Annotated in this window: 48 protein-coding genes and 5 tRNA genes (2 of these 53 cut by a window edge); 25 read left to right on the top strand and 28 right to left on the bottom strand. The window is 57.7% G+C overall.

Annotation, left to right across the window (positions count from 1 at the left end; genetic code table 11):
- Together recB and recD are read left to right on the top strand one after the other, a co-directional pair.
- Positions 1–546, top strand: partial view of an exodeoxyribonuclease V subunit beta gene (recB, locus tag IEX44_RS11175; RefSeq protein WP_188693313.1) — the end only. The gene continues 3,147 nt to the left of window position 1, outside the view; only the last 546 of its 3,693 coding nucleotides appear in the window; the start codon falls outside the window, past its left edge; the stop codon is at positions 544–546.
- Complete coding sequence (recD, locus tag IEX44_RS11170; protein WP_188693310.1) at positions 543–2,543, top strand: exodeoxyribonuclease V subunit alpha; 2,001 nt, start codon at positions 543–545, stop codon at positions 2,541–2,543. Before recB ends, recD begins: the two co-directional genes overlap by 4 nt.
- A gap of 23 nt (positions 2,544–2,566) precedes the next feature.
- Here recD and IEX44_RS11165 read toward each other — a convergent pair whose 3' ends face one another.
- The 3 genes from IEX44_RS11165 to bioB all read right to left on the bottom strand — a co-directional run bounded on the left by IEX44_RS11165 (position 2,567) and on the right by bioB (position 4,842).
- Positions 2,567–2,875: a DUF2325 domain-containing protein gene (locus tag IEX44_RS11165; protein WP_188693305.1), complete on the bottom strand. Its 309-nt coding sequence runs from the start codon at positions 2,873–2,875 to the stop codon at positions 2,567–2,569.
- A 441-nt stretch (positions 2,876–3,316) separates the two neighbouring features.
- Positions 3,317–3,754, bottom strand: coding sequence for a hypothetical protein (locus tag IEX44_RS11160; protein WP_188693302.1), 438 nt, complete (start codon positions 3,752–3,754; stop codon positions 3,317–3,319).
- Between the two features lie 92 nt (positions 3,755–3,846).
- Positions 3,847–4,842, bottom strand: coding sequence for a biotin synthase BioB (bioB, locus tag IEX44_RS11155; protein WP_188693300.1), 996 nt, complete (start codon positions 4,840–4,842; stop codon positions 3,847–3,849).
- Between bioB and IEX44_RS11150 the strand changes: the two genes are divergently transcribed.
- Positions 4,841–5,608 carry a ComF family protein gene (locus tag IEX44_RS11150; protein WP_268238899.1) on the top strand — a complete coding sequence of 256 codons (768 nt, stop codon included), beginning with the start codon at positions 4,841–4,843 and terminating at the stop codon, positions 5,606–5,608. The two genes, bioB and IEX44_RS11150, sit on opposite strands and share 2 nt — an antisense overlap.
- A gap of 91 nt (positions 5,609–5,699) precedes the next feature.
- On the opposite strand, the gene IEX44_RS11145 is transcribed toward IEX44_RS11150, so the two are convergent.
- The 4 genes from IEX44_RS11145 to IEX44_RS11130 all read right to left on the bottom strand — a co-directional run bounded on the left by IEX44_RS11145 (position 5,700) and on the right by IEX44_RS11130 (position 14,277).
- Positions 5,700–6,908 carry an SGNH/GDSL hydrolase family protein gene (locus IEX44_RS11145; RefSeq protein WP_188693293.1) on the bottom strand — a complete coding sequence of 403 codons (1,209 nt, stop codon included), beginning with the start codon at positions 6,906–6,908 and terminating at the stop codon, positions 5,700–5,702.
- A 272-nt stretch (positions 6,909–7,180) separates the two neighbouring features.
- Positions 7,181–11,029: a translocation/assembly module TamB domain-containing protein gene (locus IEX44_RS11140; protein ID WP_188693290.1), complete on the bottom strand. Its 3,849-nt coding sequence runs from the start codon at positions 11,027–11,029 to the stop codon at positions 7,181–7,183.
- Between the two features lie 2 nt (positions 11,030–11,031).
- Entirely contained in the window at positions 11,032–12,729 is a 1,698-nt protein-coding gene (locus IEX44_RS11135) for an autotransporter assembly complex protein TamA (protein WP_188693286.1), read from the bottom strand.
- Positions 12,730–13,686: 957 nt separating this feature from the next.
- Positions 13,687–14,277 carry a chalcone isomerase family protein gene (locus tag IEX44_RS11130; protein WP_188693283.1) on the bottom strand — a complete coding sequence of 197 codons (591 nt, stop codon included), beginning with the start codon at positions 14,275–14,277 and terminating at the stop codon, positions 13,687–13,689.
- Between IEX44_RS11130 and IEX44_RS11125 the strand changes: the two genes are divergently transcribed.
- Positions 14,267–14,572 (top strand): hypothetical protein, encoded by a 306-nt coding sequence (locus IEX44_RS11125; RefSeq protein ID WP_194468907.1) that lies wholly within the window; start codon positions 14,267–14,269, stop codon positions 14,570–14,572. The two genes, IEX44_RS11130 and IEX44_RS11125, sit on opposite strands and share 11 nt — an antisense overlap.
- Before the next feature lie 45 nt (positions 14,573–14,617).
- Here the strand turns inward: IEX44_RS11125 and IEX44_RS11120 are convergent, their stop codons facing one another.
- The 6 genes from IEX44_RS11120 to IEX44_RS21190 form a co-directional block, all read right to left on the bottom strand.
- Positions 14,618–15,823 (bottom strand): acetyl-CoA C-acyltransferase, encoded by a 1,206-nt coding sequence (locus IEX44_RS11120; protein ID WP_188693277.1) that lies wholly within the window; start codon positions 15,821–15,823, stop codon positions 14,618–14,620.
- A gap of 166 nt (positions 15,824–15,989) precedes the next feature.
- Entirely contained in the window at positions 15,990–18,362 is a 2,373-nt protein-coding gene (locus tag IEX44_RS11115; RefSeq protein WP_188693274.1) for a 3-hydroxyacyl-CoA dehydrogenase/enoyl-CoA hydratase family protein, read from the bottom strand.
- Between the two features lie 87 nt (positions 18,363–18,449).
- On the bottom strand, positions 18,450–19,976 hold the full coding sequence (locus tag IEX44_RS11110) for an OmpP1/FadL family transporter (RefSeq protein ID WP_188693271.1): 1,527 nt from the start codon (positions 19,974–19,976) through the stop codon (positions 18,450–18,452).
- A 272-nt stretch (positions 19,977–20,248) separates the two neighbouring features.
- A complete protein-coding gene (locus IEX44_RS11105) occupies positions 20,249–22,705 on the bottom strand; it encodes an acyl-CoA dehydrogenase (RefSeq protein WP_188693268.1) in 2,457 nt (818 codons plus the stop codon).
- Positions 22,706–22,718: 13 nt separating this feature from the next.
- The gene (locus tag IEX44_RS11100) at positions 22,719–23,390 is read right to left on the bottom strand and encodes a TetR/AcrR family transcriptional regulator (protein WP_188693265.1); all 672 of its coding nucleotides are present in this window, start codon (positions 23,388–23,390) and stop codon (positions 22,719–22,721) included.
- Between the two features lie 298 nt (positions 23,391–23,688).
- Complete coding sequence (locus IEX44_RS21190) at positions 23,689–24,180, bottom strand: YchJ family protein (protein WP_188694003.1); 492 nt, start codon at positions 24,178–24,180, stop codon at positions 23,689–23,691.
- Positions 24,181–24,205: 25 nt separating this feature from the next.
- Between IEX44_RS21190 and IEX44_RS11090 the strand changes: the two genes are divergently transcribed.
- Genes IEX44_RS11090 through IEX44_RS11080 form a run of 3 tightly spaced genes read left to right on the top strand, consistent with a single transcriptional unit; the run spans position 24,206 to position 26,100 of the window.
- On the top strand, positions 24,206–24,883 hold the full coding sequence (locus IEX44_RS11090) for an HAD family hydrolase (RefSeq protein WP_188693262.1): 678 nt from the start codon (positions 24,206–24,208) through the stop codon (positions 24,881–24,883).
- Between the two features lie 45 nt (positions 24,884–24,928).
- On the top strand, positions 24,929–25,726 hold the full coding sequence (locus tag IEX44_RS11085) for a CHAD domain-containing protein (RefSeq protein ID WP_188693259.1): 798 nt from the start codon (positions 24,929–24,931) through the stop codon (positions 25,724–25,726).
- 2 nt (positions 25,727–25,728) lie between these two features.
- Positions 25,729–26,100, top strand: coding sequence for an Hpt domain-containing protein (locus tag IEX44_RS11080; RefSeq protein ID WP_188693256.1), 372 nt, complete (start codon positions 25,729–25,731; stop codon positions 26,098–26,100).
- A gap of 47 nt (positions 26,101–26,147) precedes the next feature.
- On the opposite strand, the gene dut is transcribed toward IEX44_RS11080, so the two are convergent.
- Together dut and coaBC are read right to left on the bottom strand one after the other, a co-directional pair.
- Positions 26,148–26,597 (bottom strand): dUTP diphosphatase, encoded by a 450-nt coding sequence (gene dut, locus IEX44_RS11075; protein WP_188693253.1) that lies wholly within the window; start codon positions 26,595–26,597, stop codon positions 26,148–26,150.
- A 12-nt stretch (positions 26,598–26,609) separates the two neighbouring features.
- Positions 26,610–27,818: a bifunctional phosphopantothenoylcysteine decarboxylase/phosphopantothenate--cysteine ligase CoaBC gene (gene coaBC, locus IEX44_RS11070; RefSeq protein ID WP_188693251.1), complete on the bottom strand. Its 1,209-nt coding sequence runs from the start codon at positions 27,816–27,818 to the stop codon at positions 26,610–26,612.
- Positions 27,819–27,900: 82 nt separating this feature from the next.
- Between coaBC and radC the strand changes: the two genes are divergently transcribed.
- Positions 27,901–28,575, top strand: coding sequence for a RadC family protein (radC, locus tag IEX44_RS11065; RefSeq protein WP_188693249.1), 675 nt, complete (start codon positions 27,901–27,903; stop codon positions 28,573–28,575).
- A 318-nt stretch (positions 28,576–28,893) separates the two neighbouring features.
- Positions 28,894–30,120 (top strand): branched-chain amino acid ABC transporter substrate-binding protein, encoded by a 1,227-nt coding sequence (locus IEX44_RS11060; RefSeq protein WP_188693246.1) that lies wholly within the window; start codon positions 28,894–28,896, stop codon positions 30,118–30,120.
- 513 nt (positions 30,121–30,633) lie between these two features.
- On the opposite strand, the gene fumC is transcribed toward IEX44_RS11060, so the two are convergent.
- Together fumC and IEX44_RS11050 are read right to left on the bottom strand one after the other, a co-directional pair.
- Entirely contained in the window at positions 30,634–32,034 is a 1,401-nt protein-coding gene (gene fumC / locus IEX44_RS11055) for a class II fumarate hydratase (protein ID WP_188693243.1), read from the bottom strand.
- Positions 32,035–32,055: 21 nt separating this feature from the next.
- Positions 32,056–32,460, bottom strand: a complete 405-nt coding sequence (locus tag IEX44_RS11050) for an RNA-binding S4 domain-containing protein (protein WP_188693241.1) — start codon at positions 32,458–32,460, stop codon at positions 32,056–32,058.
- Between the two features lie 253 nt (positions 32,461–32,713).
- Between IEX44_RS11050 and IEX44_RS11045 the strand changes: the two genes are divergently transcribed.
- A complete protein-coding gene (locus IEX44_RS11045; protein WP_188693238.1) occupies positions 32,714–33,961 on the top strand; it encodes a dicarboxylate/amino acid:cation symporter in 1,248 nt (415 codons plus the stop codon).
- A 66-nt stretch (positions 33,962–34,027) separates the two neighbouring features.
- Here IEX44_RS11045 and IEX44_RS11040 read toward each other — a convergent pair whose 3' ends face one another.
- The gene (locus tag IEX44_RS11040; protein WP_188693235.1) at positions 34,028–34,906 is read right to left on the bottom strand and encodes a TIGR02285 family protein; all 879 of its coding nucleotides are present in this window, start codon (positions 34,904–34,906) and stop codon (positions 34,028–34,030) included.
- Positions 34,907–35,348: 442 nt separating this feature from the next.
- On the opposite strand from IEX44_RS11040, the gene IEX44_RS11035 reads away from it, so the two are divergent.
- Positions 35,349–36,644 (top strand): MFS transporter, encoded by a 1,296-nt coding sequence (locus IEX44_RS11035; RefSeq protein ID WP_188693232.1) that lies wholly within the window; start codon positions 35,349–35,351, stop codon positions 36,642–36,644.
- Positions 36,645–36,782: 138 nt separating this feature from the next.
- Positions 36,783–37,892 carry a zinc ribbon domain-containing protein gene (locus IEX44_RS11030; RefSeq protein WP_188693229.1) on the top strand — a complete coding sequence of 370 codons (1,110 nt, stop codon included), beginning with the start codon at positions 36,783–36,785 and terminating at the stop codon, positions 37,890–37,892.
- A 66-nt stretch (positions 37,893–37,958) separates the two neighbouring features.
- Here the strand turns inward: IEX44_RS11030 and tcdA are convergent, their stop codons facing one another.
- The 3 genes from tcdA to phaR all read right to left on the bottom strand — a co-directional run bounded on the left by tcdA (position 37,959) and on the right by phaR (position 40,927).
- Complete coding sequence (gene tcdA, locus IEX44_RS11025) at positions 37,959–38,747, bottom strand: tRNA cyclic N6-threonylcarbamoyladenosine(37) synthase TcdA (RefSeq protein ID WP_188693998.1); 789 nt, start codon at positions 38,745–38,747, stop codon at positions 37,959–37,961.
- A gap of 89 nt (positions 38,748–38,836) precedes the next feature.
- Positions 38,837–40,159 carry a 30S ribosomal protein S12 methylthiotransferase RimO gene (rimO, locus tag IEX44_RS11020; RefSeq protein ID WP_188693227.1) on the bottom strand — a complete coding sequence of 441 codons (1,323 nt, stop codon included), beginning with the start codon at positions 40,157–40,159 and terminating at the stop codon, positions 38,837–38,839.
- Between the two features lie 123 nt (positions 40,160–40,282).
- The gene (gene phaR / locus IEX44_RS11015; protein WP_188693224.1) at positions 40,283–40,927 is read right to left on the bottom strand and encodes a polyhydroxyalkanoate synthesis repressor PhaR; all 645 of its coding nucleotides are present in this window, start codon (positions 40,925–40,927) and stop codon (positions 40,283–40,285) included.
- A 263-nt stretch (positions 40,928–41,190) separates the two neighbouring features.
- On the opposite strand from phaR, the gene IEX44_RS11010 reads away from it, so the two are divergent.
- Positions 41,191–41,742, top strand: coding sequence for a phasin family protein (locus tag IEX44_RS11010; protein WP_188693221.1), 552 nt, complete (start codon positions 41,191–41,193; stop codon positions 41,740–41,742).
- A gap of 132 nt (positions 41,743–41,874) precedes the next feature.
- Here IEX44_RS11010 and zapE read toward each other — a convergent pair whose 3' ends face one another.
- The gene (zapE, locus tag IEX44_RS11005; protein WP_444544660.1) at positions 41,875–43,047 is read right to left on the bottom strand and encodes a cell division protein ZapE; all 1,173 of its coding nucleotides are present in this window, start codon (positions 43,045–43,047) and stop codon (positions 41,875–41,877) included.
- A 113-nt stretch (positions 43,048–43,160) separates the two neighbouring features.
- Between zapE and IEX44_RS11000 the strand changes: the two genes are divergently transcribed.
- Entirely contained in the window at positions 43,161–43,649 is a 489-nt protein-coding gene (locus IEX44_RS11000) for a hypothetical protein (RefSeq protein ID WP_188693216.1), read from the top strand.
- Between the two features lie 71 nt (positions 43,650–43,720).
- Complete coding sequence (locus IEX44_RS10995) at positions 43,721–44,452, top strand: DUF3025 domain-containing protein (protein ID WP_188693213.1); 732 nt, start codon at positions 43,721–43,723, stop codon at positions 44,450–44,452.
- 3 nt (positions 44,453–44,455) lie between these two features.
- On the opposite strand, the gene IEX44_RS10990 is transcribed toward IEX44_RS10995, so the two are convergent.
- Positions 44,456–45,052 (bottom strand): TetR/AcrR family transcriptional regulator, encoded by a 597-nt coding sequence (locus IEX44_RS10990; RefSeq protein WP_188693210.1) that lies wholly within the window; start codon positions 45,050–45,052, stop codon positions 44,456–44,458.
- Positions 45,053–45,181: 129 nt separating this feature from the next.
- On the opposite strand from IEX44_RS10990, the gene IEX44_RS10985 reads away from it, so the two are divergent.
- Positions 45,182–46,474 (top strand): alkaline phosphatase family protein, encoded by a 1,293-nt coding sequence (locus IEX44_RS10985; protein WP_229678986.1) that lies wholly within the window; start codon positions 45,182–45,184, stop codon positions 46,472–46,474.
- Positions 46,475–46,592: 118 nt separating this feature from the next.
- Positions 46,593–47,885 carry a cytochrome-c peroxidase gene (locus IEX44_RS10980; protein WP_188693208.1) on the top strand — a complete coding sequence of 431 codons (1,293 nt, stop codon included), beginning with the start codon at positions 46,593–46,595 and terminating at the stop codon, positions 47,883–47,885.
- A 294-nt stretch (positions 47,886–48,179) separates the two neighbouring features.
- Here the strand turns inward: IEX44_RS10980 and IEX44_RS10975 are convergent, their stop codons facing one another.
- On the bottom strand, positions 48,180–48,782 hold the full coding sequence (locus IEX44_RS10975) for a peroxiredoxin (protein WP_184103306.1): 603 nt from the start codon (positions 48,780–48,782) through the stop codon (positions 48,180–48,182).
- 290 nt (positions 48,783–49,072) lie between these two features.
- On the opposite strand from IEX44_RS10975, the gene IEX44_RS10970 reads away from it, so the two are divergent.
- The 3 genes from IEX44_RS10970 (at position 49,073) to IEX44_RS10960 (ending at position 51,917) form a co-directional block, all read left to right on the top strand.
- A complete protein-coding gene (locus IEX44_RS10970) occupies positions 49,073–49,960 on the top strand; it encodes a transporter substrate-binding domain-containing protein (RefSeq protein WP_188693205.1) in 888 nt (295 codons plus the stop codon).
- Positions 49,961–50,103: 143 nt separating this feature from the next.
- The gene (locus IEX44_RS10965; RefSeq protein ID WP_188693202.1) at positions 50,104–51,135 is read left to right on the top strand and encodes a FecCD family ABC transporter permease; all 1,032 of its coding nucleotides are present in this window, start codon (positions 50,104–50,106) and stop codon (positions 51,133–51,135) included.
- Positions 51,132–51,917, top strand: coding sequence for a heme ABC transporter ATP-binding protein (locus tag IEX44_RS10960; protein ID WP_188693199.1), 786 nt, complete (start codon positions 51,132–51,134; stop codon positions 51,915–51,917). The genes IEX44_RS10965 and IEX44_RS10960 overlap by 4 nt, the downstream gene beginning before the upstream one ends.
- Here the strand turns inward: IEX44_RS10960 and IEX44_RS10955 are convergent.
- The 4 genes from IEX44_RS10955 to rnr form a co-directional block, all read right to left on the bottom strand.
- Positions 51,848–52,318 (bottom strand): protein YgfX, encoded by a 471-nt coding sequence (locus IEX44_RS10955; protein WP_268238896.1) that lies wholly within the window; start codon positions 52,316–52,318, stop codon positions 51,848–51,850. The two genes, IEX44_RS10960 and IEX44_RS10955, sit on opposite strands and share 70 nt — an antisense overlap.
- Positions 52,319–52,334: 16 nt before the next feature.
- Positions 52,335–53,048 carry an SIMPL domain-containing protein gene (locus tag IEX44_RS10950; protein WP_188693193.1) on the bottom strand — a complete coding sequence of 238 codons (714 nt, stop codon included), beginning with the start codon at positions 53,046–53,048 and terminating at the stop codon, positions 52,335–52,337.
- A gap of 36 nt (positions 53,049–53,084) precedes the next feature.
- A complete protein-coding gene (locus IEX44_RS10945) occupies positions 53,085–53,444 on the bottom strand; it encodes a hypothetical protein (protein WP_188693190.1) in 360 nt (119 codons plus the stop codon).
- 149 nt (positions 53,445–53,593) lie between these two features.
- Positions 53,594–56,767: a ribonuclease R gene (rnr, locus tag IEX44_RS10940; RefSeq protein ID WP_188693188.1), complete on the bottom strand. Its 3,174-nt coding sequence runs from the start codon at positions 56,765–56,767 to the stop codon at positions 53,594–53,596.
- 65 nt (positions 56,768–56,832) lie between these two features.
- On the opposite strand from rnr, the gene IEX44_RS10935 reads away from it, so the two are divergent.
- From IEX44_RS10935 to IEX44_RS10915, 5 genes are all read left to right on the top strand, one after another.
- Positions 56,833–56,919: transfer RNA gene (locus tag IEX44_RS10935), tRNA-Leu, on the top strand.
- Between the two features lie 220 nt (positions 56,920–57,139).
- Positions 57,140–57,226, top strand: a tRNA-Leu gene (locus IEX44_RS10930).
- A 74-nt stretch (positions 57,227–57,300) separates the two neighbouring features.
- Positions 57,301–57,387, top strand: a tRNA-Leu gene (locus IEX44_RS10925).
- A 75-nt stretch (positions 57,388–57,462) separates the two neighbouring features.
- Positions 57,463–57,549, top strand: a tRNA-Leu gene (locus IEX44_RS10920).
- 74 nt (positions 57,550–57,623) lie between these two features.
- Positions 57,624–57,671 (top strand) — tRNA-Leu (locus tag IEX44_RS10915) (it continues 85 nt past the right edge of the window).

Below are 57,671 nucleotides of genomic sequence, written 5' to 3'. Positions count from 1 at the left end.
TGGCTGAGCGAGCTGGCCCGTACGCCATTACAACCCATCAACACGCCGTTGACCGCGCTCACGAACATCCTGCCGGAAATGGAATTCTGGTTCCCGAACGAACAGATCTCCAGCCAGAGCATCGACGCACTCTGCACGAGGCATTTGCTGGGCGGGCAACCCCGTCCACACCTGGCCGAGCGTGAGCTGCGAGGCATGATCAAAGGCTATTGCGATCTCGTGTTCGAACACGAGGGCCGCTACTGGATTCTGGATTACAAATCCAACGCATTGGGCGCAGGTGACGCCGATTACACGATTGATGCGCTAGAACGTGCCATGGCTGCTCACCGCTACGACGTGCAAGCTGCGCTCTACATGCTCGCATTGCACCGGCTACTGCAACAGCGGCTGGGCCCGCGCTACCGGCCACAAGAACACCTTGGAGGCGCCATTTACCTCTTTATGCGCGGAATCAAGGGACCACAGCGCGGCAGTTATGTGGTGCCTGCGGATCTGGCCTTGCTGGAACAACTTGATCACGCCATGCGGGAGGTTCAGCCATGATCCGGCGAGTCGATACATTAAGCGGCGATCTGTTCGCCGATGAATCCGCCGTGAGCATTGATCGAGCCACGTTGTTTGAACACCTGGCGTACTGGACCAGCCAAGGCTGGCTGCGCCAACTGGATAGCGCGTTCGCCCGCTTTCTGGCTGACCTTGACCCACAAGCCAGCCCCACGGTATTGCTGGCAGCAACATTACTGGCACATATGGAAGGCCGCGGTCACAGCTGCTTGATGCTCGACGACCTGGTGAGCGATCCAGCGACCTTGCTGGCCTGGCCCGTGGCGGGCTTGAATGCCTGGCAAACCATCGCCCCGGCGATGCCAGCTCACATTGCTGACTGGCAAGCCGAACTGACCCGCAGCACCGTCGTTACCACCACACCGAACGCCAGCAATGCACCACTGGTTCTGGCAGGGTCGCGGCTTTATCTGCGCCGTTATTACGGCTATGAACAGCAGGTCGCTGCGGCCGTACGCCAGCGCACTGCACATGCCGTGAGCGAGCAGGACGCCCTGGTACGGCAATGGTTGAGTCAACTATTTGATAGCGATCCAGCCATCCAGCCAGACTGGCAAAAAATGGCGTGTGCCATCGGCACGCGTGGACAACTGGCCATTGTCACCGGAGGCCCGGGCACGGGTAAAACCTATACTGTCGCGCGTTTGCTGGCGCTTTTGCTGGCTACGGCTGACCACCCGGAAACCTTGCGTGTCGCACTGGCGGCGCCCACCGGCAAAGCGGCGGCACGACTCAAACAATCCATTGATGGCGCCTTGCAGGAATTACAGCAAAAAGTAGGTGCCGACCTGCCACTGACGGCGTTTGCCGAACGGGTCGGTGCCGCCCGTACCTTGCATAGTCTGCTGGGCGCACGACCAGATACACGCAAGTTTCGCCACCATGCCGGTAATCCACTGGAAGTGGATGTACTGATTGTCGATGAAGCATCGATGATCCATCTGGAAATGATGGCTGCCTTGCTTGATGCCCTGCCCGCCCACGCCCGCTTGATTCTGTTGGGCGACAAAGACCAGCTGGCCTCCGTCGAAGCCGGCGCCGTGCTGGGCGATTTATGCCGGGAGGCCGAGGCCGGCCGCTATACCCAGGAGACGGCCGATTTCGTGGCGCGAAGCACAGGACAGACGCTGCCTGCGCAATACTTTGGTCCTGGCAGTGCCCTGGCGCAACAAACGGTCATGCTGCGGGTCAGCCGCCGGTTTGGTGGTCCGATCGGCCAGTTAGCGCTGGCCGTCAACCGGGGCGACACCCCTGGTGCACGGGCGGTTCTGACAGGTCATGATGCGGCGGTGCAATGGCGCAACCGCGCTGGCCCGCAAGATGTCGTTGAACTTGCATTGAGTGGCCGTGCCGGCGCGCCAGGTGGCTACGCCAGTTATCTGGGCGTGGTGAAACAACGATCGCAACAGCATGCCGATCATGAAACCTGGGTGCGCGCAGTATTGACGGCATTTGAGCGTTTTCGTGTGCTCTGTGCGGTACGCGAGGGCGACTGGGGCGTGGCCGGGCTCAACAAAGCCATTGAGGCTGAACTGGCGCGTCATGACTGGCTACCTCGCCATCGCGGTGAGTGGTACGCCGGCCGCCCGGTGATGATCACCCGCAACGACCCGGGGATGAAGGTCTACAACGGCGACATCGGCATCGCCCTGGCCGACCCGGCCACGGATGCACTACGGGTGTATTTTCTGGATGGTCAGGAAATCCGCTCGGTACTCGCTAGCCGGTTGGCGGATGTCGAAACCGCTTTTGCCATGACCGTGCACAAATCTCAGGGCTCCGAGTTTGAACATACCGTGCTGGCACTACCAATAGATGCCGGGCAGATCCTGACGCGGGAACTGGTCTACACCGGCATTACCCGCGCCCGCCAATACTTCACGCTGGTCACCGCCAACCCACAAGGATTTGAGGACGCGCTGGGCCGGCAAACGCGCCGGGCAAGTGGCTTGCACGAAGGGCTGGCCGGGCGCTGAAGCGCGCTCCTGACGGCCCGTTTTTACGGGTGCTGGTGAACAGCAGCCCGCTGCAACACCGGTAGCAGCGATTGCTCCAGATCGCATACCGAACGGCGGCAGGCCACAAAACGGATATTGTTTTGCGTGGCCAGCTGCCGGTAATTGCGCATGACATTGTGGCCCATGAAATCCGTGAACAGAATGATCAAATCCGCCCCGCGCGCGCTGGTCGGCTTGCGCTGATGCGATGCATCGCGCCCACTCAGATGCGCGGCGATGCGAATCCCGTAACGGTCCAGCAATTGCGGGATATTGCCGAGGCGATCCGCCCCGATCAGATAAGCATTCATGTGCCCCCCTTTTCGTCGCCCTGTGATGGTGGGCGTGAGATCAAGGTAGCACTGAGCATTAAATAACAATAAAGAATATTATGTTAGATTTTTATAACTTTTAAATTCTTTCGTGTACTGATGCGTATTTCAAAGCACCCCCTCCTGCACACAAACGGTTTGCGGGGTTGGGGTTGGGGTTGCTCTTGACTTGCCTCCCCTTTGGCAGTGCCGAGCATCGCAACGGGGTCCGGGGTTTCGGTGAGGGGTGTCTGAGGCCACAGGCCGAGTTCCCGAGCCTGCCGGACCACGCGAGAAGCGCAGGGAACCCCGCAGGGGCGCTGCCGTAGGGGTTGCCTTTTCTTTGGCCACTTTCTTTTGGCAACCCAAAAGAAAGTGGCTTGCTGTCGGGCAACCCCCGACACCTAAAACAACGGCGCCATCTGGCGCCTACACCCGCTTTCAAGGCTTCATAGCCGCGACGGGATTATCTCTTTGACCTCTAATCACCGTACGCCACTGGAAAACGCCAACAACTAAGCCAGCGCCAAGCAACGGCCAAAACAATCCCAGCACATGCCACCAGAAATCAGGGGTCTCGGACAGGTACCGCAGCATTTTCTTTTCAGTCATAGCCAGCGTGACATCGCTCGACCGAACGAGGAGCGTCAGCAGACCGATAGGGAAAACGATCGTCACCAGGAATACCACCGACAATGCCGTTTTTGATGCCCGCCCCGCGAAACCTATCATCAGCCCCGCATACGTTACCGAGACTCCGATCCACCACATGCCGAGCCAATCGATGAGATTTTCCATATGCATTGCACCCGGCACGAACAACGCCAGAACATAGAGCACAGTAAAACCACCACGTCGTAGCCACATCCACATATTCATGCCGCCCACAAACAAGAACCGGAAGCCATTCAACAAAAAAGGATGACCAAAGTCATCCTTTTTCTGATCTCAACCGCAGACGGCTGCGCCAATTACAACGGCTTGATGTCCAGCTTCTCCATCAAGGCCCGATCGCGCGTTACATCCGGATTGCCGGTAGTCAACAGCTTGTCACCGTAGAAAATCGAATTGGCACCCGCCATAAAGCAGAGCGCCTGCATCGCTTCCGGCATTTGCTGGCGACCTGCCGACAAGCGCACAAAGCTCTTGGGCAAGGTGATGCGAGCCACAGCGATGGTGCGCACAAACTCGGTCCAGTCCAGCGGGTCTGTGCCGTGCAACGGCGTGCCCTCGACCTGCACCAGATTATTGATCGGTACAGACTCCGGTTGCGGGTCCAGGTTAGCCAGTTGGGTAATCAGGCCGGCGCGGTCTTCGCGGGTTTCGCCCATGCCGACAATGCCGCCAGTACAGACATGAATGCCGGCCTTGCGGACCTTGCCCAACGTATCCAGACGGTCGTCGTATTGACGGGTGGAAACGATATCGGCGTATTTTTCCGGCGCGGTATCCAGATTGTGGTTGTAGTAATCCAGGCCGCTGTCACGCAGTTGCTCGGCTTGCCCTTCCTTGAGCATACCCAGCGTGGCACAGGTCTCAAGGCCCAACGCCTTCACACCAGCGATCATCTTTTTCACTTCATCCAGGTCGCGCTGCTTGGGGCCGCGCCAGGCGGCGCCCATACAGAAACGGCTGGCGCCATTTTCACGGGCGATACGGGCCACATCGATGACTTCATCCGCGCTCATCATGGCTTCGTTGTCGACGCCAGTGTGGTAGCGCGCCGCTTGCGGGCAATAGCCGCAGTCTTCGCTACAGCCACCGGTCTTGACGGACAACAGCGTAGAGAGTTGTACGCGATTGGCGTCAAAGTGTTCACGATGCACTTGCTGAGCACGGAACAACAGATCGTTGAACGGCAGGTTGAACAAGGCCTCGATATCGGCCACGTCCCAGGCACCGGATTCCGGATGGGGCTCCAGCTTTTTGAAGGTCACGGGTTGCGTCAGCGCAGCAGGATGATTCATGGCTTTCCCTAAGCTAAGCGGGTTTGGTTGTTTGCATTCTGTGAGGGAGTCCAGTCAGTTGTCAAATTATCAGAATATTTTTTTGAACAAATTACAAAACACATTGCTCGCTCTATTGCCACCCGCGCAATGCGCGCTCTGCGGACAAGCATCCCGTCGGGGCCTGTGCGATGCCTGCCGGCGTGAACTTCCGTGGCTTGATCAGCCGGTTTGCCAGCGCTGTGCCATGCCATCGCTCATCGCGGGTGATTGCCCGCAGTGTCAGCGGACCCTGCCGGCATTCACGCGGACCGTGGCAGCGTTTGAATACGCGGGCTGGCTGGCACGTTGTATCCCTGCCGGGAAATTTTCCGGGCGCTGGTCGCTGTTTGATTTGCTGGCCCGCGAGGCGGCGCACCGGCTTGATGGCATGCCACAACCGGAGGTCATCATCCCGGTACCGCTCTTTGCCAGGCGCTGGCAAGAACGGGGGTTCAACCAGAGTTTGCAGATTGCCACAGTCTGGAGCCGGCATCTTGGCGTGCCCGTAGAACCGCGCTGGCTGGCCCGCGTGCGCGATACCGGACACCAGTTGCAACTTGATTTGCCTTCACGCCAGCGCAATCTGCGCCAGGCTTTCTCGGCCAAATCCGCGGTGGCGGGCCGGCACATTGCGCTGGTTGATGACGTAATGACCACCGGCACGACCTTGCATGTGGCCGCCAGAACATTGCTGAAAGCCGGTGCACGCCGGGTGGATGCCTGGGTGCTGGCCCGCACCCTGTGATCAGTACGCGAACGGCGAATAAAAAAAAGCGCAGCTTGTGACTGCGCTTTTCTGGCACGGGCAGGTAAGCCTGTGCTGGAGGTGTGTTGGTTTACTGCGCGATCAGCGGCTGAATTTGTTTGAGTACCGCAGCGGCCCAGATCTTGTGGGCGCCATTGGTCGGGTGCACGTAGTCAGCAAACAAGTAGTTACTGTCAGTAGCACCCGCGACCAGCGTTGCTTGCGTGCAGATCAGCGAGGTCAGCGTGGACGGATCAGTTGAATCGGTCCTGGAATTACAAGCAGGCTGGGATACATTGATCATGCCGTACTGGCTCATGTTGGCTTGTACGTTTGCCAGCAACGCGTTGGCATCAAAGGTAACGATCTTGCTACCAGCCAGACCTGCTGCCACTTCCTGGTTGTATGCAGTCACCATGGTGGTGATCAGCGTAGGCAGATAGGTCACCGTCGGGACCAGCGCAGAGCCGCCAGAAGCGTTGAGCTTTGCGGTGACAACTTGCTTCAGGAACGCTGCAAACGGGGTTGCGCCAATATCAGGTACATTGGCATAAACCACATTGGTCGCGCCACCATTGGGCAGACGTTGCAGTTGGGCCACCATGTTGTCAGCCGTCGCCTTGCCAAACGCCGTCACAGTGGCTGCCGCGGAAGTAAGGTTGCCGCTGGTCGCGATCGCGGTCAGCAACTGTCCGACCTGGGTTGTATCCTGGAAATAATTCAGAATGTCATTGGCGCCACCATCAACCAGGACCAGTTGGCTGGCATTGAACGTGGGGGTTGCAGCCAGGTAAAGATCAATCTGGGTTTTCACAGACAGTGCGGTTGCTTCTTGCACCGGCACATTGCCAGTGGTGGCATCATTCACCACACCACCGCCCGCAGCGTCGGTTTGCACCGTTGCACCACCCTGGGCGTAGTCAGTGCCGCCCAGGGTGACGACCTGCCCCGGACCACCGTAGCTGGTTGGCAGACCAAAATCTACGCGCTGATACGGCTGCAGATAGAAGTTGTAGGCAAGCGCAACGTAGGAGGTCCACGGTGCACCCGGCTTGGTCGTAAATGCCAGACCAGGAGACGCAGGGACCGGGCCGGCTGTGTGCAGCAGCGCCGTGGTCGGGTTGTAAGTGCCGACGTCGTTCAGGCTGTCGCCAAAAACCACAACCTGTTTGATATTGGCCTGCGTCTGAGTCGCATTGTTGCTGTCAAAGTCGTGACCACCATCGCTACCCCCACCACAGGCGGCCAGCAACAGTGCGGCGGCCAACGCCGACAGTGCACCGATTCCATGTGTGCGCATGCGCATCTCCTTCCTTAATTATTCGTTTGTTTGACTTTCCAGCCAGCAGTCGCCGGAACCCCGAGCGGAACGGGGCACAGAGTGTACCTGATTTGTAGTGCTTTATTTCGTACTACATGGTGCAGCGTAATAATCCCGCAACAGCCGCAACAATAAGCAGTTTCAGCAAGACGGGTGTTTAACACCTGCGGCCATTTCTGTTTTGCAGGAAAAGGCAGGAAAAAAGGCCGCATCATCGCGGCCTTCGTGGCTGGAACCCGCATGAATGCTGGCTACCAGGGTACCTTGTCAAAAGAGATGTTATACGTGGCATCCATCGTACTTTCGTAGGCCCCAAAACGCGTGACGAGCGACCAGTTGCGCGAAAGCCGCAATGTGAGCTTGATGGCATCTTCAAGGCCATCGAGGCTCTTGTCGAAAGCAATGGAGACTTTGTCGGTCAGCCGCTTGCCGATCGACACGATCTGCGTAGTGGTGCCATCAGCGTGTTTATCGGTGCTCATACCCACTTCATCAATACCAATGCTGCCAAGCAGTTCTTGTGAGAACCCCTGCCCGGACGAATCCCCCGACAACAAAGCGTTCAGGGCCTGCACCATGACCGCCGCGTCGCCCTTGTCCATGCTGTCGGTGCCGTGGCCAAACAAGAGCCAGGCCAGCTTTTCGTTATCCGGCACAGCGGGCTCCGAGTACAGCGTGACACGGGGGGAACTGGCTGTGCCCTTCACGGCTACACCAGCTTCTACCGACAAGCCACGCCGCATGGCCAGAATATCCAGCCCTGGGTTATCCAGCGGCCCGGAGAACGACAGCACGCCACGTTCAATAGTCAGGTTCTGGCCGTAGGCTGCGTATTTGCCGTCTTCCACGCTCACCGTGCCGTGGGCTGACAGTGACTGATTGGGGCTGGCGCGCAAACGCAATGCGCCAGCGAGGCGTGCATCCAGTCCATAGCCCTTGAAGGTGAAGTCATCGCCAAGATCAACATCAAACTGCAGCGCGGCCAGCGGCACGTTTGCTTTTTCTTCGCGCTGGACACCAGCCAGCACGACGTCATCAGACAAATGCGGCTCACCCGCAGCCTGATAGCGCACCATGCCGCGATCCGCACGCATGTTGCCCTTGACCGAAATCCCGTCCTTGTCATACCCCACCAGACCCTTGCCAGACACAATCAGTTGCATATCCGGTTTGTTGATCAGTGTCAGGTGTTCTGCCGTGATGTTGGCTTCGGCGTGCGGGCCTTCTTTACCGATATCCATGGTGCCATCTGCTCGCAGCACGCCCTGGCCACCGTGAAACTCAAACTGTTTAAGCGTGAGGCGGTTATCCTGCATGGCCAGATGCACCGTGCCATCGCGCAGTGTCAGGCCCGTGGCCGTGTCGCGGATATCCAGCTTTTGCCCGTCTACAGAACCGGAAATACGTGGTTCTTCCAGGGTGCCACTGCGGTGAATTTCAAAACGCACATTGCCGGCGAGGGCGATATTGCTACTCACCAGCGGTGCGATCTTTTCCAGTTTCTCGATATTGCCTACCGCGTTGAAGGTCAGTGGCGCGCCAGGTGCAATCCGCTTGTCGTGCCAGTCGATCTGGGTATTGCCGTCAAGGTTGATCGCCCCGAAACGATCACTCGACACAAGGCCGGACAACGCAACACGGGACTGCTTTGCATCCAGCCTGGCGCGCAGTGCAGTGAGCGTAAACGCCTGCGGCGCACCGCCGCTTTGCAGCCGGATATCGCCCGAATCACGCTGTATTTCTACAAAGCCGTCCAGGACATCAGCGCCAGTGAGATCCCAGCGGCCCGACAGCAGCATGTCACTGGTGAGGTTCTTGGCCCCGGCCAGCACCAGATAATCAGACAACGGCACTTTTTGCAGTTCACCAGCGGTGCTGAGATGAGTGCCCGCCATATCCAGCCGCGCGATATGAATCTGACCGTTGCCCACTTTCAGACGGGTATCAGCCAGCGCGACGCGCTGTGCACCGGCGGTCAGGGTCGTCGGGGCCATGAGTTCGACTTTGAGTGGCCCTTCAGCCAATAGACGTTCAATCTGCCCTTGCCAGTTCCACTGCGCATCCAGACCACCAGCCGCAGCAAAGTCAGCAGATACGGGCTGGTTCTGATATTTGCCCTGCATGGTCAGCGTTATCTGATGCTGGTTACGCGTGCCTTCCAGATTGAACTTCAGGCTGCCCACGCTGGCGTCAAATCCGCTGGCGTTGACCAATTCGACATTGGCGTGGATGGGGCTGTTCAGATCTGCAAACAAACGCGCGTCAACATGGGCTTCCTGAACCTGCACACCAAACGGCGTTTTCAGTCCTTGCGCGGCGAGCTTGCCCTGAATTTCTGGCCGTTTGAAGCCGCCACGCAAATTCACATCGCCATTCAACACACCGCCAAAACCCTGGCCGACATCCGCCAGATGCGGCAGATCCAGATGCAGGTTGAGTTGATCCGACGGTGTACCCAGCGCCCCACGGGCATCAATCCGGTTGGCACCCAGTTGCAGCCACAAACCGGGCGTAACCATGCGTTTGGCGTCAAGCTTCGCCTCACCTTGCCCGGCCAGTGGCTGGCCGCTGAAGGTGCTGTTAGCCAGCTTGTATTGCAATTGTCCTTGCCAGGCCGGCTGCAACTGGCCAGAAGCAGTAAAGTCTCCACTGATACTGCCTACCGGCGCGGCCACATATTCGGCCGGGTTCACTTTGGCAAACTTGCCAGTCGCTTTGAAGTCTTGCTTGCCATCCAGAGCAAACTCGCCAGACAACGCGACGCTGGCCAGCCCACGCGATAGCTCCAATTTGCGGATCGCGAGGCGCCGTTCTTTCTCAGGGTTGATCCAGCCCAGATCGACATTTGCAGACGCCTTGTAACGCGCGTCAGCAAGCTTTGCCAGCACATCTGGCGCTTTGTATGGGCCGGTGAGCTGGATATCACCCGACAGGCGCGTCGGCGGCTGACGTTTGAGCAAGCTGGCAATATCGAGCGCATCCAGCTTGAAATCCGCTTTGAGTTTGTCCTGGCGGAACTCGCCCTGCCCTGTCACTTTGGCACCGCCCAGCAAGCGCGCTTCAAAGTTTTGCAAATCGAGCCGGTCATTGAAAACAGTAAAGCTGGAACTGAGACCTGTCAGGGGGATGGCGTCGTCATCAATCATCGCCGCCGCTGTATTGGTGATCACAATCGTGCCATCCGCACGATCCTTTGCGCGTGGCACCAGGGTCATCTGGGCAGAAAGCGATGCCTGCGGCAATGAACCCATCAACTGTTTTGGATTGACGCGCTCTGCGGTCAGGCGCAGTTCGTGCAACATGGTGTAGCTGTATTCAGCGAACACATCGGCCCGCAGCGACACACTGGCTTGCGCCACTTCGCCCTGCAAACGCCCTTGCACTTGCAGATCACGTAAATTGTGATTGAGCTGCAAACCCGCCTGCACGTATTTGCCGTCCAGATGACCATGAAACTGCACCTGGCCCACGGTTTTAAACGGGGCATCCCCATCCAGTTGCAGATCTGCCTCGACCCGGCCGCGCGGCGTCAAGAGTTGTGAAAGCTTGAGCTGATGCAGCTCTCCATCGCTATGCAAGCTGGCTTTCAAGCTGGTAAACACCAACGGCGTATCGATGATCTCCAACCGTGCCAGTTGCAGTTCATCTACGCGGATGGCGATCGGCAGATCAAGGCTGGTTGGTGGCGGTGACGCCGGCTTGTTGGGCGGCTGCGGCTTGCTGGTAATACGTACCGAGCCGACATCCAGCGCATCAATGCCGATACGTTCGTAAACAAGTTCCTGGGGACGCCAGGTGAGGTCGATCCGGTCTACGGTTACGTGCACTTCTGGTGTATCGACCACCAGATCATGGACGATCAAATTGCGATAGAGCGACCCCTGGACTTTGCCGATCCGCACCATCCCGGTGGCATTGACCTTTTGCAGCAACCAGTCGTGACCATGCTGAGTGTCAATCCAGTAAAGCGCCCCAGCGACCGTCAGCACCAGCAAGACCACCAACCACAGCGGCCCACGCCATAGCCAGTGCAAGCCGTGGCGACGCTTTCTGGCCGGCGGCGCTGGGGTCTCGGGGGGCTGATTCTGGAGGTCGTCCATATTTAGAACGCCAGCCCCATGGCAAAGTGAAAGCGCCACTGTCGTTCAGTAACGCCATATGCAATATCGGCACCGATCGAACCCACCGGGCTGATCCAGCGCGCACCGACGCCCACGCCAGTGTGACCTTCCCAGGTTTGCCAGGTATCTGCAGCGTCGCCGTAATCAGCAAACACGGCACCGCGCCAGGCCTTGTACACGGGGTGCTGGTATTCCACACTGCTGGTCGCAAGGACACGACCAGGATTCACCGTGCCGTCATCCGCCTTCACGCCCAGACTTTGATAATCGTAACCACGTACGCTGCCAGCGCCACCCGCCCGGAACAACCAGTCCGTGGGGACTTCAGCCGCAGTCCGTGCAAAAGTCTGACCGCCTTCCAGGCGGCCAAGAAAAATCCCTTCCTCACCCACTGGCCAGTACAAGGCACCTTTGCTGTACAGGCGCACAAAGGTCTGCGTGGACAGGATTTGCCCCGAGGCGCCGCCGCCTTCCACCTGCCAGATCGTGCCCTTGTGCGGGTCGCGCTGATTATCAAGATCGCGGCGAATCCATTGGTAGTTGAGCGTCAGCGAATGCGGACGATCAATATTGCCGTCACCCGAGTCCCGGCGTTCGACCAGATATTCCAGCGTCAAGGTACGGTCAATATTGCGATCGCTCACCGACCGCGACACCCCACCCTTGTAACTGGTGGTCGACAACCCCTGCACGATACTGTGATCGCCAGAGAAATAAACCTTATGTGAGTAACCATCCGGCTGTTTTGGAAACGTCAGATCCGTACTGAGTGATTGTTCCAGCCCTTCGTAAACGGCCTTGGTGTTCCAGACCCAGCCCCGATCCGCAATGTTGTTATAGCGATAGTCGATCTGGCCACGATAGCGTGTGTTGGTGCTGTAACCGGCGGCCAGCCCGAGTTTTTGCAATGGCGCTTCCTGCACGGTGATATCGATCGGCGCGTTATACGGTGGCGCGTTATCCAGTTGGGCGTCGACCACTGCCGCTGCAACCTGCGGCATTTCCTGCAAGTCGGTTTGCAGATTGAGTATCTCGAAGCGCCGGTATTCACCCCCTTCCGCCAGATGAACCTGATCGCGCACGATCTTTTCCGGGTAACGCTGCATGCCGTTGATCTTGACGTAGCCGTAGTGATAGAACGGCCCGCTATCTATGACCAGCGTCAGATCAGCATACTGTTTGTCTTCTGAAATCAGCGCTTCGCTCTGGGTAATACGTGCGCCGGCATAGCGCCGCACCAGTACCGCGTTCAGCGTAGTACGTTTGTAGAGATCCCAGTCTGACTGGGTAAAGATATCGCCCTTATCCAGTGGCGGCTTGCGCGCCAGCCGTGCCAGGAGCGCATCTCGGTATGCCGGGTCATCATTGATCGGGCCAGTCAGGCGTAAATCCACCTTGCGCACTTCAACCTGTGGGCCTGGCTCGACCGTGACATACACATGGTAGCTGTCGCCTTCGGCTTGCATGCGCGCTTGCACATCGGGTTTGAAATAACCCTCTGTATTGAGCAATCCGGTTGCATCTTGCGGTGCGCGGTCAACGGCCGCTTGCAATTCGTCGACCTGCAGACCTTTCTGACTACGCCATTTGTACACGTCCAGATAAGGCTTCAAGAGATCAACGACATCACTGGGGCCGGAGATATCAATCTTGTAACTGTCGATCTTGCGCACGTCCACGGCGGTATCCGCGGATGATTCCACCGCAGACTGAGGTTCTGAAGCGCTCTGGCTTTGTGGGGCCGCTTGCGGGTCAGATGCGGTCTGCGGTTCAGACGCGGTTTGCGGCTCTGATGCGCGCGCAGCCTCGAGCAACAAGGCGAAAAAGCACAGGCAAAGAAAGCGCACCGGCAAGGACATTGAGGAAGGGGCTAAGGCAACAAAACAAGCCGCTACTTTACAGAAGTGTGCTCTTGCGGTGAATCAGAAACCGTACAAATCGGCACTAAAAGCTGAAAGCGTGGCTGATTTGAGAATTACAAGTGCAACAAGTGTGGAGAACGCCGGAAAACAGGCAAAAAAACAGCCCGGGACATAAACCACCGGGGGCGGTCATGTACCACGGGCATCAGAGGATGGAGGAGTCGATAAAGCTAAGCGGCTCGCGCCGCCATTTTAAGCCTAGGAGAGCTTAAAACTGGTTTTGCATCAGAGGCTTGCGCCTCTATACAAGGTTGTCAGATCAACGCGGGCACTGCGTCGATTGCCAACCGTGAGACTTGACCATCAAGCGGGTGATCCGTTGGGCGTTTTTCACAATCAGATTGAAAGTACGCATTTCCATCTCCTTTTGAATCTGGAACTTCAGTGGATCCGGCTTGTGGCTCGGCATGGACAAATAGTACCTCTACTACAAAACTGGTGCAAGCATTTTCGTAGAATTACTACGTAATAAGTTCGTAACATCAAGGAATATTGTTACGCATATTTAACACTTATACGTTAATAAACAACAATATAACGTATTGCAAAATGTAAAATACATCATGAAAAATCGTGTAGCCAAACTACGGAAATAAGTGATACACCTCACTACGCACAGTGGCGGCGCATCCAGAGCACACTTGAGGTGCATCAAAGCAATACGACAAAAAAAGGAGGCCGAAGCCTCCTTTTTGGGTGTCGCCAGCGCGAGCTTTATTCTGTCTTGCCCAACAGCGCCGCCTTGAGATTGTCCTGCACAGGCTTGGCACCCAGCCAGATCGACAACATTGCAGCAGCGAAATCATCCCCCGCAATCACAGGATAGGCTTTGCCGCGTACCGAGACCTTCGTCCCCTGCCCCGGAATAAAGTCCAGGGTGATCAGGTCGCCCTTCTCAACAGACTTCACTTCGTTGAAGATTTTCTCCAGCGCACTGATGCGCGGCTTGAGTGCGGCCAGTTGCGCATCGGACACGTTGGCGCTCAGCCCTTCGACAAATGACTCATGCATGGTCGAAGCCGAAACACTGCGCACCATGTGCAGTTCCATGCGGCGCGGCGTGGTTGCATTGATGACCGTCGCAGCGTCGCTGGTTTTAGCCGAGGTATACAGCGCGGCCACATAGACACTGAAAATCAGTTTCTTGCGCATGCCAGCGCCGTCGAGTTGCAGGCTTTGACCGCCCACATCGGCATGATCGGCCACGGTCTGACCAGATACTTCAACAGCCAGTGCGTGCGTACCACTCAGCGTCAGCGCGGCGGCCAATGCCAGCATGGCGATACGGGATTGCTTGAGCTTCATCGTGTACGTTCCTTTTTTGATGGCCTGTTCTGCCAGACCAGGCCTGCCTGACCTGTCCGGCGCCACATCAGCAAACTCGATGTGGCAAAAGGCGCTGATTATTATGTTTCTGCGACCACTTGCAAAACGCAGGCAAAAAAAAGCCCGCAGTTCAGACCGCGGGCACAAAAGGCAGAGCGTGAAGAAAACGGTAAAACCGGCCCGTGACCACGGTAGCCGCCGACATATTGCATGGTTGCAGGGCGCAGCAGTCCTGACGCTCGCCGTAGCAAGCGCCCTGCGCTATCTGCACTGATTGCAACCTCATGCCGGCTGCTTCATGGTTACGGGCCTTACATCTTTACAGCGACTGGATGATGCCGGCGGCACCCATACCAGTACCGATACACATGGTGACCATGCCGTATTTGCCGGCCATGCCTTCGCGGCGCATGCCGTGAACCAGCGTGGCCGCGCGAATGGCACCGGTGGCACCCAGCGGGTGACCCAGGGCGATGGCGCCACCCTGCGGGTTGACGTTGGCGGATTCCAGACCCAGGTCGCGAATCACGGCCAGCGCTTGTGCAGCAAAGGCTTCGTTCAGTTCAATCCAGGCCAGGTCTTCTTTGGTCAGACCAGCATTGCGCAGCGCAGCCGGGATGGCTTCTTTCGGGCCAATCCCCATGATTTCTGGCGGCACACCCTTGACGGCAAAGCTCACGTAGCGAGCCAGCGGCGTCAGGTTGTATTCCTTCAGAATGCGCTCAGACACCAGGATCAGCGCGCCAGCACCGTCGGACATCTGGGAACTGTTACCAGCGGTCACGGAGCCCTTGGCCGCAAACACGGTCTTGAGTTTGGCCAGGCCTTCCATGCTGGTGTCGCGGCGCGGACCTTCATCGGTGGTCAGCGTTTTCTTGATCAGTTCGACTTCACCGGTGGCCAGGTTGGGCACGCGGTAGGTCACTTCCAGCGGCGTGATTTCATCGCTGAACTTGCCGGCTTCAATGGCGGCCAGCGCACGGCGGTGCGACTCGACCGCAAACGCGTCCTGATCTTCACGGCTGACGTTCCACTGGTTGGCAACCTTCTCGGCCGTCAGACCCATGCCGTAGGCGATACCCAGGTTTTCGTCCTTGGCAAAGATTTCCGGGTTCAGCGCAACTTTGTTACCCATCATCGGCACCATGGACATGCTCTCGGTACCGGCGGCGATCATGATGTCGGCTTCGCCAGTGCGGATGCGGTCAGCGGCCATCTGCACGGCGTTGATGCCGGAGGAGCAGAAACGGTTGATGGTCACGCCACCCACGGTGTTGGGCAGGCCGGCCAGCAGCACGCCGATACGGGCAATGTTCATGCCTTGTTCAGCTTCTGGCATGGCGCAACCGACCACGGCGTCTTCAATGCGGGACGGGTCCAGATTCGGCACCTGGGCCAGCGCGCCCTTGATGACGTGGGCCAGCATGTCGTCCGGGCGCACATAACGCATCATGCCGCGCGGGGCTTTGCCTACCGGCGTGCGGGTCGCAGCAACAATGTAGGCTTCTTGAACTTGTTTGCTCATTTTTGAGCTCCTGAGTATTCGGTCAAACGTTGTGGTTGTGGTAAGCCACAACCTGGAATGGCGATCAGACAGAGACGTAGGGTGGATTCGGAGCGGAGCGACAATCCGCCTGATTCCCGCATTGCATGGTGGGTTGCTGCGCGAACCCACCCTACGTGTTGACGCATCAGTTCCGTAACGGCTTGTTGTTTTCCAGCATGTACATGATCCGCTCTTGAGTCTTGCCCTTCTTCAGCAAGCCCATGAAGCGCTCACGCTCCAGCTTCAGAATCCATTCTTCATCCACCAGCGTGCCAGCTTCGACATCGCCACCACTGACCACGTCGGCGATCTGGCAGCCAATGAAGTAGTCGTACTTGCTGATGAAACCGCCTTCCAGCATGTTCACCAACTGGCCACGGATCGTGGCGGCGCCGGAGCGCCCCATCACCGGGAAGGCCTTGGGCTTGATCGGGGCCTTGTAGTTGGCATCGGCCAGGGCGCGGACTTGCGACTGGGCCACATGCAGGATTTCGTTGGCGTTGAACACGATGATGTCCGACTCACGCAGGTAGCCGATTTCTTTGGCTTCTTCTGCCGAAGTACCGACCTTGGCCATCGCCATCGCCATGTAGTAGTCCTTCAGGCTGGCCAGAATGTCGCCACCCTTGGCTTCGCGGGCGGCACGCAGCGCAAACTCCTTGCAACCGCCACCGGCCGGCAAGAGACCCACGCCCACTTCCACGAGGCCGACATAGGTTTCCAGTGCGGCAACCACGCGGGCGCAATGCATCAAGAACTCGCAACCGCCACCAAACGCGTAACCTTGCGCGGCACCGACCACTGGCACCTGGCTGTACTTGATGGTCATCGAGGTCTTCTGGAACTCGTGCACCATGTTTTCGATCGAGGCAAAGTCACCGGTCATGAAGGCCGGGCCCATGCTGGCCAGATCGGCGCCAACCGAGAACGGGGCTTCCGGATGCCAGATCACCAGACCCGGGAAGCGCTCTTCGGCAATCTTGACGGCCTTTTGCACGCCAGCCAGCACATCCGGACCCACGCAATGTGCTTTGGTCTTGAAGCTCAGTACCGGCACGTCGTCGCCAGCGCGCAGCCACATGCGCACGCCGTCGTTTTCGAACACAGTTTCGCCGTAGACAGGTTCGGCATCGCCAAACACGGTCGGCGGGTAAATCTGGCGCTCGTATACCGGCAGGCTGGAAGTCGGCTTCAGGCTGTTATCGGCAGCGCTGTAGCTGCCTTCAGGCGTGTGCACGCCATCGCGCTGGGCAACCCAGGCCGGCAGTGCGGCGCTAGCCATGGTCTTGCCAGCGGCGATATCTTCATTGATGGCGGCGGCAATGGCTTTCCAACCCGCCGCTTGCCACATTTCAAACGGGCCTTGCTTCCAGCCGAAACCCCAGCGGATAGCAAAGTCCACATCGCGGGCGCAGCCGGCAATGTCGCCCAGCCAGTAGGCAATGTATTGCCATACGTCGCGCATGCAGGCCCACAGGAACTGGGCTTCCGGGTGCGCAGACGCGCGCAGCGCAGCAAAACGTTCAGCCGGGTCGGTAATCTTCAGAATGGCTTTGACTTCGTCGCTGCCCTTCTGGCCGGATGCCACGTACTCACCCGCTTTCGGGTCCAGTACCAGGATGTCCTTGCCTTCTTTCTTGTAGATACCGGCGCGGGTCTTCTGGCCCAGCGCGCCCTTCTCGATCAAGGCTTGCATCCATGCCGGTGCCTGATAGTGGCTATGCCACGGGTCATTGGGCAGGTTGTCGGTCATGGTCTTGACCACGTGGGCGAACGTATCCAGACCCACGACATCAGCAGTACGGAAGGTGGCGGATTTCGGACGGCCCAGGCGCGGCCCGGTCAAGTCGTCCACCACATCAAAACGGATGCCGAAGCGTTCGGCGTGATGAATCGTCGCCAGCATGGAGAACACACCGATGCGGTTGGCGATGAAGTTAGGCGTGTCTTTGGCGCGAACCACGCCCTTGCCCAGACGCGTGACCAGGAAGGTTTCCAGGGCGTCCAGTTGTGCGCCGGCGGTATGCGCGGTCGGGATCAGTTCGACCAGGTACATGTAGCGCGGCGGATTAAAGAAGTGAATACCGCAGAAGCGATCACGCAGTTCTGCCGGTACACCTTCGGCCAGCTTGCCAATCGACAAGCCGGAAGTATTGGTCGCCAGAATGGCGTGCGGTGCCAGGAACGGGGCAATTTTGGCGTAGAGATCCAGCTTCCAGTCAAGGCGTTCGGCAATGGCTTCGATGATCAGATCACAGCTCTTGAGCTGCTCCAGATCAGAGCCATAGTTGGCCATCGCAACGTGTTCGGCACGGGCCGCGCTGGAAAACGGCGCAGGCTTGAGCTTTTTCAGATTGTCGATTGCCTTCTTGACGATGCCATTGGCGTCGCCTTCCTTGGCCGGCAAATCAAAAAGCACGGTATCGATACCGGCGTTCACCAGGTGAGCGGCAATCTGCGCACCCATCACCCCGGCGCCAAGTACGGCGACGCGGCGAATGTTGGCTGTCTGGACCATAAGAAATATATCCCCAATAGAACTGACCCTGTGGATAGGGTCTGAACAGGCCGGCACGGTGTCGAGGCACCGCGCCGGCCCACCTCGTTAGAAGTGGTAGTTCATCTGCGCGCCAAGAATATTGGCGTTGCTGGTGAAATCTGCCACCGTGGTCGTACCGCTGCCCGTACAAGTGGGCAACACGCAGCCTTCGTTGTTGTTCATGTGGGCGTCCTGGATGTTTACATAGGTGTAGGCCACATCAACCGAGAGGTTGCGATTGAATGCATAGTTAAAGCCGATCGAATACCAGATCCGGTTGTTATCCGGCAGCGCGGCGATACGATAGGTATCGCTAGGTACCGGAGACTGGTCATACGCCACGCCAAAACGCAGTTGGAACGGGTCGCTCCACTGATACGTTGCGCCGAGCGAATAGCGGTTGGTGTTCTTCCACTTTTGCTCGATGACCGCGTTAGGCAGGCCGTTGGAGAACTGCAGGCTCAGTTCATCAAACTTGGAGTGCCAAGTGTGGGTCCAGTCACCCATCACAGCCCATTTGTCATTGATTTTCTTGAAGAAGTTCAGTGACAGGGTGTCAGGGGTATCCACCGAAACCTTACCGTTGCCATCTTCAAACGCAGAGAACGCGCCCTGTACGGCCGTGTTCAGCGCCTTGTTCAGGATGGTGCCGGCGGCGCCGTAGGCGTTCAGTGCATCGAGATTGAAGTTTTGCGGGTCGTTCCAGTCCGCATCGCCAGACAGGTTCTGGTGAATGCTGCTGCGGTAGGCGGCGCCAAAGCGCAGGCTCGGATCCACGTCGTACATCAAACCGATGTTCCAGCCAAAGCCCCAGTCGGTGCCTTCGTAGGAAAGCTCGCCGTCATACTTGGCATTGCCTTGCATGCTGGCAATGGCAGCCGGCAGGTTTTGCTGGATTTGCAGGGCTTGTGTCTGGGTCAGCAGACCCTGTGCCGTCATCTGGCTAATCAGATTGGCGATCTGGGCCTGACCGGCCGGTGTGGACAACTGGGTTTGCAGCGATTGGGCAGCCAGCGAACCGAAGTCAGCCTTCTTCTTGAACGAGGCATCCATGTACTGGGCAGATACACCAACGCCCAGCGACAGATGATCGTTGAACTTGTACGCAAACGACGGATTGAACGTGTAGGTACGCATATCCAGACGCGTGGAGTTGTAACGACCTACCCAGCCGCTGTCGTACTTGACCGAGTCACCGAACGGTACAAAGAAACCGATACCGGCGTAGGCCTGATCATTGATCTGGTGGGTGTAATACAACTGAGGCACTGCAACGGCTTCAGTTGGATCGCCGCCATTGTTACCCGAGACCGGTACGCCATTGACTGTCGTGGAACTGGCGTTGGAGACCTTGATCGACGGATCAACCACCACCACGCCACCCGCAATGTTATCCCCTTGCAGATGAGTCATGCCTGCCGGGTTAAAAAACAGAACAGACGCATCCTTGGCTTCCGCGCCGTTGGCATTGGCCACGCTCTGTGCGCTGATACTTTGCACACCAAAGCTGTAACCGGAAGCAAGTGCATGACCCGACAGTGCCACCAGCGAACCAGCACCAATCATGCGTAAAGCGCAGACCATCTTCTTCATCGTACTCTCCTTCAAACGCAGTTTTTGGCTGCGATCTTTTTGGGACCCGCCGCTCCTGGCGGGTTTTTCATCGGAGGCCTTGTAACGGCCTTCACTCAATTTCAGTCAAGCGTTTGATCAACTTTTGGGGCTAAAAAAACGACCTGCTGAATTTTTTATTCCGACTGGCCCGGCGGCAAGCCACCGGGCTCAAATACAACGGAGCCTTGACGTCAGGGCGTGTTCATGACTTTTCCGGACGGATGCCCCCGGAAAAGCCGCCCTGTTTTCGCTCAGAAGACCACGCGGGTGGTGACTTCCGGGTCCGGGTTGTTCAGTTGTTGATCAAAGTCATCCACCATGATCACCGCGCGCTTGAGCTGACGGGCACGGGTAATGGCGCTGAATTCTTCTTGCGTAATCAGACCCTTGCCTTGTGCATCAGCCAGTTGGGCGTGAGAGGTCCAGCCAGAGACTTGACCGCCCCGTGCAGCCTTGCGCAGCTTGCCTTCGGCGGCTTCCGTGGCGATCACGGCCTTGAGTGCGTGGTCCAGAACGCCTACCGGATCGGTCTCGGCGGTCGGTTTGTACATGTATTCAGTCAGGCGATCACGGCTTGCCGACGGTTCCATCAACAGACGGGCAATCCTGGTGCCGATGGCGTCAGCCGGTGCACGCTGGGTCAGACCGAACGGGAACACCACGCGACGCATCAGCCAGGCCAGTGCACGGTTCGGATGGTTATTCAGGAAACCATCCAGCGCGACCTGGCAGTCATACAGTGCGGTTTGCGCAGCCCACTGCACCAGCGGCAGATCTTCGGCCGTGGCGCCTTCGTCCTGGTACTTCTTCAGGACAGCGGTGGCGATGTACAGATTGGAGAGCGCATCACCCAGACGGGCAGAGAGCTTTTCCTTGAACTTCAGGCTGCCACCCAGCGAGGCCATACCCATATCAGCCACAAAGGCGAACGCGGAAGACATGCGCATGGTGTTGCGGTAGTACACGGAGGTCGGGCCGGATTTCGGGCTGCCAGCAAAACGGGCGCAAGTCAGGCCCATCACCAGCGAGCGCACGGCGTTGCTGATGGTGAAGCCGATATGGCCAATCACTGCGCTGTCAAACGCGGCAGCATCATTGCTCATGGCGGCGCGCAGTTCTTTGAGCACAAACGGATGGCAGCGGATAGCACCCTGACCGAAGATGATCATTGAACGGGTCAGGATGTTGGCGCCTTCCACGGTGATCGCCACCGGGATTGCCTGATAACCGTGCGCCAGGTAGTTGTTCGGGCCGATACATACGGCCTTGCCAGCGTGGACGTCCATCGCATCATTGATGGATTTACGCATGCGTTCGGTGTTGTGGTACTTCAGGATGCCGGAGAGCACCGATGGCTTTTCACCCATGTCCAGACCAGTCAGCGCGAGGCTTTGGGCAGCGTCCATCTGGTAGGTAAAGCCCCCGATACGGGCCAGCGCTTCGTCCACGCCTTCAAACTTGCCAATGGCCAGACCAAACTGGTTACGGATACGGGCATAAGCGCCGGTCGTGAAGGAAGAGAGCTTGCCAGAGGCGACAGACATGGCCGGCAGCGAGATACAACGCCCCACGGACAGGCATTCCACCAGCATGCGCCAGCCCTGGCCGACGTAATCCTTGCCACCGATGACCCAATCCATCGGGATGAACACGTCCTTGCCCCAGTTCGGGCCGTTCTGGAAAACGGACGTACCCGGATAGTGGCGGCGGCCGATCTGCACGCCTTCGTGTTCGGTCGGGATCAACGCGCAGGTGATACCGATGTCTTTCTTGTCACCCAGCAGGCCATCCGGGTCATACAGCTTGAAGGCCAGACCAAGAATGGTCGCGATCGGGCCCAGCGTGATGTAACGCTTTTCCCAGGACACGCGAATACCCAGCACGTCTTCGTGACGCTCGCCAGTGCGCGGGTCGGTATAGCTACCGCGTGCGACGACGCCGTAATCAGGGATACCACCGGCATCAGAACCGGCTTCCGGGCTGGTCAGCGCAAAGCACGGGATCTCGATCCCCTTCGCGAGGCGCGGCAGGTAGTAATTCTTTTGTGCGTCAGTACCATAGTGCTGCAGCAACTCCCCCGGGCCGAGCGAGTTCGGCACCATCACCGTCACTGCGGCAGAGCCACTACGGGTGGCAATCTTGGTCACAACACGGGCATGGGCAAGGTTGGAGAACTCTTTGCCGCCGTATTGCTTCTTGATGATCATGCCCAGGAAGCCCTGATCCTTGATGAACTGCCACGCTTCTGGCGACAGGTCTTTGGTGTCGTGGGTGATCTTCCAGTCGTCCAGCATGGCGCACAGCTGTTCGGTCGGACCATCCAGAAAGGCTTGTTCCTCAGCCGTCAGCTTCGGTGCCGGAAAACGATGCAGACGGCCAAAATCAGGCTTGCCGGAGAAGAGATCACGATCCCACCACACGGTGCCGGCATCAACCGCTTCTTGTTCGGTCTGCGACATCGCAGGGGTGATTTTCTTGAATACAGAGAACAGCGGATTGGTAATGAAGGCGCGACGGAACGGCTTGATATTCAATACCGCCAGAATGGCGACAATCACCGTGGCCACAATGACGTTCAGGCCATGGGTGGCCACACCATAAACAACGCCCAGCACAATCAGCAGGGACGACAACCAGAGCGGCGCACGCAGGTACGCGACAGCCAGAAATGCGATGAGGACAACAGCCACACAGATCAGCGCGGTCATGTCTTGATACTCCTTAGGAATTCGAGTTATTCAGGGCCGGATCAGCGGCGGGCGCGTCCAGTCCTGCTACGACAAAAGGAACGAGCATGCGCGCGACCATTTGCGGGTCTCGCGCATTGACAATGGGTTGCGCCATGAAAAGGCGCAGGACGTTGGTACCGGCAAATGCGTTGAACATGGCATTGGCCAGAAAGTGGAAACGCCAATGAACTTCGGCTTCGGTCAGATGCGGCAGCGCCCGGACCAGCGCGTCGGTATAGCGGCGAGTGAGTTCGCTGTAACGGCGCGGCATGCTTTCTTTAAGGACAGGATGCGGCTCCACGAAAGTGCGGGCCAGCAGGCGTACGAACACGAGACCACCCAGCGTGGTGTCACGGCCCAATTCACAGGCAGCGGACACAAACGACTCTACTACCTGACCGGCAGCAGGAATCTGCACAGACCGCTCAAGGCGATCCAGATGACCTACAAACAAACGTACAAACGGCTCGGCACGACGTTCGAATACGGCTTTGAACAAGCCGTCCTTGGAGCCAAAGTAGTAGTTCACAGCAGCAATATTGACCCCGGCAGCCTGGGTAATCAGGCGCATGGAGGTGGCATCGAAACCATGCTCAACGAACAGCAATTCGGCAGCATCAAGAATGCGGGTGGACGTTTCAACAGCCCGGATAGACTCGGCCATGTGGACTCCAGTGGCGTAACTTTGTTTTGGATATTTCAAACGTTTGTTTGAAATTAACGAAGCACGACAACAAAGTCAATATTCACGATCGAAAAAACTAGCCGGGGATAGGGTTGGTTTGCTGTGCACCAGTATTGGCGCGGGTTGTAGAAAGGCGCACCAAATCGGCGAAATGTGGCAAAAAGTTGCCAGAATGAAACAGTGTTGATTCAGGGCAAGGTGCTTGCCGCGTTCAAGCACCCCGAATTTACCCCAAAAAGATGTACATCAAAAATTCCGACTACACAAAAATGGCCACTCAGGCGCCCTCGACCTCTCCATCCACGTAATACCAACGGCCGTCAGCCTCACGCGTGAAGCGGCTGGTTTCGTGCATGCGGTGCGCCCGCCCGGCAACCTTATAACGGGCGACAAACTCCACCACCCCGCGCTCCCCTTCTACATAGGCGCGTTTGACTTCCAGCCCGAGCCACTTGATGCCGCCGTCCTCGGCAAAATCCATCTGCGGCGGGCGAGTCTGACTTGCCCACGTGTCCAGCAAATAAGGGCCCAATTGCAGGACATACGCCGTGTAACGGGATCGCATCAAGTCTTCCGGCGTGGGTGCAGGAGTACCTGCATGAAACACACCACAGCAGGTTTCATAGGTATTCAGGCGGCCGCAGGGGCAGGTGCTGGCTTGAGCAGGAACGGAACGGGATTTCACAATAGGGGCGCAATAACGAAGATCAGCACAGAACAGACAACATTGTACGCTGTCCGCAAAGGGGTGGATCGGGTAGACTTTCATGTTAATCAAATCAAACATTTACGTCATGTCTTTTCCTCCCTTGCAGGCCGCCATTTTCGATATGGATGGCCTGATGCTGGATACAGAACGCATCGCCATCGATTGCTGGGCCAGCGCTGCCCGCGAACTCAAACTTGAAATGAACGATCACGTGCCTTACGGCATGGTCGGCATGCATATGAGTAAAGTGCCCGCCTATCTGCTTGATGAACTCGGGCCCGATGCCCCGGTCCAGCAACTGATTGACGCCACCCACGCTTGCTATCTGGAAGCGACCGCCAAAGCCATTCCGCACCGGCCAGGCGTAATTGATTTGCTGGACTGGTTGCGAGAGCGCGGCCTGCCTTGTGCCGTGGCCACGTCATCGCGCCGCAGCGTCGCAGAACATCATTTGCAGGCGGCCGGTTTGTGGTCGTACTTTGAATTTGCCGTGTGCGGTGACGACATCGAACACCCCAAGCCCGCACCGGATATCTATCTCAAGGCGGCCGCCGGACTGGGTCGGCAACCCGCTGAATGCGTGGCGTTTGAGGATTCCAACTTTGGCATTACCGCTGCGCACAGCGCAGGCTGTCGCGCCATCATGGTGCCAGACCTGCGCCCACCAACAGCACAAACCCTGGCGTTGGGCGTACCCGTCGTTGAATCACTCCGCGCAGCGCAACCGATTGTCGATACCTGGCTGCGCTCATCCACGTCTTGACCGACATGGGGCGCACTGGATGCCAAACCCGAGAGGAGACAGGCTTTGGGCAAACGCAAGCAATGGTTCCATCAGCAAAGCAAAGCCGCACAACGGCTAAAAAAACTGCACCTCCATTTGCGCAAAAACCCGGACGAAACCGCCCTGCACCAGTTCCGTATCGGATTGCGCAGTCTGCGTATCCAGCTGTTTGCCCTTAAACGCAGCCCGCCACTTGAACATACGCTTGAACAAATGAAAGTCGCCGGCAAAGCGACCAATTCCTTGCGGGATCGCGATGCATTGCTTGGCCTGATTGCCGACTGGCCGAGCGAGCTGACCACCCCGCTCATCGCACGCATTAACAAAAGCACTCCACCGGCTGATGCAGCACCCCGCATCATGCGGCTGAAAGGCTTCGACAAAGCCATGCGCCGCCTGCCACGACTACTGCATGCCCTGATGCCTGGTAAAACCCGGTTGCAAAAACGCATTCGTCGAACTGCAAGCACATTGCGTCATCAGTCAGTCGAACAACTGCAATTGCTCACCCCGCAAACAGAGCCAGAGCGTTGGCACGACGCGCGGATCACCATCAAGAAGCTGCGTTATCTGCACGAGCATCTGACCGCCTGGTTGCCCAAGCGCTGGCGTACCCTGGCTGGCACAGCCAAACCGGCACAAGAAGCCCTTGGGTACTTGCATGACCTGGATGTGCTGGCCGCGAACTACGGTAGCGAGTTTTCCCCCGCACTCACCCTATACTGGCAGGAACAGCGCGCAGGGGCGCTCGCCCGTGCGGGCACTGCCGCACAAACATTGTTGCTGGCACTCACCCGTCAACCGTCAACCGCGAGCTCATAGACATGCCCGGCTTTTCTGAATACTCGCGTGCAGCCGCACTGGATATGGTCGCGGGTGACCCTGCCCTGCTGACGGAATTACTGGGCGTGTTCCTGGCGGATGTTCCGGCGCGCATGCGTTTGCTGGAAAACGCCGCTGCCGCCGAAGATCTGGCCACGGTCCTGCATGAGGCTCACGCAATCAAAGGTGCATGCGGGACGATTGCCGCCACGGGTAACCTGCAACGCATGCAGGCTCTGGAATATGCGGCGCGTAGCAATGATGGTGCGGCAGTGGCAGAGCTATGGATAGAAAGTCTGGGACAGATGCAATTACTGCTCAAGGACCTGCATCTGGATTACGAAGCGCTACGGCGCGGTGACAGTCCAACCTGACGTTCGGGTGGATACATTGCGCAATCCACCCGACACATCTTGATGTCTTAGGCCTTTCCGGTACTACCGAACCCGCCTTCCCCGCGCGAGCTCTCTTCAAACGACTCAACGATATTGAGTGCCACCTGCACCACCGGCACCACCACCAGTTGCGCAATACGTTCCAGTGGCTGAATGGTGAACGAGTGATTGCCACGGTTCCATACCGACACAAACACCTGTCCCTGGTAGTCTGAATCAATCAGCCCGACAAGGTTGCCCAGCACAATACCGTGCTTATGACCAAGACCGGAGCGCGGAATGATCATGGCCGCGAGCTTGGGGTCCGCAAGGTGAATCGCCATACCGGAAGGCACCAGCGCTGTCGCGCCAGGCGCCAGTTCCAGCGGTGCCTCAAGGCACGCCCGCAGGTCCAGCCCGGCTGAGCCCGGCGTGGCATACGCGGGCAAGTTGTCTTTCAGGCGCTGGTCCAGGATTTTGATATCGAGCGTGCTCATTGCTGCTTCCCCTCAAGCTTGTTTGGCAGGTTTATGTTGTTGTTGATAAAGATCGGCCACGTGGGCGATTAACTGGCGGGCGATATCCAGTTTGGGTGCACGGGCCAGGCGATGCTGGCCAGCGTCATCCAGCAAAATCACTTCGTTGTCATCCGCGCCCATGGCTTGCTGCACCAGGTTGGCCACCAGCAGCGGCAAGTGTTTGCGTTTACGCTTGGCTTCAGCGTATTCAAGCAGTTTTTCAGATTCCGCCGCGAAGCCAACACAGAAAGGCGCATCGGCACGGCTTGCCACACTGGCCAGGATATCCGGGTTGGCAGCCAGTTCCAGCGTCATGGTCGCGGCATCTTTCTTGATCTTGTGTGCAGACGGGTTGACCACATGATAGTCAGCCACTGCCGCCACGCTGATGAAAATGTCGCTGACCGGTACATTCTGCTCGACGGCCTCGAACATCTCCTGCGCGCTTTTTGCATTAATGCGCCGGCAATCGGCAGGCGTGGGCAACACGGTATCACCAGCAACCAGCGTCACCTCGGCACCTGCTTCCGCCGCCGCGCGTGCGATCGCAAAACCCATCTTGCCGGAACTGGTGTTGGTAATACCGCGCACAGCGTCAATGCGCTCGAAGGTCGCACCAGCCGTAATCAGCACACGCTTGCCACGCAATAATTTGGGCTGAAAATACGCTTCCAGTGCTTGCATGATGGCTTCGGGTTCCAGCATGCGGCCCATGCCGACTTCGCCGCAGGCCTGGTCACCGGCATCCGGTCCCAGAATGGCGACACCATCTTCTTTGAGTTGCGCCACATTGCGTTGATTGGGTTTGTTTTCCCACATCTGCTTGTTCATGGCTGGCGCCATCAAGAGCGGGCAGTCCCGGGCGGCGATGAGTGTCGAGAGCAAGTCATCGCACAGCCCATGCGCCACTTTGGCCAGCATGTCAGCCGTGGCAGGCGCAACCAGAATGGCGTCCGCGCCACGGGTCAGATCAATATGCGGCATGTTGTTATCCAGCCGCGCGTCCCACTGATCGGTGAACACAGGTTTGCCAGACAGGGCCTGGAACGTGACCGGCGTGACAAACGCCGCCCCCGCCTGGGTAAGCACTACCTGGACTTCCCAACCGGCTTTGATCATCAGACGCGTCAGTTCCGCCGCCTTGTAGGCCGCGACGCCGCCGGTCACACCCAGTACGATCCGCTTTTGTGTTTGTTTCATGGCAAACCTGACTGTTTTCCAGATTGCTGATGGGCCAGAAGTGTAACAGGGTATCGGGCTCCCCGTTCTTGCTGGAGTCCCCATGTCCATTCATGACTGGCCCGCCGCCGAACGTCCGCGCGAGAAACTGCTGACACGCGGTGCGGACGCACTTTCAGATGCTGAGTTGCTCGCCATTTTCTTGCGCGTCGGCATTGTCGGGTATTCGGCGGTTGATCTGGCGCGTTTGCTACTCAACCATTTTGGCTCGCTCAATGGCGTATTCAGCGCACCACGTGCCGCCTTCTCACAAATAGCAGGTATGGGCGATGCCAAGTACGCGCAACTGCAAGCAGTACTGGAAATGGCACGCCGGGCGCTCCATGAAGACATCAGCCACAGCAATGCCCTGACCAGCCCGCAAACGGTGCGCGACTATCTGGCGCTATTGCTGCGCAATCGGCGCGTGGAGTGTTTTGTTGCGCTGCTGCTTGATGCGGGCCACCGCGTGCTGGCCTGTGTCGAACTGTCTCAAGGCAGTCTCAACCAGACCCAGGTCTACCCCCAGGAGGTGGCGAGTCAGGCGCTGCAACACCACGCCTGCGCGATCATCGTGGCGCATAACCATCCTTCTGGTCGGGTGCAACCGTCAGCAGCAGATATCAATCTCACACAGACCTTACGTGACGCGCTACAGCTGATTGATGTGCGGCTACTGGATCATTTCATCATCGCAGGCAGCCAAAGCTATTCGTTTGCCGAGCACAAACATTTGTAAAACAAGGCTCAGAGCCATTTTGAGGCATGTTTGCAATGGGCAAGCAGCCTGTGCACCGCATCAATGCACAACCATTCATCGCTTGTTGCATAGAAACCACCCTTCATCAATGACCCGGTCCAGGCATTTGACAGTCAGAAAGGCGCATCTTCATTATCAATTACCGTAGCTTTGGCATAACGATCACCCGTGCTCTACAAAACACTGAGCTGACGCCATGCCAACACCGGAATAAAAGCGCAAGCGGTCCTGCTGTGGCCGCCCGCTCACCCCCACATTCTGACGAATAATTCGCAATCATCCTGAGAGGATCTGGATATGACCATCGCGCGTTACACCCTGATTGCCGCGGCCGTACTAGGCCTGGCTGCATGTGGCAAGCAGGAGCCGGCACAATCCGACGCCGCAGCTTCGGCACCGGCAGCATCCGCGACCGCCGCTGCTGGCGGTGCTTCTGGTGACACTGTTACCGTCAAGATTGGTCACGCCGCCCCGCTGACCGGCAACATTGCTCACCTGGGCAAAGACAATGAAGACGGCGTGAAACTGGCTATCGACGAAATCAACGCAGCCGGTGGCGCCGATATCGGTGGCAAGAAGGTCAAGTTCGAGATGGACTCCGAAGACGACCAGGCTGATCCGAAAACGGCGACAACAGTCGCCCAGCGTTTTGTGGATGAGAAAGTAGTTGGCGTGATCGGTCACCTGAATTCGGGTACCACCATCCCGGCTTCCAAGATCTACTCTGACGCAGGCATTCCGCAGATCTCGCCGTCGGCCACCGCCGTAGCCTACACTGCGCAGGGCTTCAAAACGGCCTTCCGCGTCATGGCCAACGATGCCCAACAAGGCAAGGTGCTGGGCGAATACGCCGTGCAAAAGCTGGGCGCCAAGAAGATCGCCATTGTGGATGACCGCACCGCTTACGGTCAGGGCCTGGCAGATGAATTTGAAAAAGCCGCCAAGGCAGCCGGCGGCGACGTAGTGAAGCGTGAATTCACCACCAACCAGGAAACCGACTTCAACGCGATCCTGACCTCGATCAAGGGCACCAAGCCAGATCTGATTTTCTACGGCGGTATGGATGCACAAGCCGCACCGCTGAAAAAACAAGCCCACAAACTGGGTATCACTGCCAAGGTCATGGGCGGCGACGGCACGCAAACGCCTGAACTGATCAAGCTGGCCGGGGATGACTCTGAAGGCATGGTGTCTTCCTCCCCAGGTCAACCGAAAGATCAACTGCCGGGCGGTAAGGAATTCCTGGACAAGTTCAAGAAGACTTTCGGCCAGGAAGTGCAGTTGTATGCACCGTACTGCTATGACGCCGTGAAGGTGATGGTTGAAGCCATGAAGAAAGCCGGCTCCACCGAACCCGCGAAGTACCTGCCGGAACTGGCGAAGATCGACTATCAGGGCGTGACCGGCCCGATCACCTTTGACGAAAAGGGTGACATCAAGAACGGCGCAATCACCATTTACACCGTCAAGGGTGGCAAGTGGGAAGTGCTGGAAATTGTGGGTGGCGCTGCACCGGCCAAGTAACAGGCAGATTGCAGTCTTAAAAAACGGCAGCTTCGGCTGCCGTTTTTTATTGCTGCACAGCTGGCTAAAGCAGACCGTGTTGCAAACAGAGGTCTTGCGGATTTGGTTGCTGTTGCCGTTGAAGTTGGGGTTGCTTTTGACCTTCTCCCCCCTTTAAAGCCCAGCGCCGAAGAAGGGAGGGAGACCTTAGGCTCCCGACCGACTGAGGGCAGCCCGGAGGGCCGCGAGGCTGGGGTCGCCTTTATTTGGTTACTTTCTTTGGGGCCGCCGAGGTGGCGAAGCAAAAAAAGTAACGTGGGCCCGGCACCCCGGGTATCAAATGCTTTTCAACCCGCGCCGAAGGCGCTAACAGTAGTTCAGGTTTTACGCATGCCAAGGCGGATTGTCACTATCGCTCCGAATCCCCCTACGGCCTTGGCATTCTTGCCAGCAAAGGCCACCTGCGCTAGCCAGACTGACTTCCGCCAAGAATGACAAGTCAGCAAGATCATCCGCGTAACAACCCAACCCTATTCAAACCGACGGTTTGGTCATCTCAATCGGCACCACCCACTGTGCAAACTCTTCTTCAGTCAAAAAGCCAAGCGCCAGCGCGGACTCTTTCAGCGTCAGTCCTTCGTGATGCGCCTTCTTGGCAATTTTCGCCGCTTTGTCGTAACCAATATGGCGGTTCAGCGCCGTCACGAGCATCAGGTTTTTGGCGAGGTTCGATTCGATCACATCCATATCCGGCTCAATCCCCACTGCACAGTGATCATTGAAAGCCAGCACGGCGTCACTGATCAAACCAATACTTTCCAGCACGTTATGCACCATCACCGGCTTGTACACATTGAGCTGGAAATTGCCCTGGGTGCCGGCAAAGGCCACGGCGGCATCGTTGCCAAAGACCTGTACGCAAACCATAGTCATGGCTTCACACTGCGTCGGGTTCACCTTGCCAGGCATGATGGAGGATCCCGGTTCGTTCTCTGGAATCCGTAATTCTCCAATGCCGCAACGCGGGCCGCTGGCCAGCCAGCGCACGTCGTTGGCCATTTTCATCAGCCCCCCGGAGAGCGTTCGCAGTGCGGCGGAAGTCTGCACCAGTGCGTCATGTGCAGATAAGGCAAAGAACTTGTTGGACGCTGCGTGAAACGGGTAACCGGTAATGGCCGCGATCTTTGCGGCTGCCTTGCCACCAAACTGCGGATGGGCGTTGAGTCCGGTCCCCACGGCCGTGCCACCGATGGCCAGATCGTACAAACCCGGCAACGCGCCACGAACCGCATCAATGCCGAAGTCCAGTTGGGCCACCCATGCGCCGATCTCCTGCCCCAGTGTAATTGGCGTGGCATCTTGCAAGTGCGTACGACCCGTTTTGACGATGCCTGCATAGGCACTGGCTTTGCCCGCCAGCGTGGTGCGCAGCGTGGCAATGGCCGGGAACAAGCGCTGCTGCAATTCTTCTACCACCGCAATATGCATGGCGGTCGGAAAGGTATCGTTGGAAGACTGCCCGCGATTCACGTGATCATTCGGGTGAACCGGGCTCTTGCTACCCATCTCGCCACCGGCCATTTCAATGGCGCGGTTAGAGATCACCTCATTGGCATTCATGTTCGATTGCGTACCAGACCCCGTCTGGAACACCACCAGCGGGAAATGCGCATCGAGCTTGCCGGCAATCACTTCATCCGCCGCGCTGACAATGCGTTCGGCCACCTCTTTGGGCAATTCACCCAATTGGGCATTGGCTTGTGCGGCCGCTTTTTTCAGGATACCCAACGCCCGGATTACCGGCCGCTGCCATTTAAAGCGCGCCACGCCGATCGGGAAATTGCTGACCGACCGCTGTGTCTGCGCGCCCCAGTAACGGTCTGTGGGCACGTTGATGGCGCCCATGGAATCGGTTTCGCTGCGGAACTGGCTCATCGGGACTCTCCTTGCGACAAATCAACCGCGCTCGAACTGGTTCATCTGCCGGCGGAATTTCTTGGTGGGGCGGCCTTTCACCTGCGGGTGCTCAAAGCGCGGCGCGAGGCGATCAGCCTCAGCCACGCGCTCCCGTTTCTCGATACTTTCTGGCGTTTCTTCGTACAAAGCACGTGCTGCCTCGGCCGGGCCGCGTTTGTCACTCAGGCCAGTCACTTTGACCTCGAACTCGCCATGCTCCGTATGGACGCGCAGCAGGTCACCCGCTTTGATCTCCCGCGCCGGTTTGGGCCGCTGACCATTCAGGTGCACATGGCCTGCTTCAACGGCATCCGTTGCCAGTGAGCGTGTTTTGTAAAAACGTGCGGCCCATAACCATTTATCTACGCGCACGCCGCTGTGCGCCAGGGTTTCTTGTCTTGCCATACCAGATTACCTGTCGTGACTTGCATCAAGGAGGTTCAGGCTAGAACTCACGTGCGCGTGCGTCAATCGGCAAGCGCGTACGTAGGTAATACACCGGACGCGGATTGTCCTGGTCGACGCTAGCCTTGGGCGGTTCTAGATTATCCGGACTTATAGCAAGATCTTGATGTGCAAGACGTTTTTGTGCGACGCAGCAATTTGAGCCCGCACCGAACAGACTGGTTCAAACAAAAAAACGAAGGGGAGATGCTGTATGAAACGCATGCATAAAACGCTGTATTTCTGGGTGCTGATTGCAATTGTCGCGGGGGGCATTCTGGGTTACGTCGACCCCGCCGCCGGCGTCGCGCTCAAGCCTTTGGGCGACGGGTTTATTGCCCTGATCAAAATGCTGATCGGCCCGGTGATTTTCTGTACCGTGGTACTGGGAATCGCCAATGCGGGCGATCTGAAAAAGGTCGGGCGCGTTGGTGGTAAGGCACTGCTGTATTTTGAAGTGGTCTCCACGTTCGCACTGGCCATCGGTTTGCTGGTGGCCAATCTCTTGAAGCCAGGCAAAGGTTTCAATGTCGATCCCGCCACCCTGGACCCGAAACTCACGGCCGATTACGCCGCCAAGGCTCATGAACAACATGTGGCAGATTTCATTCTTCATATCATCCCCAAAACTTTCTCCGATGCATTTGCTGGTTCTGGCGATCTGCTGCAAGTGCTGCTGATTGCCATCCTGTTTGCCTTTGCGCTGAACAAGATTGGCGAAAAAGGCACACCAGTCCTGAAGTTCGTTGAGGGCTTGTCGGACATTTTCTTTGGCATGGTCCGCAGCATCATGTGGCTGGCACCGCTGGGTGCCGGGGGCGCCATGGCGTTCACGATCGGCAAATATGGTCTGAAAGCGCTGCTGCCGCTGGCCAGCTTGATGGGCTGCTTCTATCTGACCTGTATTTTGTTTGTGCTGATTGTGCTGGGTGCGGTGGCGCGCATGACGGGCTTTAGCATCCTTAAATACCTGAGCTATATCCGGCAGGAACTGCTATTGGTGCTGGGCACGTCGTCTTCTGAAAGTGCACTGGTGCAGCTGATGAAGAAAATGGAAGACGCTGGCTGCAGCAAGCCTGTGGTGGGTCTGGTGGTCCCAGCGGGTTATAGCTTCAATCTGGATGGCACCAATATCTATCTGACCCTTGCCGCCCTCTTCGTCGCACAAGCCATGAATATTGATCTGTCGCTGGGCCAGGAACTGTCGATCCTGATCGTGGCCATGCTGACGTCCAAAGGCGCCTCCGGCGTGACCGGTGCGGGCTTTATTACACTGGCGGCCACGCTGGCTGTGGTGCCGACCATTCCGGTCGTCGGCCTGGCGCTGATTCTGGGCGTGGATCGCTTTATGTCTGAAGCGCGCGCTTTGACCAACATCATTGGCAACGGTGTCGCCGCGATTGTCGTGTCGCATTGGGAAAAAGAACTGGATCGGGACAAACTGAAAGCAGCGCTGGGCTAATCCATCAGCCACCCAACAAAAAAGGCAGCCATGGCTGCCTTTTTTGTTGGGCTGGTGCTCTCGCCCTCACTGCACATAGTTGTGCGTAGCACGCTCATGCAGAAAGCGATCCAGTTCCCGTCGTTGCGCCTCGCGCAAATGCAGCGGCGTCCATCGTGTCATCAAATCACGGTACGACGATTGTCTGGCTGCCTCACGCACGGCTTCGTCAACATCATGAATGACCTTACCGCCCCAGGCATTTTTTGTGCAAGCCACGTTGCCCAGCAACCAGGGATCAGGCTGGCGTAGCGGCACCACGGCAATCCCTGCTGGTAGCTGTTTACGCTCGGCCAGCCAGGCCACAATCTGCGGATATTCCAGGGTGTAATCGATACGCTTGAGCGCCAGCATCTGATAAAGGCTGTTCGGATCACCACCTGACACGGCACGCAGGCCAATGTTGGTGGGTGAAGCCAGTACTTTGTCGATGCTCGGACCATAAGAACGGGTGCCCTCGTAGCCGCCAACCAGCGAACGATCCGCCGCCAGGGTTTCCAGATCTACGCCGTCGCGCCAGTCCGGATGCGTTTGCAACAGGTCTTCGCGCGTGACCAACTGGATGGGCATGGTAATCAGCGCCGGCGTAAACAGCGCCATCGCTTCACGATCCGGGTTGCGCAATGTTGATGGAACACAGAGGTTATCGCCCTGCTTCATTTGCGCAAACGCTCGTTTGGGCGACATGACAACGACGCGATGCTGATACTGTGGCAGCCGCTGGATCAGCATCTTGATCAACTGATCACCAATGCCATCGCCCAGTTGCTGTACTGATTCGCTGCCGCGATCTTGCAGGATGAACACGGGAGGCCAGTCAAAAATGACCCACGTGATGGTTTCGCGTGCCAGCGCTACCGGCGTCCAGAACAGCGCCAGCAGCACAATGATCCATGATTTGCGCATGCTGCTGTCCGCAGATCCTTGTGTGCGTTGAAAACCCCCATGGTTTTCGTGCCGGCGATTATACGTACAAGCGGGCCTGTCGCGGCGGGTATGGCGCAGATGGTCATCTGGACGGCACAACCGGCCTCCCGATCGGGCGATGACATGCCACATCCATCATGGAAAATCGTATCTGCTGCTTGCCTCGATATGGCACAAGCTGATAAAAAAGCTGATCGCCCAAAGGGGAACGCCTGTTCCGGGGTTCCCTGCGGCATTGACAGCGCGATCCGCTGCCCCTGCCCTGCCTGCCCAGCGCCAACCGGCGTGCGGTTTACGGCGAAAATTGCAAAGCTGATCGAGGCCTTGTGATTTGCATGCTGTCCTCACCTTGTCACAGCGGCTCTGCTGCGCATGCATTCTTGCGCTTCTTTTGTGATTTCAGCCCATGACCGCCAACAACATGAATACAAGCACGGATTCTTTGACCTGGTCTGCCGCGCATCGCCCGCTTAACCGGCGCGACGTGCAGACGCTGACCCTTTCCGCCCTGGGCGGCGCCCTGGAGTTTTATGACTTCGTGGTGTACGTCTTTTTTGCCTCCGTCATCGGCACGCTGTTTTTCCCACCCGGCCTGCCAGACTGGCTCAAGTTGCTGCAAACCTTCGGCATCTTTGCCGCGGGTTATCTCGCCCGTCCGCTAGGCGGCATCATCATTGCGCATTACGGCGACAAGCTTGGCCGCAAGCGCATGTTTACACTGTCCATCTTCCTGATGGCCTTGCCCACGCTGTTTATGGGCCTGTTGCCCACCTACGCAACGCTGGGCGTATTTGCACCGGTGCTGTTGCTGATCCTGCGCGTCATGCAAGGGGCCGCGATTGGTGGTGAGGTTCCGGGTGCATGGGTGTTTGTATCCGAACATGTGCCGCACAACCGGACCGGCCTGGCGGTGGGCTCGCTGACCGCAGGGCTGACCTTCGGTATCTTGCTGGGCGCACTGATCGCCACCTTCATCAACACCCACTACAACAAAGAAGAAGTGATCAGCTTTGCATGGCGCATTCCGTTCATTCTGGGCGGCTTGTTTGGCCTCTTTGCGGTGTACCTGCGCCGCTTCCTGGAAGAAACCCCCATTTTCAAGGAACTGCATCAGCGCAAGGCGTTGTCTGAAGGTTTGCCGGTGGCCGCGACGGTGCGAAACCACCTTGCAGGCACCCTTCAGGCCATGTTGCTCACCTGGGTATTGTCTGCCGCGATTGTGGTCGTGATTCTGTTTACACCCACCTGGCTGCAAAAAATCCAGGGCGTGGCACCTGCGTTGTCTTTGCAGGCCAATAGCCTGGCTACACTCTGCCTGACCCTGGGTTGTGTGGTGTTCGGCGCATGTGCGGACAAGTTCGGAGGCCGCCTCACCCTGGCCACCGGCAGCATTGGTCTGTTGATCAGCAGCTACAACTTTTATTTCAGTCAGCCGGTTGCGCCAGGCACGCTGATGCTCAATTACGCCATCACCGGTTTTTTTGTGGGCGTCGTCGGCGTGGTGCCCTATCTGATGGTGCGTTCCTTCCCGGCCGCGTTGCGGTTCTCAGGGGTGTCCTTTGCCTATAACGTGGCATACGCCATTTTCGGCGGTCTGACCCCGGTGGCGATCAGCGCCTGGATCGTGTACGACAAACAGGCACCGGCACATTACGTAGCAGCTCTATGTGTACTCGGCGTCATCCTGGCCCTGGCACCACAACCCAAGCGACATTGATTGTCGCTGTCCGTACCCGGAAAACCGCCGCAATGGCGGTTTTTTGTTTTGCTGTGTCGCACCCGCGCGCCACATCAATGCATACATGCGCAGAGCGTGCAATGATGCATGATCTTTGTCGTGATCAAGGATCACCGGATGGCCACCACCCAAGCTCACTCTCGCCCGGAACGCCTGTTGCGCATTGCCTCATGGATTGTCGCGCTGGTGTTTGCCGGTCTTTTGAATACGCTGGGCGAACTGGTTATCCGCGACCTCTTTTACGCGCCAGCAGGCGGCCCGCCGCAACCAGAGGCATTCATTGACCAGACTGCGCGTGCGCAGATGGAACAACAGCAAAAAGAACTGGAGCGCCAGCACAGAGCCCTGGCCGATAAAAAAGAAACGGTCGATACCGCTGTTTCTCGCTCGCACGATGAATACAACGCCGCCAACCAGACTTTCCGCAACTGGCTGGCCACGCGCCAGGCCACCGGTAACAGCAGTCAGGACCCTGAAGTCCTCAGCCGCACGCATGCGCTGGACGCACTTCAAGCCGGGGTCAATAACTGGCAGCGACAAAGTGATCAACTGGCCGATCAATTGCGCAGCGTCGAGAAACAGCAAGAACAAAACCAGGGACGTTTGGCCCTTTTGCTGGATCAAGGGGAGAAAACCTACAACCAGGCGCTGCAGAAATACGATTTACGCATCTTTTTCTGGCGCCTCGCGTTCACACTGCCCCTGCTGCTACTGGCAATCTGGCTGTTTATCAAGTTCCGCAAGAATCGCTACTGGCCGTTTGTGTATGGTTTTGGCCTGTTTGCACTGACGGCGTTCTTCGTGGAACTGGTGCCGTATTTGCCCAGTTTTGGCGGATACATCCGCGTCGTGGTCGGGATCATTCTCACTGTGTTTGCCGGCATCTACATGCTGCGGGCTTTTCAGCGCTACGTGGAACGCAAACGGCTGGAAATGCAGCAAAGCCAGTCTGAACGCGCCCGCACCGTAGTCTATGAAAAAGCCATCAGTTCGTATCAGAAGAAGATTTGCCCCTCGTGCGACAAACCCTGGAACCTGGCGGGGGATCAAGCCAGTTTCTGCATTCACTGCGGCCTTGAGTTATTCCGGGTATGCAGCTGTGGCGGACGCAATTTTGCGTTCTTTCCGTTCTGCCATCAGTGCGGCAAACCGGTCAAACAATCTGCCGATGCTGCCACGCCCACTTTGCTACAAAGCACACCAGGCACGGAATTACCGCCGCATTAAACACCCTGATACCGACCAACAAAAAACCGCTCATTGCAGAGCGGTTTTTTGTTGGCTGATTGCCGGTTATTTTTGCGCGGAATCCGCCAGCTTGCGCAACACCCGTGATGCGGCAACAAAACCAAATGTCCCGGTGACCGGCGTGACTGCGCCGAACCCGCCTTCGCAATCCAGCCGTACCGGGCTGTCGCCGGCGTCCGGCCTGGTGCCACAGACACTACCGTCTGCTTGCGGGTATACCAGCGCTTCGGTCGAATAAACGCAATCCACACCAAATTTCTTGCCCGGTTTAGGGAAGCCGTAATCCCGGCGCAGGATATTGCGCACTTTGGCCGCCAGTGGGTCTTGCGTGGTGCGGGAGAGATCGTCGATCTTGATCTGGGTTGGATCGGTCTGACCACCTGCGCCACCAGTAACCATGAGCGGGATTTTGCGGCGGCGGCACCAGTGGATGATTGCGGCTTTGGTCTTGACGCTGTCAATGGCATCGACCACGTAGTCGTAACCCTGCCCCAACATGGCTTCCAGGTTGTCTTCGACCACAAAGTCTTCAATGGCGTTCACCACGCATTCCGGGTTGATCGCCAGGATACGGTCTTTCATCGCGGCGACTTTCATCTGGCCAAACAGACCAGACATCGCCGGCAACTGCCGATTGGTGTTGGAAACACAAATATCGTCCAGATCAATCAGCGTGAGCTGACCAATGCCAGAACGTGCCAGCGCCTCGACCACCCACGTGCCCACGCCACCAATGCCGATCACGCACACATGCGCCTGCCGGAAGCGTTCCAGCGCCGCGGTGCCATACAAACGGGCAATGCCGCCAAAGCGGCGTTCAAAGGAGGTATCCATGGGGGCGGCCAGCAGGCGTGGGGTCATACAGTGAGATGCCGGCGCAAGCAGCAAGCTTCAAGCCTTGCCGTTTGCGCCAGGTGTCAGGCTCAGATTTGTTCGGCCCAGAGGTCGTGTTCATCCGAATCAGTAATGCGGACTTTCACAAAGTCGCCAGGTTTTACATCGGCGGCCGGCTCAAAGTAGACCAACCCGTCGATTTCCGGTGCGTCGCCGTAGGTACGTGCCACGGCGCCTTCTTCGTCGACTTCATCAACCAGCACGGTGAACTCGCGACCCACTTTTGCGGCCAGGCGATTGGCAGAGATTTCAGCCTGCTTTTCCATGAAACGCTGCTTGCGTTCTTCAGCAACATCCGCCGGCACGTGATCCGGCAAATCATTGGCCGTCGCGCCATCAACCGGCGAATAGGTAAAACAGCCCACGCGATCAAGCTGCGCTTCATCCAGGAAATCCAGCAGTTCCTGGAATTCGGCTTCGGTTTCGCCCGGGAAGCCAACGATAAACGTCGAGCGGATCACGAGGTCCGGACAAATGGCACGCCAGGCCTTGATGCGTTCGAGCACGTTGGCAGAACTGGCCGGACGCTTCATCAGCTTGAGAATGCGCTGATTGGCATGCTGGAACGGAATATCCAGATACGGCAGAACCTTGCCTTCAGCCATCAGCGGAATGACTTCATCGACGTGCGGGTATGGATACACGTAGTGCAGACGCGTCCAGATGCCCTGGCGGCCAAGTTCTTCAACCAGTTCGGTCATGCGGGTTTTCACCGGGCGCCCATTGTGGAAGCCCGTTTTGTATTTCACATCCACGCCATAGGCGCTGGTGTCTTGCGAAATAATCAGCAGCTCTTTCACGCCGGCCTTGGCCAGGTTTTCTGCTTCGCGCAGGACTTCGTGCACCGGGCGGCTCACCAGATCACCCCGCATGGACGGAATGATGCAGAAGGTGCAACGGTGATTACAGCCTTCGGAAATCTTCAGATAGGCGTAGTGCTTTGGCGTGAGCTTGATGCCGGCGGCGGGTACCAGGTCGACAAACGGATCATGCGGCTTGGGCAGATGCACGTGGATCTGCTCCATCACTTCGTCCTTGGCGTGCGGACCCGTCACGGCCAGCACTTTCGGGTGCACGTCGCGGATCAAGTCGCCGTCGCCTTTGGCGCCCAGACAGCCAGTGACGATCACTTTGCCGTTTTCGGCCAGCGCCTCACCGATCGCATCCAGCGACTCTTGCACTGCGGAATCAATGAAACCACAGGTATTGACCACGACCATGTCGGCGTCGTCGTATGAGGCAGAAATCAGGTAACCCTCGGCCCGCAATTGGGTCAGGATCTGTTCAGAATCAACCAGGGCTTTGGGACAGCCCAGAGAGACAAACCCAACCTTGGGCGCAGCAGCAGACATTCTTACTCTCCAGCAGGCTGCGGCAAAGTGGCGTCAGCCTTCAAACCAAAACAGAGCGGGCATGTCATCAGACACGCCCGCATGGACAACCGAGTATTTTAAATCAATTTTTAGATCAATGGTTTATTTCTGCGTCGTACGGCGCTTGGGTGCCGGACTTTCCGGCGGCTCATCGCTGGCAGGCGGCGAGGAAGGCTCTGGTTCATTGGGATCGGGTTTGGCGCCATCTCGGCCATAACCCGGCATGCCAAAGCCGGTAAACAGGTGCTTGGCGCGATCTTGCAACTGCTGTTGCATATCCACAAACAGCGCCGTGCTGCTTTCCAGGTACTTGCCCATCATGCTTTGCAGCGCCGGGCCCTGGAACTTCATGAAGTCACCCCAGATATTCGGGTTGAGCATCGGGTTTTCGCCACCGAGTGATGCTTTGGCCTGATCTTGCAGGCGTGTTTGCATCTCGGTGAACAACTGCATGTTCTTTTCCAGATAGTTACCCATCACGCCCTGCATGGCATGGCCATAGAAGCGGATGATCTGGGTGAGCACGTCATAAGAGAACATCGGGATCCCGCCCGACTCCTCTTCCAGAATGATCTGCAACAGCACGCTACGCGTGATGTCTTCACCCGTCTTGGCATCCAGTACTTGTACGTCGATCTGTTCAAGTACCAGCTGTTTGACGTCTGCCAACGTGATGTAACAGCTGGTGGCGGTGTCATAAAGCCGACGGTTCGGATATTTCTTGATCACCCGTTTTTCAACACTCATGCATTTCCCCTGATAAGGTGACTGCGGGTTGTAGTGATTTTCGCAATATTACGAAACTGCTGCCAAGAGTAGCGCCCGTTTATCGGCTGCGCAACCGGTCATGTTGCAGTGCACAAAAAGTGTTTGACATTGCGCTTTGAGAATTCCACAATAAAATCAATGGTGCGGCGCATCATGGTTGATTGAAGCAAGTTTATGTATTTCCGCATTTCTATATACAGCGCCTGCACACACGACCACCGATGGATCATCAGGAGTGAATCATGTCCCAAGCCCAGCAACAGTTCGCCGAACTGGCGACCGGTCAGATTGAAACGGTACTGCGCTTTGCACGGCTGTCTCTCGATAGCTCAGAACGTCTGTTCAAAGTGCAGGTTGAAGCAACCCGCACGGCACTGGAAGAAAACGTGAAAAACGCCCGCGCTCTCTTGTCTGTAAAAGACGCACAAGAAGCCGTGTCCCTGCGTCAGAAGCTCATAGAATCCAGTGTAGAACAAGCAACCACGTTCTCGCGCGCGATTTTTGAAATTGCTTCGCAAGCGCAGGGCGAGCTCTCCAAACTTTACGAAGAGCGCGCCGTTGCCTTCAATAAAGAATTGGTCAGCAGCCTTGATCGTGTTGCCAAGTCGGCGCCAGCCGGTGCAGATGTCGCTGTCGCGGCGGTCAAATCCACGGCACAGGCAACTGCGGCAGCGGTTGATAGCCTGACCAAGGCGGCCAAGCAAGTTGCCGAATTTACCGATGCTTCTGTCAAGGCCGCGACCAACGCTACCGCCGAAGCCGTCAAAACGGCCTCACGCAAGACCGCTGCCTGAGCATTTGTTTGACGCGGCAAGTATTTGCCAGAAATACAAAAGCCCCGCATTGCGGGGCTTTTTGTTTGCACTGTTTTGTGGCGAATCGACAACCGGTCCCCTGTCAGGGCTAGCAGTGTTGTGTAGTCGATTTCAGGTCTCTACCAAACCGGCCAGGGATTCCAGAATCGGCTGATGGGGTAACGCAAGATATTCCAGGGTCTGCATTTCGGTCAGCCGGCTGACCGTGCGGAAAAATTCGCTGGACTGCACACCATCCACATAAAGTTGCTCGGCGGCCACATCCGCAGAAATGATCAGTTTGACGCGATGGTCGTAGAACACATCCACCAGCCACGTAAAACGACGAGCCTCTGACGCCTGACGGGACTCCAGCGCTGGAATGCCACTGACAATCACGGTGTGATACATGCGGGCGATGTCCAGATAATCGGCCTGGCCCCGCTGGTCCCCACAAATCTTGAAGAAATCAAACCAGACCACACCCGGTGCCCGCCGACGACAACTGATGTTACGCCCCGCCACCGAGATGGTTTTAGCCTGATCCGGCCCCGTAGCGACCTGCGTGAACAAGGTATCCAGTTCGGTATCCACCTCGGCGCAAACCGGGCAGATGTAAGTGCGCGCCGCAGACAACGCGCGCAAGCGGTGGTCCTGGCCACCATCCAGATTGAACACTTCAAGCTGTTTTTTGATGAGTTCAATGGTCGGCAGGAAATTGATACGCTGCAGGCCGTTGGGGTAAAGGCCATCCGGGGGATAGTTGGAGGTGGCGATCAGCACCACGCCGCGCTGGAACAAATTCTCCAGCAGTCGCCCCAGGATCATGGCATCGGCGATATCAGAGACATGAAACTCGTCAAAACACAGCACGCGCACGTTACGGGCAATTTTTTCAGCCACTTTGACCAGTGGATCGGTCTCGCTCTTCAGCGTGGCCAGCTCACGCTGGACGTCCTGCATGAACTGGTGAAAGTGGATGCGCTTTTTGCGGGTGTAGGGCAACCCGGCAAAGAAGGCGTCCATCAAGAAACTTTTACCCCGCCCGACCCCACCCCAGAACCAAACGCCGCGCGGTATTTGCGGCTGTGGCAGCAAGGTCTTGCCAAACAGGCGGTGACGCTTGCGTTTGAACTCAACCAACTCTTGATACAACTGTTCCAGTCGGCCAATCGCCGTAGCCTGAGCAGCGTCTTCAATAAAGCCGGGCTGATGACGGACCGAGTCATACCAGGTTTGCGGGCTGGTGCCGCTTTGCGGCGGGGAGATCACATGCGCGGACATGAGCGTCTTGTTAGTAGTCACGGTAAGCGTGTGAGCCCCATTATACGGAGGCCACGACCGTGTGACATGGTGCCCTTCCCGCATTTTGGCATTGGGCTAGAATGGTTGCCCTTGCAAAGGATGCCATCTGGATCATGAAAACACGGATCATCACGCTGCTGTTTGTCGCGACTTGTGCCGTCTTGCCCCTTGCGCATGCGGATACGGGTGCACTCACGTTGCGTTTTACCAGCCCGCTGTGGAACGGCGCTAGCGTGCCATCTGGCCAGCAATGCGCCAAACTGGGTGGCTCTGCGGCCACGCCGGGCCTCAATGTGTTTGATGTCCCTGCCGGTACCGCCTTCTTGCAGGTCGCGTTTTCAGAACGTAACGGGCTGGATAACGGTGGCATGGGTCGGTTGCTATATGCCACCGTCAAAGGTGCCGCCAGTGCGCAAATCCCCAGTGTGCCGGCCCAGGGGCCACTGCCCGCCGGGCTCAAATCTTTGGGCGCGCGGGACGGCAGTATTTATAGCGCTCCCTGCGTGAAGGGCAATCACTACTATCTGACCGTAAGAGCCCTGGCCGCAGATGGCAGCAGCACGTTGGCCGAAGGCCGTCTCGACATGGGAAGACTCCCCTGACCCGCGCCACCACTGGCGCGCTGGCACCCTGCTGGCCGCACCCGCAATTCACGCATGCCGCCCTGGCGCCAGTGCAACGTTGGCTCACGGCATTTACGGCATTCCCGGATCACGCAGCCTGGGATGCCCTGCCCGATCGCCCGGCAACCCGGTCCGGCCAGCCAGTGCGTTTTGTACCTTCAGATTCACTCACCGATTACTACGAAACCGAAATCCACCTGCGTGGTCGCGTGGCAACGCGTACCGAAAACTGGCACGACCTGTTCAATGCGTTGATCTGGTTGCGCTTTCCACTGATCAAAGCCGCGCTCAACGCCTTGCACTGTCGGCAAATGGGTCAACCATCCGCCCAAGGGCAACGCGGCCCGGTCAGAGATGCTGCGACCTTGTTCGATGAATGTGGTTTGATTGTGCCGTACAGTGATCCAGCACTGATCGACATGCTGCGTCAGCATGCGTGGCGCGATCTGTTTGTCACGCATAAAGAGCAATGGGGAAACCGGATTGAAGCGGTCTGCTTTGGCCATGCCAATCTGGAAGCACTCCTCGACCCCTTCCCAGGCCTGACCGGCAAATGTTGGCCGGTGGAGGTCACGCCAGACTGGTTCAATTTGCCCGCAGAGGCACGCTGGGCGTGGCTGGATGCGCATCTGGCACAGCGCATTGACGCCGATGAACTGCAAACGCCGCGCCAGTTGCCGCCCTTACCTTATCTTGGCGTGCCAGGCTGGTGGCCGCAGCAAGATGATGCCTTCTACGCGGATACCGGGTATTTCCGCCCGACGCGGCACCGCCAGGTCTGAACCCTAGGCCAGTTCGCCCGGTTTACGGGCGAAATGTTCGCGCAGGCCTTCCGGTAACGGCCATTTGGTCATGACCCATTGCATGGCCGCAGCCAGTTTGGCGCGGTCGAAATCCCCGCTGAAAATATGCAGGCTGGCGCCATGCAGTAAAAGGCGGCAAGCCAGCAGGTCCGGCTCTAGTTCCTGGCCGGGCTCCATGCGGAAAATACGCTCGTCCATCTTGTGCAGGATGGGATTGAGGCGTTCGCCCAGGCGGCTATCGCCCCGCGCTGCCATCCAGAGTTCCAGCAGCGCCAGCGAGTCGGTCTGGGTGTGGCCGCCAGCAAACGCGAACAAACCCAGGTAGATCCGTTCGCGCGGGTTGGTCACCCCGGTGGAGTCGATCTTGGCCACTTCAATGTCAACAATATCGGCCAGCAATACGGGCAAAAGATCCAGCAAACCCTCGGGAAAGTGGTAGCGCAAAGCCCCTCGCGTTACGCCGGCAGCCTCGCACACGCGTGCCTCGCCCAACCGGGCATACCCCTGTTCGATCAATAGTTTGCGTGTCGCATCAAGCAGCAACTGCCGTGTAGCACTGGAACGTGACTGGTTTTGCATTTCGCCATTCTATCCAGGCGTCATGAATTTGCCACTTAACAAAAAATACATACTTGTATGTTTTCATGCATGCGGCAAAAACCATTCCGGATGGGACATTTGCCGCCTCAATAACAATCAGGAAAGACAATGAAAACAACATGGAACAAGTGGCTGGCCGGCTTGCTCGGCTCGGCCATCGTGATGGGAGCCATGGTGGGCTGTAACAGCAGCAGCGACGGTAACGCCACTGTCTCTGCACCAACTGCAACACCAACGCCGACCGCAGCCCCGTCCATCCACAGCATCCGCCACGTTTGGGTGCTGACCCTGGAGAATGAGAACTACACCACGACTTTCTCGGCCACCCCCACATCGAAGTATCTGGCGCAGGACCTGCCAGCCCAGGGCGCACTGCTGCAACAGTATTTCGGCACGGGCCACGTCAGCCTGGATAACTACATTGCGATGATTTCCGGCCAGTCCGGCAACCCGGATACCAACATGGATTGCCAGACGTTCAGCGAGTTCGTGCAGACCGGTACCGATAGCGACGGTCAGGCCATTGGCCGTGGTTGCGTCTACCCGTCGACCGTCAAGACCCTGCCGGACCAACTCAAGGCCGCCGGCCTGACCTGGCACGGCTACATGGAAGACATGGGCTTTGACCCGGCCCGTGAAGCGGCCACATGCGGCCATCCCGTCATCGGCACGCAAGACATGACGCAAAGCCCGGAATCCCCAAGTTCTGCCGTTCCGAACGGTGACCAGTACGCCACCCGCCACAACCCGTTTGCGTATTTCCATTCGATCATCGACTCTGCCGATTGCGGCACCAATGTGACCGAACTGGCGCAACTGGAAAACGATCTGAAGTCGGTCAGCACCACGGCCAACTTCAACTTCATCACGCCTAACCTGTGTAACGACGGTCACGACACCAACTGCGTCACTAATGAGCCTGGCGGCTTGAGCTCGGTCGATACTTTCCTGAGGAAGTGGGTGCCGCTCATTATGGCCTCGCCTGCCTTCCAGCAAGATGGCTTGTTGATCATCAACTTTGACGAAAGCAGCGCAACCAGTTCTGTGCCTGACATGACCGCCAACACGCTGACCATCGTTTACAACGGTGACAGTTGCTGCGGTCAAAAGCCGGGTCCAAACCTTGGCACTTATCCGCAGATCCAGAATTTTGGCGCTGTAACCTACGGTGGCCATACCTGGAGCAACATGGCGCTGCAGTACACCAGCTACGGCGGTGATCGTACCGGCGCCGTAATGCTGTCACCGTTCATCAAGGGCGGCACGGTGAGCACTACGGGTTACAACCACTATTCCATGCTGCGCAGTATTGAGGACATCTTCAATCTGAGCCACTTGGGTTATGCCGGGCAAGATGGTCTGACGCCGTTTGGTTCAGACATCTTCAACAACCTGCACTAACCGTTTGGAAAAACCCGGCAGGTTTGCGCCTGCCGGGTTTTGTCGCTTGTTCAGGCCGGTTTTGCCGGCAACCTCCGCGGCCATGGCTGCGGCTACTTTCCCAGATTGACCCGCAACCATGTATATCCATTCCCGCCGTCTTGTCACAAGTCTGTTTGCCACCGCCGTAATTGGCAGCACCATCCTGTGGGTGCATGCCGCTACACCTGCGACCACGCCTTCCGGGGCGCATCCCCCCGCCAAAGCTCAAACCTGGCCAGGTGCGGCTGACCTGGGCCGCGCGCTGTTTTTCGATCGGGGTTTGTCTGCCTCTGGCCAGATGGCCTGCGCCACCTGCCATGATCCGGCGCACGCCTTTGCACCTGCCAACAATCTGGCAACACAACTGGGTGGCCCGGACATGAAGCACCAGGGCCTGCGGGCGGCGCCATCACTGCGCTACACGCTCAACCGCATGCCGCGCTGGCACGTCGAGCAGCCCTCAGCGCTGCTGGAACGACTGGAAGCTCAAGAACTGCCTCCGACCGGTGGTTTGACGTGGGACGGCCGCTTTGACAAGCTGGAAGACCAGGCCGCCTTTCCGCTGTTGAATGCAGATGAAATGGCCAATGGCTCCGACACCGATTTTGCCAACCGACTGCGCAAGAGCCCGAACGCCGAGGCCTTCCGCCGCGTGTTTGGCGACAAGATTCTGGCCAGCGACAAGGACGCACTGCACTACGCGGGCATCGCGCTGGCGCAATACCAACTGGAAGACCAGGCTTTTCACCCCTATAGCAGCAAGTTCGATGCATGGATGGATGGCAAAGCCCAACTGACTGCACAAGAACTGCGCGGCAAGCAGTTGTTCGATGATCCCAAGAGCGGCAACTGTGCGTCTTGCCATTTTGATGCAAAGGGCGCCAACGGCGCGCACCCGCTGTTTACCGACTACCAGTTCGAAGTACTGGGCGTACCACGCAACAGTGAACTGGCGGCCAACAAGAACCCCCATTTCTTTGATATGGGCTTGTGCGGCCCGCTACGCCAAGACCAGGCCAAAGAAAAAACCTACTGTGGCATGTTCCGTACGCCCACGTTGCGCAACGTGGCGACACGCGGTTCGTTCTTTCACAACGGGCGCTATCGCGATCTGAAAACCGCGCTGCAGTTTTATGTGCAACGCGACACCCATCCGCAACGCTGGTATCCGGTGAAAAACGGCAAGGTGGTGAAGTTTGATGATCTACCCGCTGATCTGCGCGGCAATGTCGACACCAATGACGAACCATTGACCCGCAAGCGTGGCGGTAAACCCGCCTGGAATGATCAGCAGATTAACGACGTCATCGCGTTTTTGAAGACGCTGAACGACAGCGATACCACCACCGTCATCGAAGCGGCCAACGGCAAACCACGGCACGGCGGCTGAGGCCGATCTCTCCCGCCTGACAGAATGCCGGGCAGGATCACGACATGGGCTCTATGCTCACAAATGCAACTGTCGTATCCGGTTCAGGTGATTCGGGGCGGGTTTGCCGGGGGGCGATCCGCATTCACGCAGGTCTTTGACCGCGTTCCGGTTGGCAAGGATGGTATTTGCGCCAACTGGGTCACGAAGGGGATTACGCCATGGCAGCACTCTGGAAAATAAAAAGGCGCCGCAATGCGGCGCCGTGGACGACGGCAGCAAAGCCGCCGTCGCATGTTGTAACCGGACCTGTGGTTACAGCGAAGCAGCGTGAGAAGCCAGATAATCGGCCACGCCCTTCGGGTCAGCCTTCATACCTGCCTGGCCCTTGTTCCAGCCAGCCGGGCAAACTTCGCCGTGTTCTTCAGTGAATTGCAGCGCATCAACCAGACGGATGTACTCGTCCACGTTACGGCCCAGCGGCAGGTCGTTCACATACTGGTGACGCACAACGCCTTCGCGGTCGATCAGGAATGTGCCACGGAAAGCCACGCCATCAGCGGACTCAACGTCGTAGGCCTTGGCGATTTCGTGCTTGGTGTCGGCCACCAGGGTGTAACCAACCGGGCCAATACCGCCCTTGTCCACCGGGGTGTTACGCCATGCGTTGTGGGTGAACTGGCTGTCGATGGACACACCGATCACTTCCACATTGCGGGACTTGAATTCGTTCAGGCGGTGGTCGAACGCGATCAGTTCGGACGGGCAGACGAAGGTGAAGTCCAGCGGGTAGAAGAACACCAGGGTGTACTTGCCCTTGGTCGCTTCTTTCAGGTTGTAGCTATCGACGATTTCGCCTGTGCCCAGCACTGCGGCTGCGGTAAAGTCGGGTGCTGCCTTGCCAACGAGAACGGCCATGAGAATCTCCTTTAAATGGTCTGTTGCGTGAACCCGCTGACGATAGTTGCCAGGGCAACAGGCTGTCAAATCGGGAAAGTTCATGTAGCTGATAGATACTGCCTATCAGTCAGCCTCAATCAAACAAAGTACGTGGGCATTTTCTGACTGTTTGATTCGCGCCAGGTTAACGCGCGATTGTTGTCGTTTTCTTACGGGCTTGCCATGATAAGCGCTTGCGATTGCAACGATCGCGATCACTGAGCCAGCCTGCCATGACGGGCGGCCATCACAGAGAGGAGCCTGCCCGCATGTCTTTCATATCCAGCCGCCGCCGTTTTGTGTTTGCCGCCTTTGCGGCTCTGACGCTGGGTTCCAGCTTTGCACAGGCTGTAGAGCCCATCACTATTCTGACGCAGCAAGATGTCTACAACGATTATCAGCGTTTTATCGGCAAACGCAATCCGCTCACGCTGACGCACTTCAGTGGCGAGGGCTCGCGCCGCGATGTGGTCGAGCTAGTGCTGGTCCAGCAGGCGCTGTCCCAAGGTGGTCTGACCCGGCCCGTGAAACTGGTCAAAGTGGACAACAACAGCGACTCCTACACGCGGTATCTGAAGGAAATTCTCTCCGGTAATGCCACGATGGGCGGCAACAGTGCCTGGCAAGTCGATCTGAAAACCATCGATGACAAGGTCTATATCAGCTCACCGCTGATCCGCTCCGGTGAATTTGAAGCCGGCTTGTATACCTCTCCCGACAACAAAAAGGCCTTGGCGGCCCGTAGCATTGAAGACGTCCGCAGTTTGACTGCCGTCGTCGCAGATAGCTGGAAGCCGGACGTCGCCACGCTGGAAAGCCTCAAGCTGAAACAGCTTTTGCAAACGCAAAGCTGGGATTCCATGGTCGGCATGGTCGAGAAAGGCCGTGCCGATGTGCTACTGGCGCCGTTCCAGCCTACACCGGATATGTCGCTGAAACTGGGTGATTACACGCTGGTACCGATCCCGGACGTGAAAGTTGGCCTGGCTGGCAGCCGCCATCTTTTCGTCAGCCGCCTGGCGCCGCACGGGGCAGAAACGTATGACGCACTGGAAAAAGGACTCGCCAGATTGCGCGCCAAAGGCGTGATCGAACAGGCGTATCGGGAGTCCGGTTTTTTTAATACCCGCACGCAGGACTGGAAGAAAATCAACTAGGATCATCAGTTGATCTGTTGTTGCGACCAGCTCCAGGATCCGGCATATGGCCGGATCTTTTATATCTGGCGCCGCTTTCAACCATACTGGCAGGATAGGCACCACCCTATCAATCCGCCCGGCACCGCTGATTTGCGTTTACCATGCGCAGCGTGAAGAACCTCGACCTCATCGCCCCCCTCCGCCGGCCCGCCATCACGGCCACCTGCACAGCGCTGGCCATTGTACTGGCGCTGCTGATGCTGATCGCCAGCAGCAGCGGCACCGTCGCCATCCCTTGGTCCGCTCTGCCCCGCGCCCTGTTCTCTGCGCCTGTCACCTCTGACGAACAACTCTGGCAAAGCATCTTGCGCGATGTTCGTCTGCCACGGGTGATCTTTGCCGCCCTTTGTGGCGGCGGCCTGGCCGTGGCCGGGGCGACGATGCAGGCACTGTTTCGTAATCCGCTGGCAGAGCCTGGATTGGTCGGCATTTCGGCCGGTGGCGCGCTAGGCGCGGTGAGCGCCATTGTTTTCGGTGCCAGCAGCTTTGGGTTGATTGCCATCGCCGCATTCGCCGGTAGTTTGTTTGCCTTGTTTGCGGCCTGGCAGATTGGTCGACGCAGCCGGGCCGTGGCCGGTCTGTTACTGGCGGGCGTAGCGATCAATGCCATTTGCGGTAGCTTGACCGCACTGTGTACCTGGCAGGCCACAGACGCCCAACTGCGTTCGCTGACGTTCTGGAATCTGGGCAGCCTGGCCGGTAGTAACTGGTTGCTGCTGGCCTTGCTGGGGCCATGGACGCTGATCGTCTCGGCACTCTTGCTACGTGAATGGCGAGGCATGAATGCGCTCTTGCTGGGGGAGCGTGAGGCTGGCCACCTTGGCTTTGCCATCCGGCCATTGCAGCGGCGGCTGATCGTGCTGGTGGCACTCCTGGTCGGCCCACTGGTTGCAGCCTGCGGCACTATCGCCTTTATCGGTCTGGTCGTGCCGCATATAGTACGGCTCACGCTGGGCGCGCGGCATCAGTTGTTGCTGCCCGCATCGCTGTTGAGTGGTGCCATTGCGCTGGTCCTGGCAGACTGGGCTGCCCGCATGCTGGCCATTCCTTCAGAAATTCCGGTTGGCATCGTCACCAGCCTGGCCGGGGGGCCGTTTTTTCTGTGGCTGCTGGCACGCTGGAGCAAAGCATGATCCGCATTGAACAATTGCGTTGCCAACGCGAAGGTCGCACGGTCATCGACGCTGTGTCATTGCATGTTGCGGCGGGAGAAGTCGTTGGCGTTCTGGGTGCCAATGGTGCCGGGAAATCATCTTTGCTCGCGGCCGTGGCCGGGGATCTGCCGCTCAATGGTGGCACCATCACACTGGCTGGGCAGCCCATTACCCGGTTACGTCAACGCCAGTTAGCCCGGCAACGCACCCTGCTACCCCAGACTTCCGCACTGGAATTTGACTTGCCAGTGCCAGAAGTCGTTGCAATGGGTGCCTACCCGTTTGATGAGCTGACAGCCATGCAGATCGAGCAGTTGGTCAGTACCACACTGACCCGCGCAGATGCCAGTGAACTGGCAACACGGCATTACGCGGGTTTATCGGGCGGTGAACAGCAACGCGTGCAGTTTGCTCGCGTGCTCCTGCAAACGCTGGCGGCCTGCCAGGTTAACGGCAATGCGGTGCTGTTGCTGGATGAACCCACCGGTAGCCTCGACCCACGCCACCAGCATGGCTTATTGGCAAGCGTACGTGCATTAGCTCAAGAACAAGGCATTGCTGTGCTCGTGGTGCTGCATGATGTGAATCTCGCAGCGCGATGGTGTGATCGCCTGTTGTTGCTCAAAGCGGGTCGGGAAGTGGCACAAGGCGCACCACAAGCTGTCTTGCAAGCAGAGACGCTGTGCGCGGTTTACGACATGCCCGCCCGTGTACTGGTTGATCCGGATGAACCGGGGCGCTTGCTGGTCTTGTTCGGCTGACCCGCACCCCAACGTAGCGCAGCGCATAACTGGCGAAAGTCGTCCACCGCCATGCAGTCAGGCCAGAGCGCTAATGCTCGCCAACGGCGCTGCCTGCCCACATGCATATGCAATACGATCAAATGCGCACACACCAGGCTGGTTGGCAACACAACGGCTGACTCAATACCATCCCGCCCCCACTGCACGCGCAAACCATCAGGGCCCAGTAACAAAACCCCCTGTTGCTGTGGATGACGCAGTGCACGGATGGTCACAGCCAGATAAACCAGTACGATTGCCATGGCCGGGATAAACCACGGCCAGGGCAATGCAGCGGCACAGACCAGTGCCAGCAATCCCGTAAACGCAAGCAGGCAGTGCGCCATGCGCCCTGCCTGCCAGGTGACGTGTAAAGTCAAAACGAAGTGCCCGCGCTTACTGAACCTGGATACTGCCGGACACCGTCACCGACACCTTGCTCTCACCACCTTCAATAGAGGTCGGCGCTGGGGCGGCATCCGCCGACATGGCGGCCTTCACCAACATCGGGCGCGGCATTGGTGGTTCAAATGCTTGCGTATTGACACTCATGTTGACGGTGCGCCAGCCGGTGCCTTCCATACTGCGCTGTATTAACTCCGCGCGCTGGCGAAAAGCCTTCACGCTTTCCTGAATCAGACCATCCTCGGCCGCCTTGCGGGATTCGTCCGATACACCATAGCGGATACCTGCCAGTTGCATCGATTGCCCGTTGGATAGCGGCTGCTGTAGTTGGGTCAGCAAACGGGAGAATGCGGCAAAGTCACGGCTACTCAGACGCAACTCACCGCGGCCACGCCAGCCATCCTGATGATTGGTCTTGTTGTTGTATACGGGATAAGTGGTGTACCCCGTACCGGCTGATTGCACCGTAGTGAATTGCCGGCTGAGGCGGATGGCGGCCGCCAGGGTCTGGTTGACCTTGTCGGCCAGTTGGGCGGGATCGGTATTACTGATTTCAACATACAGCGTGGCAGTAGCCAGATCGTTGCTGACTTCTTTGCTGGAACTGGCTTCGAGCGATACCACGTTGTAGTTAAGTGGCTCGGCATGAGCCAGAACAGACACAAACAACCCTGCCGCGGCAGCGGCAAGTGCGGATCGGCGCATGTAATTCTCCTTGTGCGCCGATCATGCCGGCGCTTTTCAGTGATAGTTATGGTCTGAAGGCGTGTTGTGAATGTCCTCGGAGACACTATCCATCACACCCATGTGGATCTCGACCTCAAACCATTCCCAGAACAGTTTGAGTGTGCGGTTCTGCGGCCACAGGGCTTCGTCTTCAACCCACGATGCAAGTTCCATTTCAAACAAGCGTTCCGCAAGGTCATCAATGTAAGAGATGCCATCTTCTGGCTCGGTGACTTCGGGAATCATGATCACCGTGCAATCGCTGCGCACGTCAGCCAGCGACAATACGATATCGTTGCCTGGCAAGGCATTGAGCCAATCCAGGAAAGCTTGCGTTGGGCGAATCAGTGCGGCCGAACGGTCGACAATAAACATAAAACCAGTACTCCTTGATAGTGCGGTTGGCCATGAAACATCTGTCAGCATCCGCTGACAAAATGTGGCCTGGCTCACAGGTGCGGCAAGGGTAACACGCAGAGCCCCTGAATACGTGACCGACACGTTCAGAACCCTGCGTGATCCATTTAGCCTTGTTGATCGGGCTTCTTGCGGCGACTGCGCGCTGCTGGCCTGGCGGCCGGGCTGGCTGCTGTCGGCGCTGGAGCAGGTGCAGCAGCGACCTTCGGCTGGAGCAGCGCTGCCGTCTGTGCAGGTTTGCGCCGCGAAACGGGTTTAGGTGCAACAGAACCAGGCTCTGCCGCCGGCGCCCCGACAGTTTTTGCATCAGGCGCGCTGGTCAAGGCAGAAGGCGATGGTCCACCGCGTTTACGCGCAGCAGGTGCTGGCGGAGTAGCTTGAGCCGTCGGCTTTGCCGTTACCGGCTTTTGCGCAACGGGTTTGGTCGCTACCGGTTTAGTACCACCGGGTTTTGGCGCGCCAGGTTTTACTGCTGGCGCTGGCGCTTGCGCTTTGGCCGCTGCAGGCGTTGGCACGATCGGCTTGGCTTTGGCTGGTTTTGCTGCACGCGCATTTCCCGCCCCAACCTCACCAGCCGGAGCCGGCGTCGCCTTGGGCGAGGCTGGCTTGTTACCGGCTACTTTGGATGCTGTTGCCGTCGCCGCAGGGGTTGGTGTGGGCGCAACGGGTTTGGCCGACGCGGGTCTTGCCGGTTTTTTGCCATTGCGTTTGCCTGGTACGGGCGCAGCAACGGGCGCTAATGCAGCCTGTGCAGCGGCAGGCACCGGCGCCGGCGCAACACCCTTGCCTTGTGCCGGACGCCGCGTACGGGACGCTTTTCTGGCTTGGGCTGCAGCAGCGGTGGCCAATTGGGTACTGGCATTGGCTGACGCTGCCGCGTTGGGAGCAGGTGCGGGCGCAGCAGCGGGTGCCGGCGCACCACCGCGCGCCTTGCGTGCAACGGCCTTGGCACGGCGACGCTGACTGCGTGTCTTCTGCGTGCCGCGTTCAACATCGCCAGTTGGCGTCCCGGACTGATTCGCAGCCGCAGCAACCTGATCGGCAACTTTGGCCTTTTCTTCTGGCACCAGCACAAAGTCGATCTTGCTGGTGTCCAGATCAACGCGCGCCACCTTTACTTTCAGGCGATCAGTCAGTTTGTAGATCTTGCCGCTACGTTCACCCTTCAACTCATGGCGACGATCATCGTAATGGAAGTAATCGTTGCCCAGTTCGGACACGTGCACCAGGCCCTCGACGTACAGGTTATCCAGCAATACAAACATGCCAAAGCCGGTGACGGCAGAGATGCTGCCTTCAAACACTTCGCCCACTTTGTCTTGCATGAAGTAGCACTTGAGGAAGTTCATGACGTCGCGGCTGGCTTCATCCGCACGGCGTTCAGTCATGGAGCACTGGATCCCCAGCGCCTCCCACTTCTGCGCCGGTTTGTATTTCTTGCCGGCCAATACCGCCTTGATGGAACGATGCACCAGCAAATCCGGGTAACGGCGGATCGGCGAGGTAAAGTGCGTGTAGGCCTCATATCCCAGACCGAAGTGCCCCTTGTTATCGGGGCTGTAGACGGCCTGCTGCAGGCTACGCAGTAGCATGGTTTGCAGCAGTGGCGCATCCGGCCGGGACTTGATCTGCTCGAGCAGCGTGGCGTAATCGCCTGCCTTCGGTTCTTCGCCCCCACCCAAAGACAGCGCGCAAGAACGCAGGTATTCGCGCAGTTTTTCCAGCTTTTCCGGGTTCGGGCCTTCGTGCACGCGGTAAAGGCAAGTCTGCTTGTTCGTGATCAAGAAATCCGCGGCGCACACATTGGCCGCCAGCATGCATTCTTCAATCAGTTTATGGGCAGGGTTACGTACCACCGGGACGATCTGGCTGATCTTGCCATGTTCATCAAAACGCACCTCGGTTTCGGTGGTCTCGAAATCAATGGCACCACGTTCCACGCGGGCCGCAGCAAATGCCTGATAGAGGGCGTAGAGGTCCTGCACATGCGGCAAGACTTTTTTGTATTGTTTGGCGAGCTTGCCTTTGGGTTCTTCCAGCATGTCCCAGACCTTGGTGTAGGTCAGGCGTGCCTTGGAGTGCATCACGGCAGGATAAAACTTGTATTTCTTGATGTTGCCCGTTGCGCTGACCTGCATGTCGCAGACCATACAAAGCCGGTCCACATCCGGATTCAACGAACATAAACCGTTGGAGAGCTCTTCGGGCAGCATCGGAATAACACGACGCGGAAAATACACCGAGTTGCCGCGCTCGATCGATGTCACATCCAGCGCATCACCGGGCTGAACATAATGGCTCACATCCGCGATCGCCACGACTAGACGCCAGCCCTTGCCTTTTTTCTCGGCATAGACAGCGTCATCAAAGTCTCTGGCGGTTTCGCCATCAATGGTGACCAGAGGAAGATCACGCAGATCGACACGCTTGACGCCCATGACCGACTTAAGGTCTTTCTTGCCCACGGTTTTGGGCGTGGCTTCAGCCTGGGCTTTGGCTTCGGCAGAGAACTCATATGGCAGATTGTGCTTGCGCAGCGCAATCTCGATTTCCATTCCGGGGTCATCGTAATTACCCAGGATTTCCATCACGCGCCCCAGAGGCTGCACATTGCGATCCGGCTGCTGGGTGATTTCAACCATCACCACCTGACCAGGTTTGGCTTTCCCCTTCTCTTTGGGCGGAATGAAGATGTCTTTGGCAATGCGTTTGTCTTCGGCGACAACACGGTAGACACCGTGCTCTGCGACAAAGCGGCCAACCAGACGCGTGGTCAGGCGCTCCAGCACTTCCACGATCCGGCCTTCGCGACGGCCCCGGCGGTCAAAGCCTGCCTGACGCACCAGCACACGATCGCCATGCATGACTTTATCCAGTTCACGCGATGACAAATACAAATCATCGGAGCCATCATCGGGCACCAGAAACCCGAATCCCTCCGGATGGCCTTGCACGCGGCCGGGAATCAGGTCGATCTTTTCAGCAATACACAGCGCCCCTTTGCGGTTGACCATCAGCTGGCCATCACGCGCCATGGCGCCAAGGCGGCGCTCAAAGAAGCTACGTTCTTCTTCAGTAATAGATAAGAGCCGCGCCAGGTCTTCGGCATACAACGGTGCGCCGGCTTCTTCAAGCACTTGTAAAACGTATTCGCGGGAGGGGAGCGGGTTTTCGTAGCGTTCCCGCTCGCGTTCGAGATGAGGGTCTTGCAGACGCAGCGACGTGACCTTGCGGTCGGCCTTTGCAGATTTTGTTGTGGTAGCACTCTTTTTTATTGACATTGTTTTATTGTTTCCTGATAATCGCGCTTCTTCGTGATGCACGCATTCTAACAGCGTAGCACATGGCCCAGGTGGCGGAATTGGTAGACGCACTAGGTTCAGGTCCTAGCGCTCGCAAGGGCGTGGAAGTTCGAGTCTTCTCCTGGGCACCAAAATCTTGAAAACCCGATCAGCAATGATCGGGTTTTTCTTTTTCTGCTCCGCTTTTGCATCCAGCCCTGAATCAACCGGTTCATAACAATCACACGCAGAAAATCACAACATTCTCCGCCGATTCAAATACCTATGTATTTTCTTGGGCAATAATGTTGACACAATCTGGCTTAGCCGACATAATCGCTCTCCTTCGCTGCTGCAACACAGAGCAACGAAGCCCAGGTGGCGGAATTGGTAGACGCACTAGGTTCAGGTCCTAGCGCTCGCAAGGGCGTGGAAGTTCGAGTCTTCTCCTGGGCACCAAAATTCATCAGAAAACCCGATCAAATGGTCGGGTTTTTTGTTTCAGCAGTACCCGTCATACATAGATAGATAGTGCCCAGGTGGCGGAATTGGTAGACGCACCAGGTTCAGGTCCTGGCGCTCGCAAAGGCGTGGAAGTTCGAGTCTTCTCTTGGGCACCAAAATTCATCAGAAAACCCGATCAAATGGTCGGGTTTTTTTGTTTCAGCAGTACCCGCCATACATAGATAGTTCGTGCCCAGGTGGCGGAATTGGTAGACGCACCAGGTTCAGGTCCTGGCGCTCGCAAAGGCGTGGAAGTTCGAGTCTTCTCTTGGGCACCAAAATTCATCAGAAAACCCGATCAAATGGTCGGGTTTTTTGTTTCAGCAGCACCCGTCATACATAGATCGTTCGTGCCCAGGTGGCGGAATGGGTAGACGCACCAGGTTCAGGTTCTGGCGCG

The sequence above is a fragment of the Silvimonas amylolytica genome (assembly GCF_014645555.1).
Lineage (GTDB): Bacteria > Pseudomonadota > Gammaproteobacteria > Burkholderiales > Chitinibacteraceae > Silvimonas > Silvimonas amylolytica.
Note: the sequence above shows the minus strand (reverse complement) of the source record. Positions and strands in the feature narration are given on the sequence as shown.

Coding starts and splice junctions, on each gene's coding strand:
- recD (WP_188693310.1), top strand. CDS start 543: ATGATCCGGCGAGTCGATACATTAAGCGGCGATCTGTTCGCCGATGAA.
- IEX44_RS11165 (WP_188693305.1), bottom strand. CDS start 2,875: ATGAATGCTTATCTGATCGGGGCGGATCGCCTCGGCAATATCCCGCAA.
- IEX44_RS11160 (WP_188693302.1), bottom strand. CDS start 3,754: ATGAATATGTGGATGTGGCTACGACGTGGTGGTTTTACTGTGCTCTAT.
- IEX44_RS11150 (WP_268238899.1), top strand. CDS start 4,841: ATGGCTTTCCCTAAGCTAAGCGGGTTTGGTTGTTTGCATTCTGTGAGG.
- bioB (WP_188693300.1), bottom strand. CDS start 4,842: ATGAATCATCCTGCTGCGCTGACGCAACCCGTGACCTTCAAAAAGCTG.
- IEX44_RS11145 (WP_188693293.1), bottom strand. CDS start 6,908: ATGCGCACACATGGAATCGGTGCACTGTCGGCGTTGGCCGCCGCACTG.
- IEX44_RS11140 (WP_188693290.1), bottom strand. CDS start 11,029: ATGGACGACCTCCAGAATCAGCCCCCCGAGACCCCAGCGCCGCCGGCC.
- IEX44_RS11130 (WP_188693283.1), bottom strand. CDS start 14,277: ATGAAGCTCAAGCAATCCCGTATCGCCATGCTGGCATTGGCCGCCGCG.
- IEX44_RS11120 (WP_188693277.1), bottom strand. CDS start 15,823: ATGAGCAAACAAGTTCAAGAAGCCTACATTGTTGCTGCGACCCGCACG.
- IEX44_RS11115 (WP_188693274.1), bottom strand. CDS start 18,362: ATGGTCCAGACAGCCAACATTCGCCGCGTCGCCGTACTTGGCGCCGGG.
- IEX44_RS11110 (WP_188693271.1), bottom strand. CDS start 19,976: ATGAAGAAGATGGTCTGCGCTTTACGCATGATTGGTGCTGGTTCGCTG.
- IEX44_RS11105 (WP_188693268.1), bottom strand. CDS start 22,705: ATGACCGCGCTGATCTGTGTGGCTGTTGTCCTCATCGCATTTCTGGCT.
- IEX44_RS11100 (WP_188693265.1), bottom strand. CDS start 23,390: ATGGCCGAGTCTATCCGGGCTGTTGAAACGTCCACCCGCATTCTTGAT.
- IEX44_RS21190 (WP_188694003.1), bottom strand. CDS start 24,180: ATGAAAGTCTACCCGATCCACCCCTTTGCGGACAGCGTACAATGTTGT.
- IEX44_RS11090 (WP_188693262.1), top strand. CDS start 24,206: ATGTCTTTTCCTCCCTTGCAGGCCGCCATTTTCGATATGGATGGCCTG.
- IEX44_RS11080 (WP_188693256.1), top strand. CDS start 25,729: ATGCCCGGCTTTTCTGAATACTCGCGTGCAGCCGCACTGGATATGGTC.
- dut (WP_188693253.1), bottom strand. CDS start 26,597: ATGAGCACGCTCGATATCAAAATCCTGGACCAGCGCCTGAAAGACAAC.
- coaBC (WP_188693251.1), bottom strand. CDS start 27,818: ATGAAACAAACACAAAAGCGGATCGTACTGGGTGTGACCGGCGGCGTC.
- radC (WP_188693249.1), top strand. CDS start 27,901: ATGTCCATTCATGACTGGCCCGCCGCCGAACGTCCGCGCGAGAAACTG.
- IEX44_RS11060 (WP_188693246.1), top strand. CDS start 28,894: ATGACCATCGCGCGTTACACCCTGATTGCCGCGGCCGTACTAGGCCTG.
- fumC (WP_188693243.1), bottom strand. CDS start 32,034: ATGAGCCAGTTCCGCAGCGAAACCGATTCCATGGGCGCCATCAACGTG.
- IEX44_RS11050 (WP_188693241.1), bottom strand. CDS start 32,460: ATGGCAAGACAAGAAACCCTGGCGCACAGCGGCGTGCGCGTAGATAAA.
- IEX44_RS11045 (WP_188693238.1), top strand. CDS start 32,714: ATGAAACGCATGCATAAAACGCTGTATTTCTGGGTGCTGATTGCAATT.
- IEX44_RS11040 (WP_188693235.1), bottom strand. CDS start 34,906: ATGCGCAAATCATGGATCATTGTGCTGCTGGCGCTGTTCTGGACGCCG.
- IEX44_RS11035 (WP_188693232.1), top strand. CDS start 35,349: ATGAATACAAGCACGGATTCTTTGACCTGGTCTGCCGCGCATCGCCCG.
- IEX44_RS11030 (WP_188693229.1), top strand. CDS start 36,783: ATGGCCACCACCCAAGCTCACTCTCGCCCGGAACGCCTGTTGCGCATT.
- tcdA (WP_188693998.1), bottom strand. CDS start 38,747: ATGGATACCTCCTTTGAACGCCGCTTTGGCGGCATTGCCCGTTTGTAT.
- rimO (WP_188693227.1), bottom strand. CDS start 40,159: ATGTCTGCTGCTGCGCCCAAGGTTGGGTTTGTCTCTCTGGGCTGTCCC.
- phaR (WP_188693224.1), bottom strand. CDS start 40,927: ATGAGTGTTGAAAAACGGGTGATCAAGAAATATCCGAACCGTCGGCTT.
- IEX44_RS11010 (WP_188693221.1), top strand. CDS start 41,191: ATGTCCCAAGCCCAGCAACAGTTCGCCGAACTGGCGACCGGTCAGATT.
- IEX44_RS11000 (WP_188693216.1), top strand. CDS start 43,161: ATGAAAACACGGATCATCACGCTGCTGTTTGTCGCGACTTGTGCCGTC.
- IEX44_RS10990 (WP_188693210.1), bottom strand. CDS start 45,052: ATGCAAAACCAGTCACGTTCCAGTGCTACACGGCAGTTGCTGCTTGAT.
- IEX44_RS10985 (WP_229678986.1), top strand. CDS start 45,182: ATGAAAACAACATGGAACAAGTGGCTGGCCGGCTTGCTCGGCTCGGCC.
- IEX44_RS10980 (WP_188693208.1), top strand. CDS start 46,593: ATGTATATCCATTCCCGCCGTCTTGTCACAAGTCTGTTTGCCACCGCC.
- IEX44_RS10975 (WP_184103306.1), bottom strand. CDS start 48,782: ATGGCCGTTCTCGTTGGCAAGGCAGCACCCGACTTTACCGCAGCCGCA.
- IEX44_RS10970 (WP_188693205.1), top strand. CDS start 49,073: ATGTCTTTCATATCCAGCCGCCGCCGTTTTGTGTTTGCCGCCTTTGCG.
- IEX44_RS10965 (WP_188693202.1), top strand. CDS start 50,104: ATGCGCAGCGTGAAGAACCTCGACCTCATCGCCCCCCTCCGCCGGCCC.
- IEX44_RS10960 (WP_188693199.1), top strand. CDS start 51,132: ATGATCCGCATTGAACAATTGCGTTGCCAACGCGAAGGTCGCACGGTC.
- IEX44_RS10950 (WP_188693193.1), bottom strand. CDS start 53,048: ATGCGCCGATCCGCACTTGCCGCTGCCGCGGCAGGGTTGTTTGTGTCT.
- IEX44_RS10945 (WP_188693190.1), bottom strand. CDS start 53,444: ATGTTTATTGTCGACCGTTCGGCCGCACTGATTCGCCCAACGCAAGCT.
- rnr (WP_188693188.1), bottom strand. CDS start 56,767: ATGTCAATAAAAAAGAGTGCTACCACAACAAAATCTGCAAAGGCCGAC.